We start from the raw sequence: 55240 nt of genomic DNA on the forward strand, positions 1-55240 counted from the left end.
ATCTGCACCGTGTCGCCGGGCAGACCGATCAGGCGCTTGATGAAGTCGTCATTGGTGACCGGATGGCGAAAGACGATGACGTCGCCCCGCTCCGGTTCGGAGCCCAGGATGCGGCCGGAGATCGGGCAGATCGAGAACGGGCAGGAATGGCGCGAATAGCCGTAGGCCATCTTGTTGACGAACAGGAAGTCGCCGATCAGCAGCGTGTCCTTCATCGAGCCGGACGGAATCCAGAACGGCTGGAAGAAGAGCGTCCGGAAAATGCCCGCGATCAGCAGCGCCCAGACGACCGTTTTGACGGTTTCCCAGGGGCCGTCTTTTTTCTGGACCTTCGATGCCATGCCCGCTTGCCTCGTGTTCTGGCTTTTCCTTGCAGTGCCCCTCCCCCCCGGTGCTGTCAACCGCAGCCCCGGCGTCGGAGGGGCGGTTCATGCGAAGGGTCGCGCCTCGATCACGACGAAAGCCTGCGCCCAGGGGTGATCGTCGGTCAGCGAGACGTGGATGATGGCCTCATGGCCGTCAGGGGTCATCTTTTCCAGCCGTTCGGCGGCCCAGCCGGTGACCTGCATCACCGGCTGGCCGCTGCGCAGGTTGGTAACGGCCATGTCCTTCCAGGCGATGCCCATCCGCAGGCCGGTGCCAAGCGCCTTGGAGCAGGCCTCCTTGGCGGCCCAGCGCTTGGCATAGGTCGAAGCCTCGCCGCCTTCGGTCTTGGCGCGGCGCCTCGCCACGCGCTGCTCCGTCTCGGTGAAGACCCGATCGCGGAACCGGTCGCCGAAGCGATCCAGCACGCCCGAGATCCGCTCGATATTGGCGAGATCGGTGCCGATGCCGAGGATCATGGGCCTGCCCGCCGCTTAACCGAGACAAACCCTTGGCGGATCAGCGCGGGGGCCACCACCGCAAAGGCGCCCTCGATCCAGCGCCCGCGCCGCGCATAGGCTCGCCGCATCGCCCCACGCGAGACGGCCACGCCGTGGATCCAGTAGATCAGGGCGGGCGCCGCCATGGCGATTGAAACCAGCAGCCATGCCAGATGAGGCGCATCCGCCGGCGTGCCAACGGCCATGGTCGCGGTCCAGGCGAACCAGAGCAGACCGGCCCCACTCAGGAACGTGAACGCCAGCAGCGCGGAGGGCACGGCATACCCGGCCGCGAAGGTGACAAGACCGATGAGAAGGATGTTCATCCGTCGACCTCGCACGTGCTCAGGGGATCTCGACCGTGCCCGCGGCCCAGTCGACCACGAACTCGATCAGGACCGGATCGCCCGCGGCATCGGTCGCGGGCACGCCGATGCTGAGCGCATGCTGCCCGCCATAGCGCGCCGCCGCGCGCCGCAGCGAAAAGCCACCATAGCCGATCCCGTCCTCCGCCGAGATCAGGCGGCAGCCTTCCCTCTCCCCATCCGGATCGGGGAACGTCACGAGCAAGCGGCCCGGTCCTTCCTCCGCCCCGCTGTCGAGCGCCACCAGCCGGACCCGATCATTGGCGAAGGTGCGGGTCGGATCGGACCAGTCGACATTGCGGGCGCTGGCCAATGGGGTGTCGCATTCCGAGACATGCTGCGCCGCCGCCGGCCCAGCCAGGGCGCCGATGGCGACGCCGAGCAAAATTTTCCGCGAAAATTTTTGCCAGACTTTTGGACCAAAAGTCTGTGCCCACCACGCCCCGCCGCGCATCACACGGCCCCCCGCGCGAGGGTCATCAGCCGCCGCATCTGGGCCAGGGCGCCGGGCAGCCCGCGGAATAGCGCCTCCCCCATCAGGAAATGGCCGATATTGAGTTCGACCACCTGCGGGATCGCGGCGATGGGTGCGACCGAATCGTAGCTGAGACCGTGCCCGGCATGGACCTCCAGCCCCTGCTCAGCCGCCTGCGCGGCGGCTGCGACCAACCGCTCCAACTCTTCCGCCGCGGCCTGGGTCTCGCCCGCGTCGACCGCGTCGCAATAGGTCCCGGTATGCAGCTCCACCACGGCGGCGCCCACGCGGGAGGCGGCCTCGATCTGCCGCGGATCGGGCGCCACGAAGAGCGACACGCGGGCCCCGGCCTCCCGCAAGGGCGTGATGTAGTCGGTCAGGCGGGTCTGGTCGCCCGCGACCTCCAGCCCGCCCTCGGTCGTACGCTCTTCGCGCTTCTCGGGCACGAGGCAGACGGCATGGGGCCGGGTGGCCAGCGCGATCTCCGCCATCTCGGCGGTCGCCGCCATCTCAAAATTCAGCGGGATCGACAGAGCCGCTTTGAGCGCCGCCATGTCCGCATCGCGAATATGGCGCCGGTCCTCGCGCAGATGCGCGGTGATGCCGTCCGCGCCTGCGGCCTCGGCCAGCAGCGCGGCCCGGACCGGGTCGGGTGCCGCTCCGCCACGCGCGTTGCGTAGCGTGGCGACGTGATCGATGTTGACGCCCAGACGCAGCTTTTCCATCGGCGAGCCTCCTGTTTGGGTCGAGATAGGGCAAAGGGGCGCGGGTTCCCATCCCCGTTCCGGCGATCGTCACGCGGAGGTGAGCCCCGCGCGCGGCGCCCCTCCGACACAGGTGCCTCTCCCACCGCCGCCTAGCGCGATCTGGCCGCGATGGGCTACGCGCGCGTCGGCCCTGGCCCGACGGCCTGCCCGGCTCAGGTCCGCCTTTCGCCGCGGGCCGGGCCGACCTTGGACTTGGCGCCAGCAGATTTCTTGGCGGCGGCTTTCTCGGCCGCCCGCGCGCGGATCGCGTCGAGCTTCTTCTTGAGCGCCCCGCGGCGGCGGCGCTGATAGGCCTCGATCAGCGGCAGGCTTACGGCATAGGCGGCGACGCCCGTGACAAGGCCGGGAAAGATCCCGCCGACCATCCAGGGCCAGAAGACATCGTGCCAGAACAGGATCGTGGCGTCCCAGTTCGTCGGCCGCCCCGTGATCGCATACAAGCCGTTCCAGAACAGGTCCTCGCCAGCGCCCCAGAACTTGCCGAAGATGGTCTCGTCGACCTCCCGGTCCATCTCGGTGCCCAGCATCCAATGGCCCAGGTTCAGCGAGACGACCCCGATGGGAACATAGGTCAGGGGGTTGCCGAAAAAGGTGCCCAGCAGCGCGGCCATCACATTGCCCCGCACCAGAACCGCCAGCAACGCGGCCACCATGAAATGCACGCCATAGAGCGGGGTGAAGGTGGTAAACACGCCAACCATGATGCCCCGGCTGATCTTGCGCGGCGTGTCCGGCAGGCGCCTTAGCCGGTGCTTGACATAGATCGCGGCGCGGCCCCAGCCGCCTTGAGGCCAGAGAAGTCGCAGCACCGTCTGCCAGATGGGCAACCTGTCCCGGCGCTTGAATACCACCGTGCTCCCTTCCTCCGTCCGCCCCCGTCAGGCGGGGACGCGCTCGGGCTTGTCGTCGCGATGGCGGCGCAGCTGGGCCACGTCGCTATCTGTCTCTGCCGCCATGACGACAGCGTGCAGATGCTCCCGGTCGCGCACGTCAACGTCGATCAGGAGTCGGAAGAAATCCGGCTTCCGGTCGACGAAACGCAAATCTGAGATATTGGCGTTCTGCTCGGCGATCAATGTGCAAATCCGTCCCAAGACGCCTGGATTGTTCGAGATGGTCATCTCCAGCGTCACGGCGTTGCGCGGGGCGTGGTGGCCCGGGCTCCAGCTGAGGTCGACCCAGCGATCCATCTGGTCCTCGAACTCGACCATGCGGGGGCAGTCGATGGCGTGGACGGTGACGCCATGGCCGCGATTGGTGATGCCGACGATGCGCTCTCCGGGAAGCGGCTGGCAGCAGGGCGCGCGTTCGTAATGGGCCTTCGGGTCGAGGCCGACGATGGCATGCTCCGCCCCGACATCCGGGGGGGGATGGGCGCCGACCTGCTCTGGATAGAGCGCATGGACGATGCCGCGGGCGCTGATCTGAGAGGCACCGATGGCGGCGAGCAGATCCTCGTCGTCGTCATAGCCATGGGCCTTGGCGGCAGTCCTGAGCGCCTTGTCCGTTGCGCGTTTGCCGATCTGGGCGAAGGCGGCGCGGGCCAGTTCGCGCCCCAGCCGGACATAGCCCGAGCGCCGCTGCGCCTTGAGCGCGCGGCGCACCGCCGATTTGGCGCGGCCGGTCGTCGCGATGTCGATCCAGGTGGCCTGGGGCGTCTGGCCTTCGGCTGTCACGATCTCGACCGATTGGCCGTTGCGCAGCCGCGTCCAGAGCGGCACACGCAGGCCGTCGACCCGCGCGGCGACCGTCCGGTGGCCCAGCCGCGTGTGGATCGCATAGGCGAAATCGATCGGCGTCGCGCCCTTGGGCAGCTTGATCACATCGCCCTTGGGCGTGAAGCAGAAGACCTGGTCGGTATACATCTCCAGCTTCACCGCTTCCATGAACTCGGCGTGGTTTTCGGCTTCCTCGAAGCGGTCGGTCATCTGCCGCAGCCACTCCACCGGGTCGACGGCGAAGCGGTTCTCGGCCCGCACCCCGTCGCGATAAGACCAATGCGCAGCGACGCCGCGCTCGGCCACCTCATGCATCTCCTGGGTGCGGATCTGGATCTCGACCTTCTTGCCGTCGCGGCCCGACACGGTCGTATGAATAGAGCGGTAGCCGTTCGATTTCGGCTGGCTGATATAGTCCTTGAACCGGCCGGGCACGGCCGTCCAGCGCTGATGGACCACGCCCAGCGCGCCGTAGCAGTCCTTTTCGCTATTGGTCAGGATGCGGAAGCCGTAGATATCCGACAGCCGCGAGAACCCGATCTCCTTCTCCTCCATCTTGCGCCAGATGGAGAAGGGCCGCTTGGCCCGCCCCTGCACCTGCGCGACGAGGCCCGCGCGCGCCAACTCCGTTTCGATATCCGCCTGGATCCGCACGATGACGTCGCCCGTCTCCTGCCGGAGGCTGACGAAGCGGCGCATGATCGAGTTGCGCGCCTCGGGGTTGAGCACGGCGAAGGCCAGATCCTCCAACTCGTCGCGCATCCATTGCATGCCCATCCGACCGGCGAGCGGGGCGTAGATCTCCATCGTCTCATGCGCCTTCTGGGCCTGCTTGTGAGGCGCCATGTGCTTGATGGTGCGCATGTTGTGCAGACGGTCGGTGAGCTTGACCAGGATCACGCGCAGATCCTTGGACATGGCCATGAAGAGCTTGCGGAAGTTCTCGGCCTGCTTGGTCTCGCGCGAGGTCAGCTCCAGGTTGGTGAGCTTGGTGACGCCGTCGACCAGTTCCGCGATCTCCTCGCCGAAGCGGGCCGCCACCTCGCCATAGGTGGAGCGCGTGTCCTCGATCGTGTCGTGCAGCAGCGCGGTCACGATGGTCGCATCGTCCAGCCGCTGCTCCGACAGGAGCGCGGCGACGGCGACGGGATGCGTGATATATGGCTCGCCCGAGCGGCGGGTCTGCCCCTCATGGGCGTGCACCGCATAGGCATAGGCCTCGCGGATCAGGTCCGCGTCGGTGCGGGGGTTGTAGGCCCGGACCAGATCGACGAGGTCGTCCGCCCCGATCATCGCCGCCGGGCCGACCATGTCAGCGCTGGCCCTGCGCCTCCATCAGGGCGCGCAGAAGCTTCTCTTCCGAGAGATCGTCCTCGGCGGGCGCGTCCTTTTCGGCGCCCATCAGGAGCGGCATCCGATCCTCTTCGGGCTCGTCCACCTCGATCTGGGTCTGATTAGACTGGATCAGCCGCTCTCGCAGTTCCTCGGCGGACTGGGTCTCCTCGGCGATCTCGCGGAGGGCGACGACCGGGTTCTTGTCGTTGTCGCGGTCCACGGTGAGCGGCGAACCGGTCGCGATCTCCCGGGCGCGATGCGCGGCGAGCATCACCAGATCGAAACGGTTGGGAACCTTGTCGACGCAGTCTTCTACGGTCACGCGGGCCATCGGGGCACCTCGGGCTTGGAGGAGAGGGAAATCAGCAGATAAGCGAGCCGTTACCGCTTGACAAGCGGATTCCGAGCGGACCCGAGCCGCCGAACCTCTGCCCTTGCGGAGGCAGGAAGCGCCGCGGCCATGGCGGCAACGGTGCGGCCGGTCAGCGGGTGACGCCAGCGCGGCGCCACATGGGCCAGAGGAACCAGCACGAAGGCACGGTCCTGCAGCCGCGGATGCGGCAGAATCAGCCGGTCGGGCGCCTCTCGCTGCTGGCGCGCGGGCGGCAGGTGCCGCCAAAAAGTTTGCGTGACGTCATCCGGCCGCACCAGTTGGCCGCAGGCCAAGAGGTCCAGATCCAGATTTCGTTCCCCCCAACGACGCCCGCGCACGCGGCCCAGGCGGGCCTCCAGGTCGTGCAGACGGCGCAACATCGCGGCGGGCGACATAGAACTACGGATCGCAATGACTGAATTAATGAATTCAGGCCCCGCTCCGGGCGGCCAGGCCGGTGTGGCAAAGAGGGGCGAGCCGTGCACCCGTCCGCGAAACATCACTGACAATTGGGCCATGGCTCGGCCGACGCGCGCCGCGTTGGCCGCGCGGTTGATCCCGGCATTTGCGCCAAGCGCGACGAGGTGTACGATTGTCCTCATGGTTGTATGCTTGTTGCGGGCAGTCCCGAACGAGTGACATACTAAGTTCTGGATGTCAGCCGCCGGTTCACTCACACGCCGGCCGGCCTCCCGAAAGGAAAGTAGGATGTTTTACCGGGACGAGCGCCTTGCGCTCTTCATTGACGGGTCGAATCTGTATGCCACTGCAAAGGCACTTCAATTCGACATCGACTACAAACTGCTGCGACAGGAGTTCATGCGACGCGGCAAGATGCTGCGGGCCTTCTACTACACGGCCCTGCTGGACACGGAGGAGTATTCGCCGATTCGCCCTCTGGTTGATTGGCTCCAGTACAACGGCTTCACGATGGTGACAAAACCGGCGAAGGAGTTCACCGACAGCCAGGGCCGCCGGAAGATCAAGGGGAACATGGATATCGAGCTTACCGTCGATGCGCTCGAAACTGCCAACCATGTCGATCATATCGTGCTGTTCTCCGGCGACGGCGATTTCCGGCCGTTAGTCGAAGCGCTGCAACGCAAGGGCGTGCGCGTGTCGGTCTGCTCGACCATCCGGTCGCAGCCGCCGATGATCGCCGACGATCTGCGGCGCCAGGCCGACAACTTCATCGAGCTCGACGAGCTGCGCGAAGTCATCGGCCGCCCTCCGCGCGAGCCGCGAGACCGCGACATGCAACACGCGGAAGTCGCCGCCAGCTGATCCGGCGGGCGCGTCCGCGCGGGGAACTCCGATCGGGCACGGCGCCCGGTCGGAGGCCGGACGCGCCCGTCATCCCCGCCGGCTCCGCGCTGTTTCAGGCGCGGCCGGCCATCGGGGCCTCGGAGGCCGCCACCCGGCCACGTGTCAGCAGCCAGAGCGCAAAGCCGATCTCCGACAGGGTGACCACCGCCAGGAGCGCCCCGCCGATCACGCTCAGCGCCATCGATCCGTCGAAAGCGAAGGCGCGGACGCTGTCGACGAGATAGCCGGCTCCGCCCACCACCAACCCGATGGCCAGCAGGCGCGGCACCGCCCGGGACCGCAAGGCCAAGGCGCCCAGCATCCACAGATGCAGGGCGAAGAAGACCTGCCAGACCCAGACGCCCGCCGCGTCCATCCGGGCCAGCGTCGCGGCGAGCCATGCGGCTTGCCCCTCCCCGGCCAGGGACGGGTCGGTCGCCAGCGCCAGAATCGCCGCCTGCGGCAGCAGCATCGCGGCCATGACGGCGGCCATCATCAGCCGCGCGACCAGGGCGGCGGTCGCCAGCACCGCTCCGAACGGGCGGAACATGGCGAAGAGCATCACGGCCAGCACCACCTCCGCTGTCATCATGACCACGTCGCCGCCCACGCCCAGCGCGAAGAGGCCGGGCCGGGCCGCGATGGCGGCGAGGGTCGACGCGGGGTCTCCGGGCACGGTCAGTTGCCCCGGCACGTAAAGGATCGAAAAGAACCCGGCCACGGCAATGACCAGGTAGAGGACGCCCGCGACGCGAGCAAAGGACCGGGTGGTCGGATCGTCGAACGCGGTCATGGCACAGCTCCCTTGCATCGCGGATGATGCCCGGCGGCGTATCGCAGGACCAGCATCTGCAATATTCCCCAGGAACGCGGATCTGCTATACATATCCGCATGGATTGGCGCGCAGTGACCTTCGACTGGAACCGGGTCCGGGCGTTCCTCGTCACGGCGGAGGAGGGCTCGCTCTCGGCCGCTGCCCGGGCGCTCGGCCTGACCCAGCCCACGCTCGGCCGCCAGGTCGAGGCGCTTGAGCGGGAATTGGGCGTTGCCCTCTTCGAGCGCCACGGCCGGGGCCTGGGCCTCACGCCGGCGGGCGAAGACCTGCTCGCCCATGCCCGCCGCATGGGCGATGGCGCAAGCGATCTTGCCCTCGCCGTCGCCGGACTGAGCGACGAGATCGCAGGCGAGGTCTCGATCTCCGCCTCCGATATCTACGCCGCCCGGCTGTTCCCCCCGATCCTGGCGCGGCTGCACGCGGAGCATCCCGACCTGCGCATCGAGGTGGTGGTCGACAATCAGCTGTCCGATCTACGCCGCCGCGCCGCCGATCTCGCCATCCGCAACGTGCGCCCCGACGATCCGGAGTTGATCGGCCGCAAGCTGCGCGATGCCGCCGCGCGCCTCTACGCATCCCCCGAATTGCTCGACCGTCTCGGCCGCCCCAGCACGCCCGAGGGCTTCGCGGGCGCGCCGGTGATCGAGATCGACCACAGCGGCGCGCTGGAGGCGATGATGGCGGGGATGGGCTTTCCGGTGGATCGCATGAAGTTTCCCTACCGGACCGGCAATTTCGTGGCCGCCTGGGAGATGGTGCGGGCCGGACACGCGATCTGCATCATCGACGACCGCATCGGCGATGCCGAGCCAGGGGTGGAGCGGATCTTGCCGGATCTCGCCCCCGTCCATTTTCCCGTCTGGCTCGTCGCCCATCGCGACGTCCGCCGCGCCCGCCGCCTGCGCGTCGTCTGGGACGCCTTGGCCGACGGGCTGCGGTAGGGCTGCGCCGCTATCCCGGCCTCCCGACTGCACCCTCGACCTTGTGGGCGCGCTCCGTCCCTGGCCATTGCTCTGCCTTCGCGCCCCAGTCGGGCGCGATCTGCGCCTCCTAGGAGGGAACCGCGGGACCGGGGGGAGCCGGCTGTCGAGGAGCGTCCTGCTTGCGGAGGGGACATCGCGGGCCGCCTGCGGGACCAGACCCCAGAGGTCGCGCTCGGCGCGGCCGGGCCCGACAGCGCCGCTTGGATCGTTTCTCCGTCGCACATCTTTGTCTCGGCGCGGCTCCGAGGCCGGGTGGCCCGGGGGGGGGAGGCCCCTCGCCCGCTTGATGCGCCGGGCGACGGAGGCTAGACGGCCCTGACCTCAAGGGAGAGCGGCATGAAAGCCTTCGTGTTTCCGGGCCAAGGGGCCCAGACCATCGGCATGGGACGGGACCTGGCGGAGGCCTACCCGGCCGCGCGCGACGTGTTCGAGACCGTCGACACGGCTCTGGGCGAGAGCCTGTCGGGCCTGATTTGGGACGGCGCAATCGAGGATCTGACCCTGACCCGCAACGCGCAACCGGCGCTGATGGCGACCTCCATCGCCGCGCTCCGGGCGTTGGAGGCCGAAGGGGTATCGGTGGCCGAGCATGCCGCCTTCGTCGCGGGCCACTCGCTGGGCGAATATACCGCGCTCGTCGCCGCCGGCGCGCTGGATCTGGGCGACGCGGCCCGCCTGCTCCGCCTGCGCGGCGAGGCGATGCAGCAAGCCGTCCCCGTCGGCGAGGGCGCCATGGCCGCCCTGCTGGGCATGGGCTTCGAGGACGCGCAGGCCGTCGCGCGCGACGCCGCCGAGACCGACGTGCTCCAGGCCGCCAACGACAACGACCCGACCCAGGTCGTGATCTCGGGCCACAAGGCCGCGGTCGAGCGCGCCCTGGTGCTCGCCAAGGAGCGGGGCGCCAAGCGCGCGGTCATGCTGCCGGTCTCCGCCCCCTTCCATTGCGCGCTGATGGCCCCCGCCGCCGAGGCGATGGCCGCGGCCCTGAAGGACGTGAAGATCGCCGACCCGGTCGTGCCCGTCGTCACCAACGTGACCGCCGCCCCCGCCACCGACGCTTCGGTGATCCGCGACCTGCTGGTCGATCAGGTCACCGGCGCCGTCCGCTGGCGCGAGAGCATCCAGACCATGGCCGCCTCCGGCGTCACCGACATCTGGGAAATCGGCGCTGGCAAGGCGCTGATCGGAATGGTGCGCCGCATCGACAAGTCGCTCGCCACCCGCGCCATCGGCACCCCCGCCGACGTGGCCGAGGCCACGGCCTCGCTCCGCGCGGCGACGGACTGACCGGCGCATGATCGACGACGTCCCCGGGCGCCCCTGGCACAACTACATCCGGGCGTTCAACGCGGCGCTCCGGGAGGACGACATCGACGCCTTCCGCGCCACGCTTCACCTCGCTCTGGCCGGGGATCAGGTCGTCGAGGACGTCGATGCCGGCCTGCTGATCGACACCAACGCGCTGGGGCGGTCCTACAACGCGATGGGGCAGTCGACATTGGGCATCCACCTCATCGAGGCGGGGCTGGCGTGGGACGTGCCGAAATGGGTGGGCGGCGGTCGGGCGGCGCTCGACGTCCTGCTGACGCCTTACGCGGCGGGCGGGCTGGGCCTGCTCGAATTCGAGACGGAGACGGCCTGGTTCGTCGGCCGGACCGGCCGCGAGAGCGCGAGCAAGGGCGGGACGATCAACAAGCATCTCTACGCCACCCGGACCCTGCTAGAGGCGGCCGACCTCCTGGCCGAGACGGCGCCGGGCCGCGCGGCGCTCTACCAGCGCGCGGGCGAGGCGGGGTTCCGCAAGTTGGCCCTGGGCGACGCGGGACCGAAGCTCGCGGACTTCTTTGTGCGGGAGGAGGACGGCGACGCCTTCCTGGACAGCTGGGTCTACTACTCGCTGATCGACGCCAATCCCGAACGCCCCTACTTCCTGCGCGACCAGGGGCTGAACGGTCATTACCACACCTACGACATGACCCTGATCCACCAGATCTCCCGGCTGCTGGACGAGGGGTTCGACTACGAACCCTTCCTGGAGGAGACGGTCGGCGGGCTCACCGCGCTCAGCGCGATGGTGCAGGTCTGGGAGGCCAAGCTCGACACCGGCGGACCGCTGGTCGACACGCCGACGCCGCTGGGCCGCTTCCACGGCTGGCACCCGGAGAAGGGTCGGCCGCCGACCCAAGAGGGACTACTCTGGTTCGAGAGGTTCCGCACCGAGACCCGGATCGAAGGCGGCGCGGAGGCCGACCGCCTGCGCGGGACGAATGCGGACGAGATCCTGATGGGCCGGGAGGGCGACGACCTCCTTCGGGGCGGGCGCGGCGACGATCGGATGCGGGGCGGCGACGGGGACGACCTCGCCTCCGGCGGGGGCGGGGCCGACAGCCTGCATGGCGGATCGGGCGACGACACCCTGGTGGGCGGCGGCGGCGCCGACGACCTGATCGGGGGCGCGGGAGCGGACGTCTTCGCCTTCGTCGGCGGCCCGGCGGATCTGGTGCGCGACTTCAAGCCGGGCGACCGGCTGGCCATCGACGACCGGCTGCTCGGCGGGGACGCGGCGTCGGAGCCCCGTCCGCTTTCTGCGGACGCGTTCGGGACCCTCGTCCTCTATGACGCCGAGAGCGGGACGCTGAGCTTGGACCCGGGCGGACCAGACGGCGCCGCTCCCCGCCTCCTTGCCACACTGAGCGGGGCGCCAGCGGTCACGGCCGCCGATCTCCTGCTCTTCTGATACCTGAAGAAAGGTTTGCAGATGTTTGATCTTACTGGAAAATCGGCCCTCGTCACGGGGGCCTCCGGCGGCATCGGCGCGGCCATCGCCACGGCGCTGCACGGCGCGGGCGCCACGGTCGGCCTGTCGGGCACGCGCGAAGACCCGCTCAAGGCACTGGCCGAGACCCTGGGCGAGCGCGCCCATGTCCTGCCCTGCAACCTCGCGGATGCGGACGCGGTCAACGCCCTGCCCAGGCAAGCCACCGAAGCGATGGGCTCCGTCGACATCCTGGTCAACAATGCCGGGATCACCCGCGACAACCTCTTCATGCGCATGTCCGAAGAGGAATGGCAGTCGGTCCTGGACGTGAACCTCACCTCGGCCTTCCGCCTCTCCAAGGGCGTGATGCGCGGCATGATGAAGGCGCGCTGGGGCCGGATCGTGAATATCTCTTCCATCGTCGGCGCCACGGGCAATCCGGGCCAGGCAAATTACGCCGCGTCCAAGGCGGGCATGGTCGGCATGGCCAAGTCGCTGGCCTATGAGGTCGCCTCGCGCGGGATCACGGTGAACGCGGTCGCGCCGGGCTTCATCGCCACCCCGATGACCGATAAGCTGACCGACGACCAGAAGGCCAAGATCGACGCGCAGATCCCCATGGGCCGCATGGGCCAGCCCGAAGAGATCGCGGCAGCCACGCTCTATTTGGCCAGCCCCGAGGCGGCCTATGTCACCGGGACCGTGCTGCATGTGAACGGCGGCATGGCGATGCTCTGACTCGGGGATCGGACCGAATACAAACGATTTGCCATCCTGTCGCACCCTCGCTAGAGGAGGCGCAGATTCCGCCGGGGGGCTTGTTCGCCCTCCGGCCGTTCACAAGTGAGAGAGCGGCCCGCGACGGGGCCAACATGCGAAGACAGGCCCCCGCAGGGCCCCATACGAGGGATGAGAGCATGAGCGACAACATCGAAGAGCGCGTCCGCCAGAAGGTCGTGGAGCATCTGGGGGTCGAAGAGGACAAGGTCGTGGCCAACGCGTCCTTCATCGACGATCTGGGCGCCGACTCGCTGGACACGGTCGAGCTGGTGATGGCCTTCGAAGAAGAGTTTGGCATCGAGATCCCGGACGACGCCGCCGAGTCGATCCAGACGTTCGGCGACGCCGTGACCTTCATCAAGGCCAACACCTGACCGCATCGCCGCCATGGCGACACGGTTTCGAGGGCGCCCGATGGGCGCCCTTTTCTGTTGCGCTATCCCTCTGTCGAAAGGTCCCAAAACGGCCTCCGCCACCCCATAGGCGGTCCCGACGCCCGGACGGGCAGACCCGTGGATGAGGCGACACGCTTTCTCCCACCGGCGCGCGGTTGGCGTTTCGTCAAACAGGAGGGCGGGGCCGAGCTTAGTTCTCGAAAGGGGCGCGTCCGATTGCGGAGACGCCGTGACGGACGATCCCAGGCGCAAGGCCGTCGCGGAGAGCGTCACACGCCATGTCCGACCATTGTGCGATGCGCTGGGGGCGCCGAGCGAGCCGCTTTACCTGCCAAAGACCTGACGCTCCGCGACCTCGCTTGGACGCCCATGCCGATCCCGCCGCCACAATAGCCCGCGACGTGGGCCGGGATCGGCATCTCTGGAGGCCGCGAGGATCACATCCTCTGACGGAGGGTCGAGAGCGATCCCGACGGTCGAATCGCAGCGACGGGCGGCCTGCGAGGGCGCGGATGTCTGGGAGGAGAGCGCGCGGCGCTACGGACTCCGTCTCGCGACCCCATCATGGTTGCCGCCAACTTCCCTCCAGCAATCTGGATGCCTGCCCCTGCCCCTGCTTCTGTCCCGTATACGGCCGGGCGGGTTCACGGTCAGGCCCGTCCGCCGTTCCGGAGCGGCGCTGGTGCCGATCCATGTCGAGGGGCCAATCCCCGTCCGTTCCCGCTCGCCTCGCAGCTCCACCGCACGCTGCACCAAGGTCTGCTCCTGCGGGAGTTCCCCGCCCGGACCGATGGCCCTGTCCGTCTCTCCATGTGCTCCGAGATCGGCCCGGCCGAGAACCTCCGGAGGGGCGGCTATCAGACGGAGTCGATGGACGGGCTGCGCCGAAAGACCTATGAGGCGGGCGGAGCGGGGCCCGCGGAGGGCTTCGACGGGACCAATGGGAGGCCGGGTTGCGTCTGATGCGGGCCCGGGGGCGGGCATGAGCGTAGGCATCTTCGACAGCGGGCTGGGCGGCCTGACCGTCTGGGAGGCGGTGACCCGCCGCCTGCCCGACCTCTCGGTCAGCTATTACGGCGACAACGCCCATGCGCCCTACGGCGTTCGCACCGCCGACGACGTCCACGCCCTGACCGTCAAGGCCGTCCACGCCATGTGGGAAGAGTGCGATCTCGTCGTCCTGGCCTGCAACACCGCCTCGGCCGCCGCGCTGCGCCGCATGCAGGAGGCGGGCGTGCCGCCGGGCAAGCGCGTGCTGGGCGTGTTCGTGCCCCTGATCGAGGCCCTCACGGAGCGGCAATGGGGCGACAATTCCCCCCCGCGGGAGGTGGCGGTGAATCAGGTCGCGCTCTTCGCCACGCCCGCCACCGTCGCCTCGCGGGCCTTCCAGCGGGAATTGGCCTTCCGCGCCATCGGCGTCGACGTGGAGGCGCAGGCCTGCGCCGGCGTGGTCGATGCGATCGAGGATGGCGACATGATCCTCGCGGACGCGCTGGTCCGCTCCCATGTGGACGCGCTGCTGCGCAAGATGCCGCATCCGGACGCGGCGATCCTGGGCTGCACCCATTACCCCCTTGTCGCAGAGAGCTTTCAGCGGGCGCTCGGCCCGGGTGTGAAGGTCTTCAGTCAAGCCGATATTGTGGCCGAGAGCCTAGCCGACTATCTGCAACGCAGGCCCGAGATGGCCCGCGGCGGCAGCACCCGCATGGTCACCACGGGCGACCCGGAGCGGGTCTCGGCCCGCGCGACGCAGTTCCTGCGCCGCCAGATCACGTTCGAAGCGGCCTGACGGGAGGAGAACCGATGCGCTCGCTGAAGAAAACACGCCGGATTCAGGTCATCGCACTGGCCGTGGTGGCGCTCGCGCTCTCGGCCGGACTGATCGGATATGGCTTCCGCGACGGGATCAACTTCTTCCGCTCGCCCAGCCAGGTGGCCGAGGCGCCGCCGCCCCCCAGCGAGGTGTTCCGCATCGGCGGCCTCGTGGAAGAGGGCAGCCTGGTCCGGGGCGAAGGCACCTCGATCACGTTCCGCGTCACCGATGGCGGCGCCTCGATACCCGCGATCTATACCGGGGTACTGCCCGACCTCTTCGGCGAGGGCGAAGGCATGGTCGGCACCGGATCCTTTGTCGATGGCGTCTTCGTGGCGACCGAAATCCTGGCCCGCCACGACGAGACCTACATGCCCGCCGAGGTCGTCGACGCGCTCAAGGAACAGGGCGTCTACCAGGGCCCCGAAAGCTGACCGAGATCCCCGCCACCGTCTCGAACACCAACCTCCGCGCCGCGGCGTGGATGCTGGGTTCGATCGCGTCCTTCACCGCGATGGCGGTGGCGGGTCGTGCCGTGAGCCATCTGCACGACACCTTCGAGATCATGCTCTACCGCTCGGTCGTGGGCGTTCTCGTGGTGCTGGGCCTGGGGTTGGCGCTCGGGCGCCTGGGCGAGATCTCGACGCGCAACCTCAAGCTCCAGATCGGGCGGAACATCGCCCATTTCACGGGGCAGAACCTGTGGTTCCTCGCCCTGATCTCCGCCCCGCTGGCGCAGGTCTTCGCGATGGAGTTCACCTCACCGCTCTGGGTGCTGCTGCTCGCGCCGCTCATCCTCGGGGAGCGGGTGCGCCCGGCGCAATACGGCGTGGCCGCCATGGGCTTTGGCGGCGTGCTGCTGGTCGCGCAGCCCTTCTCGGGCGGGATATCGCTGGGCCTCGTCTGGGCGGGGATGGCCGCGCTCTTCTTCGCGCTGACCAACCTGCTCACCCGCCGGCTGACGCGGACCGAGACGGTGATGGGCATCCTGTTCTGGCTGACGGTGCTGCAACTCCTGTTCGGGCTGATCACCGCGGGGCTCGACGGCGATATCGCCCTGCCCGACGCGACCACCCTGCCCTGGCTGGCGCTGATCGGCTTCGCCGGGCTCGCCGCGCATTTCTGCCTGACCAACGCGCTGTCGCTCGCCCCCGCGGCCACGGTGATGCCGGTGGACTTCGCGCGCCTGCCGCTGATCGCGCTGATCGGGGCGCTGTTCTATGGGGAGGGGCTCGACCCGCTGATCCTGCTTGGCGGGGCGGTGATCGCAGGTGCCGCCTGGACAAACCTGAAACTCGCCAATCGCGGATGAATTTCGCGCTCGTGGTATTTTTATCACATCCCAAAGACCGCTGCTGAAACGAGAATTTTTGACGCAGCGTTCGATTTGACCGAAATCGGGCGGTGTGAGCAGTAAGCGACCCATCGCAGGTTTCGTATGCCGGAAGGGATGACCGGCCGCGGCCCATCAAGGCCGCAACTCAAGGGAAGAGGACACAGATGAATCGCTTCGTACTCGCCGCGGTCGCAACGACCGTGAGCGCGGGCACCGCCGTCGCGGGCGGGCTCGACCGCTCCGGCCAATCCGTTGCCGCGATCTTCGATCCGGCCAATACGCTCTCCTTCGGGCTAAGCTATGTGCAGCCGGATCTGACCGGCGCTGACACCGGCGGCACGGGGGGCAGCTATGACGCCGGCGGCGACTACGCCAATTTCGGCTGGAGCTTTACCAACGCGGTCAACGACCGGTTCAGCTATGCGATCATCGGCGATCAGCCCTTTGGCGCCGACATCCTCTATAATGACGACCCGACCGCCTCGAACCTGGGCGGCACCAAGGCCGACCTGAGTTCCAACGCGGTGAGCTTCATCGGGAAATATCGGTTCTCGGAGCGCTTCAGCCTCTTCGGCGGCCTGCGGGCAGAACGGGCGGGCGGCGAGATCACCCTCAACGGTCTCGCCTATCAGGCGGCGCTCGGCGCGCGGGGGCTTGGCCAAGCACTCAGCCGGGCGGCGGCGTCGGGCGATCCGCTCTCCGCGGGAGTCCTGCAAAGCGTGGGCGCGAGCGCGCCGCAGGCGTTGGCGGGCGTCGCTGTCGGCAGCCCCCAGACCCAGGCGCTGGAGCAGCAACTGCGCTCCAACCCGAGCTTCGCCCAGTCCCTGGACGCCATCCAGGCTTTCACCTCCACCGGCGGATACGATGTCGTGATCGAGCAGGATTGGGGCCTGGGTCTCACCTTCGGCGCGGCCTATGAGATCCCCGAGATCGCCCTGCGCCTCGCCGTGACTTACCACTCCGAAGTCACCCACGACACCACGGGCAACGAGACCTCGATCCTGTTCGGCGGCACCACACTGTCCAACGACCTGAGCTTCGCCTCACCGCAATCGGTCAATATCGAATTCCAGACTGGCATCGCCGAGGACACGCTGCTCTTGGCCGGGCTGCGCTGGGCGGATTGGGGCGATTTCGATGTCATCCCCAAATTGCTGGGTTCCGACCTTGCCAATATCGACGACAGCTATCGCTGGAGCCTCGGCGTCGCGCGGCGCTTCAACGAGAACCTCGTGGGCCTTGCGACAATCATCTACGAAAAGGACAGAGGCACCGACACGGTGACGCCGCTGGGGCCGACGGATGGCCAGATCGGTGTCTCGCTGGGCGCGCGCTATACCTCCGGAAATCTGAACATCTCGGGCGGCATCAACTACACCAAGCTCGGCGATGCCTATGCGGGCGTGGCGAATCAGCCGGTCGCTCTGTTCGAGGATAACAGCGCCATCGGCATCGGCCTAAAGGTCGCCTACGAGTTCTGAGCGTTTCGCGCCCGTCTCTCCCGCGCCCCGCCCGTCCCGGCGGGGCGTGTTCGTTTGCGCCGGGCGCAACTTCCGGGTCGCGCCGGAGACCGCGCGGCGCTACGCCCGCTCCATGACGAGCCGCGACATCCCTTCCCGCGCCTGGGCCGAGCTGGGCCTGCTCTCGCTGATCTGGGGCGGCAGCTTCCTCGCGATCCGCACCGCGCTGGACGAGATCCCTGTCGCCACCTCGGTGGCCTACCGGGTCGGACTCGCGGCGCTGGTGCTCTGGGCCTATGTGCTCGTCCGACGCCTGCCCCTGCCCCGCGCACCGCGGATCTGGGGGGCCTTGCTGGCGATGGGGCTTCTGAACAACGTGATCCCCTTCTCGCTGATGGCCTGGGGCCAGCTCCATATCGAGACGGGGCTGACTTCGATTCTCAACGCGGGCACGGCCGTGTTCGGCGTGCTGGCGGCGGCCCTGTTTCTGGCCGACGAGTCGCTGACGCTGCGGCGCGCGATCGGCGTCGGGCTGGGTTTTTTCGGAGTAGCGACCGCCATCGGACTGGAAAACCTCGCGAATTTCGACATCCGCTCCATGGCCCAGATCGCCGTCGTACTGGGCACTATGTCCTACGCGCTGGCGGGGGTCTGGGCGCGGCTCAGGCTCCAGGGCCTCGCGCCTCAGGTGCAGGCGGCGGGGATGCTGACCGGCTCCTCCCTGGTCATGATCCCCGTCGCGCTCTGGCTCGACGGTCCGGTCGTCCCGCAGGAGGCGAGCACGATCCTCGCGGTGGGCTACTACGCCGTCATCGCCACGGCCGGCGCCTATCTGCTCTACTTCCGGGTCCTGGCCATGGCGGGCAGCGGCAACACGATGCTCTGCACGCTGATGGTCGCGCCGGTGGCGATCCTGCTGGGCGCGGTCCTGCGAGGCGAAGTGCTGTCGCCCAATGTCTATGCCGGTTTCGCCCTTCTCGCCCTCGGTCTCGCGCTGCTGGACGGTCGCCTGTTGCGCCGGCTGCGGCGGGGGGCTACGCCCGGTCCATGATCTACGAGACCCCGGCCGAGTGGCGCGACGCGCCGGCCAAGCGCGTGACCTTCTTCGGCATGTCCGGCCTGGGCAAGACCCACTTGTCGGAGATCCTGCGCGCGTCCGGCGAGTGGTTCCACTACTCCGTCGATTACCGCATCGGCACCGCCTATATGGGCGAGCATATCAATGACAATCTCAAGCGCGAGGCGATGCGCGTGCCGTTCCTTGCGAACCTCTTGCGCACCGATTCGATCTATATCGGGTCGAACATCACCTTCGATAACCTCGCGCCGCTCTCGACCTATCTGGGCCAGCCCGGCGACCCCAAGAAGGGCGGCCTGCCGCTTGCCGAATACGAGCGGCGCCAGGCGCTGCATGTGCGCGCCGAGATCAATGCGCTGCTCGACCTGCCCCATTTCATCGAGCGAGCGGGCGATATCTACGGCTACAACAATTTCGTCTGCGACTCGGGCGGCTCCACCTGCGAGGTGGTCGATGCTGAGGATCCGAACGACCCCGTCCTGACGACCCTGTCCGAAAACACGCTAATGGTCTGGATCGAAGGCAGCGACGAACACACCCAGACCCTGATCGACCGCTTCGCCCGCGCGCCCAAGCCGATGTGCTACCGCCCCGAATTCCTGACCCAGGCGTGGCAGTCTCACATGCGGCGCACCGGCCACGGCCCCGATCAGGTCGACCCCAAGGCCTTCGCCGTTGAGGCCTACACCGCCGCCATCCGCGAACGCCAGCCCCGCTATGCCGCCATGGCCCGCAACTGGGGCGTCACCGTGCAGGCCTCCGACGTGATGCAGGTCCGCGATGCCGAGGACGTGACCGATCTCGTCGCCGGTGCCCTTGGCAGACACGCCTCCGGCGCATAGATCCCCTCTCCACCCCAAACGGGAGACAGAAAGCTCACCGCTCCCTCTTCTTCCCTGTCTAAATATCCCGGGGGTCCGGGGGCTGGCCCCCGGTCCCGCCCTAGAAGCCGACAAAACGGCCCAACGGAGGCCCGCCATGCCCATCACCCTCCCCCGCGACCTTCCCGCCTACGATGTGCTGGGCCGCGAGGGCGTGATGGTCATGTCCGACCGCGCGGCCTCCCGGCAGGACATCCGGCCGATGCGGATCGGCCTGCTCAACCTGATGCCGATGAAGATCGCGACCGAGACGCAGTTCGCCCGGCTGATCGGCGCCACGCCGCTCCAGGTCGAGCTCACGCTGATCCGCATGACCGAGCATCAGTCGAAGAACACGCCCGCCGCGCATATGGAGTCGTTCTACCGCGCCTTCCAGGACGTGAAGCACCTGAAGTTCGACGGGCTCATCGTCACCGGCTCCCCGATCGAGCATCTCCCCTTCGAGGAGGTGACCTATTGGGACGAGCTGCGCGAGGTGATGGACTGGACGCAGACGAACGTGCATTCGACCTTCGGCGTCTGCTGGGGCGCGATGGCGATGGCTTACCATTTCCACGGCGTGCCCAAGCACATCCTGGACCATAAGCTGTTCGGCTGCTTCCGCGTCACCAACGAGGCGCCTGCCTCGCCCTATCTGCGCGGCTTCTCGGACGAATGCCTCGTGCCCGTTTCGCGCTGGACCGAGCTCTGGCGCGACGAGGTCGAGGCGGCGGGGATGGAGGTGCTGCTGGGCTCCGAGGAGACGGGGCCCTGTCTGGTCGAGGATCGGGCGCGCCGCTGCGTCCATATCTTCAACCATTTCGAGTATGACAGCGACACGCTGCAAAAAGAGTACGAGCGGGACATCGCCAACGGGACGCCGATCAACATCCCCGGCAACTATTACCCTGACGACGATCCGACCCGCAAGCCGCAGAACCGCTGGCGCAGCCATGGACACTTGCTTTATGGCAATTGGATCAACGAGATCTATCAGACAACACCGTTCGACACCCGTCTGATCGGCACCCACCGGCAGGTCCTGGGAGCCGACCCGGAACCGCTGTGAGCGGACGCGCCCGCGAGGCCGCGCCGACGCCATTGTTCTGCCCGCCCGGCCGCGTAGAGTGACGGCATGTCGGGACACAGGCTCATCGCTGGCGGTGTGGCGACGCTCCTGACCGGAGGCGTGGCCCGGAGGGCCATGCGGCGGGAAAGCGCGGCCGAGGCCGCCTATCCTCCTCAGGGCAAGATCCTCGATGTCGGCGGCGTGCCCGTCCACGCGGTCGTGCGCGGGACCGGGCCGGATCTCGTGATGATCCACGGCGCGTCGGGCAACCTTCGGGAATTCACCTTCGATCTGATCTCGCGGCTGCAGGACCGCTATCGCTGCATCGCCTTCGACCGTCCGGGGCTGGGCTATACCGGCCGCCCCGATCCCGCCTATGCCGCTGCCTGGACCTCCCGCGCGGAAACGCCCGAGGAGCAGGCCGCACTGCTGGCTCGGGCCTATGCCCAGATCGGCGCGGGCCCGCCGATCGTGCTGGGCCACAGCTTCGGCGGCACGGTGGCGCTGGCCTGGGCGCTGGACCACCCGGCGCGGGCGCTGGTGCTGCTGGCGGCGGCGGCGATGGAATGGGAAGGCGGGCTCGGCCCGCTCTATGCCGTGACCGCCTCGGCCCCCGGCGGCGCGCTCGCCGTGCCCGTGCTGACCGCGACGGTGACCGACGCGCAGCTGGGCGACATCACCCGGCGGATCTTCGACCCGGACCCGGTGCCCGCGGGCTATGAGGCCCATATCGGCGCGCCGCTGACGCTCCGCCGCGCCTCGCTGCGGGCCAATGCGCGCCAGGTGAACGGCCTGAAGCCCCACATCATTCGGATGCAGGCGCGCTATCCCGGTCTGACACTGCCAATCGAGTGGGTCCACGGCGATGCCGACACCATCGTCCCGGCGCAGATCCATGCCCACCCGTTCCGCGCCCGCGTGCCGCACACGTCGCTGACGATGCTGGACGGGGTCGGCCACATGCCCCACCACGCCCGCACCGAGGCCGTGATCGCCGCCATCGACCGGGCAGCGGCCGCGGCGACCTGAGCCTCGGCATCGTTCGCGGCGCGCGGCCCCGGTTCCCCCTGGCAGGCGCTCGGGGGCCACGTTACGTTGCGCCCCAAACGCGAGGGAGAGACCCATGACCGAGACCCGCCAATACGGCTTCGACACGCTTCAAGTGCATGCCGGCAGCCATCCCGACCCGGCGACCGGCGCCCGCCAGACGCCGATCTACCAGTCCACCGCCTATGTCTTCCGCGACGCGGAGCACGCGGCCAAGCTCTTCAACCTCCAGGAGGTGGGCTACATCTATTCCCGCCTGACCAACCCCACCGTCGCCGTCCTGCAAGAGCGGATCGCGACGCTGGAAGGCGGGATCGGCGCGGTCTGCTGTTCTTCGGGCCACGCGGCGCAGATCATGGCGCTCTTCCCGCTGATGCAACCGGGCTGCAATGTGGTCGCCTCGACCCGGCTCTATGGCGGCACGGTCACGCAGTTTTCCCAGACCATCAAGCGCTTCGGCTGGTCGGCCAAGTTCGTCGATTTCGACGACCCGCAGGCCGTGGCCGACGCCATCGACGAGAACACCCGCGCGGTCTTCGGCGAGGCCATCGCCAATCCCGGCGGCTGGATCATGGATGTGCGCGCCATCGCCGATGTGGCCGACGCGGCGGGCGTGCCGCTCATCATCGACAACACCACGGCGACCCCCTACCTCGTGCGCCCGATCGAGCACGGCGCGACGCTCGTCGTCCACTCGACCACGAAATACCTGACCGGCAACGGCACCGTGACCGGCGGCTGCATCGTAGACTCGGGCAAGTTCGACTGGTCCGCATCGGGCAAGTTCCCCTCCCTCTCGGAGGCCGAGCCCGCCTATCACGGCCTGCGCTTCCACGAGACTTTCGGCGGCATGGCCTTTACGTTCCACGGAATCGCCGTGGGCCTGCGCGATCTGGGCATGACGATGAACCCGCAGGCGGCGCATTACACGCTGCTGGGCATCGAGACCCTGAGCCTCCGGATGCAGCGCCACGTCGCCAATGCCGAGAAGATCGCCGCCTGGCTGGAGACCCATCCCGCCGTCGCCGAGGTCACCTATGCGGGCCTGCCGTCGTCGCCCTATAACGCGCTGGCCAAGAAGGTCTGCCCGGAGGGCGCGGGCGGTCTGTTCACCTTCCGGCTCAAGGGCGGCTACGACGCCTGCGTGAAGTTCATCGACTCGGTCGAGATCTTCAGCCACGTCGCCAATCTGGGCGACACGCGCAGCCTCTGTATCCACTCCGCTTCCACCACCCACCGGCAGCTCTCGCCCGAGCAGCAGGAGGCGGCGGGCGCCGGGCCGGATGTGGTCCGGATCTCCATCGGGATCGAGGATGCCGACGACCTGATCGCCGATCTTGAGCAGGCGCTGGCCAAGGCCGCGCCGCAGATGGCCGCCGAGTAAGGCGCACAGCAATCACCTGGGACAGCCCGTACGCGGGCTGTCCCACTCGCCGGCGCGACCCTACTCGGCCGGGACCAGCGCGATTTCGAGCGTGACCGTCACGACTTCGGAAATCTCCCCAGGCGCGATGGGCATGGCCCGCGCCATCTCCATCTGCACCATCGGCGCGGGACCGGGCAGGTTGGCCCCGCCCTCGGCGAGCCGCAGGATCGGCCCCACCGTCAGCCCCGCCGCCTCGGCATAGAGACGCGCCTTGGCCATCGCGTCCTCGAAGGCCGCGCGGCGCGCCGCGTCCTCGGCCGGACGCGGGTCGGACATCTGGAAGCTCAGACCGTCCAGCCCGTTCGCCCCGTCATCCACCACGGCGCTCATCACCGCGCCGAGCCGGTCCAAGTCCCGCACCCGCACCGTGACCGTCGCGCGCGCCTCGTAGCCCGAGATCCGGGGCGCACCCCGATCGTCAGGCCGGTCCCAGCGCGGCTGGAGCGACACAGTGCTGCTCTGGACGTCGCGCGCGGCGACCGCCTCGGCCGAGATCCGCTCCAGCACGGCATCCATTGCGGTGGCCAGCGCGTCCATCGCCGCCTCGGCCGCCTCTGCCTCGCGGGTAACGGAAACGCGGATCGTCGCCATGTCGGGCACCTGCGTCACCTCGCCTCGTCCCTCGACGGTGAGGCGCGGCGCCTCCTGGGCGGGGGCCGCAAAGGCCATAAGCAGCGGAAAGAGTAAAAGTGTTGCAACACGCATAGCGGCTCGTCCTCGAAATGATCCTTCCCCACCACACTATCGCCGCAAGCCATCGGGTCAGCCCGGATTCTTTCCATCGGCGGAGGCTTGCCTTAAGCTCGATCCAGACCCCAGGTCGTTCTCGCGACGGCCCGCCCCTCGTGCTAGGCCCGACCCGATGACACCTCAAATCGCCCTGGACCTGACACTCGACACGATCACCGTGCTGAGCCGCGCGCCCGAAGGCGGCTGGTGGCGCGAGGGCACGGTGCGCCTGACCGACCCGGACATGCCCGAGCGTCTGGCCCAGCTGCGCGACGTGGCCGAGCGGCGGGTCGGCGCCGATTTCGTCTCGGTGCTCGTGCTGCCCGACAGTCAGCTTCTCTACACCTCGCTGGAGCGGGACGACCGCCGCCCGGACGAGACGATCCGCTCTCTGCTCAAGGGGCGCACGCCCTATGACGTGGCGGACCTGACCTGGGACTACGTGGAGCGGGGCGACCGGCTGCAAGTGGCGGTCGTGGCCCTCGACACGCTGATGGAGGCGGAGAGCTTCGCCGCGGAATACGGCTTCCGCCCCGTGGCCGTCGCCGCCAACCCGAACGATCCGGCCTATCCCGGCATCCCGTCCTTCGGGAAGACGGGGCTGGCAGGGGATCTTCTGGCGGGCGACACGCTGGAGTTGATGATTGAGGACGGCTTCCGCGCCGTCCCCGCCCCGCCCCTGCCGGAGCCGGTTGAGGAAAGCGCGACGCCTGACTCCAAGGCCGCGCCAGCGGAGGAAGCGCCCATCCCGTTCGACGCCTCCGAGGACGCGGCGCAGGATGTCGCCGAGACCGAGGCCCCGGCGCCCCCCAGCGCCGAGGACGCGCCGCTCACATTCCGGCCCACGCCCCCGACCCCGGACCAGGGCGCGGCGTCCGACCCGGCGGACACGCCCGGCTTCGTGAGCACCCGCGCCGCCGCGCCGGCCGCCCCGACCCCACCGGAAGCCCGCGCCGCCAATGGTGACCGCCTGGCCCGCATCACGCCCCGGCTGACCGCGACCCCCGCGCTGGGTGCCGGACGGGACGCGCCTCCGCTACCGACCCCCGCCGATATCGAGGCGCAGGGCACGCGCGGTGCACGCTATCCCATCTCGACCTCGCGCCCAGCCGAGCCCCCGATGACCGCGTCGCCATCGACGCCGCCCCGGTTCGATGCCCCGAAAAAGTCCGCCCCCGCGGAGGACGCGCCGCCCCCGCAAACCTTCGACGCGCCCAAGAAAAACTCTGCCCCCACCATCGAGGACAGCCCCGGCCGCACCGGGCCGAAGGCGCTCAAGGCCCCACCGGTCGCGCCCCCGGGCAGCTTTGCCGCCCATCTGAAGCGACGGGCCACCGATCCGGACGCCGTGGCCGAATGGGAAGAGGCGAACGCGCGCCGCAAGGCCGAGGGCGGGGAGGCCGCCAAGACTCCGGCGCCTGCCCCCGACCGGCCCAAGCGCTACCAGGTCGCCCCCGAGGACGCGCCCGCCAGCCTTGCCGCCCGGATCAAGCGCCGCGCGGAGGAGCAGCGCGCGCAGGAGGCCGCCGCGCCGAACCGGTCTGACGCCGACCCGAAGACCCCCAGCGAGGCCGAGTCGCTTGCCTTGCCGGGCATCGCCCGGGCCCAGGCGGCCGAAGCGCGGGGCGGCGCGCGGCTGGGGCTGATGCTCACCCTTGGCCTGCTGGCGATCCTGATCCTCGTCGGTCTGGGCGCCACGCTGCTCGGCGACGACGCCGCGACCGCCCAGGAAGAGACCCGGGCCCCGGCCGCGGGTGCGGTGACGCTGCTGCCCACGACCCCGGACCCGTCCGAGGAGCGCGAAATCGCGGCGCTTCCTGCGGTCACCGTCGCGCCTGCGGAGGCCTCGGACCCGGCCGCCCTGCTGCCCGAGCCGGGTTCGGTCACGACCGGCCGGGCGGGCCCCGCGGGGATCTCGGCACCGACACCGATCGAGACGCCCCTCCTGGCCCGCAGCCTGCCCGAGGATCCGCAATCTGAGGAACATATCCAGGCCAGCGTCGCGCCCGGGCTCGCCCAGCCCCCCTCCTTCGAGACCGCCCCGACCGCCGAAACGACGCCCGCAGTCTTCATCGGCATCTGGAAGGCCGATGGGGATTTCGACGCGCCGGACCGGATCGCACCGCCCGCCATCCCGGGATCGCCGGTGGTGGAGGCCGCGCTGGACCCGGCGCTTTCCGGGCCGGCCATGGCGGGCCTGCCCACGGTCGCGACCGCGCCGGACCCGCTCACCCCGCGACGCAACCCGCCGCCAGTAGAGCTGATCGAGAGCCGCGACGCGGCGCTCGGCCTGACGCCTGCGACGCGGGAATGGACCGTGTTGCCAACGGGCTATGCGCTTTTGCGCGGCCAGCCCGCGGCCTTGCCGCGTCCCCGGCCTGGCGGCGCGGCCGAGGCCCGTCTCGCGGCATTGGCGGCGCAAGCCGAGGCCGTCGCCCCCGAGCCGACGCAGACCGAGACCGTCGAAGCGGAGCGGAACGTCGCGGCGGACGCGACCGAGGCCACGCTCGACGCGGTGGCCGACATACCGGCGCCGTCCGCGCCGGCCTCTCCTGCCTTCGCCTCGCTCGCGACTGCGGCGCTCGACCGGCTCGCCGCCCCGGAAGAGGCCGAAATCACCCTCGTCGCGGCGACAACAGAGGGCACGCTCGCCCCCGGCGGCTACACCGTTCTCCAAGGCCGCCCGGCCACGCTCCCGCTGCGCCGCCCCGAGACGGAGGCGGAAACCAGCGCCGCCCCGGACCCGGCTTCGCCCGAACCGAATGCGGCCGAGGCCGAGACCGGACCGCCGGAGCCGGCCCCGGAAGGCGTCGTCGCCCCTGGCGGCTTCACGCTCCTGGAAGGCCGGCCCGACGCCTTCCCCGCGCCCCGGCCCGAGGATGGCGACGCCGCCGCGACCGACCCTTCGCCAGAGGCTGCGCCCCTTCAGGACGCGACGGCCGCCGCCGAGGCGAGAGTGACCGAGGCTGCGCTGATCGCGCCGAGCGAAGAGGGCGTTCTGGCGCCGGGGGGCTACACGCTCCTGCTTGGCCGCCCGGAGACGCTCCCCGCGCCTCGCCCCGTGACCGAGGAGACCAGCGGGGCGACCGACGCGCCGGAGCTGGTCCCCAGCGACACCGCCGCGCCAGAGGTCGTGCAACGGGCCTCGGTCGATGCGACGTCGGACCTCGTGGCCCCGACCCCCGAGGGCGTTTTAGCGCCGGGCGGCTACACGCTCCAGCTCGGCCGCCCGGACACGATGCCCGCGCGCCGGGCCGAGGATTCCGAGGGCCTCACTGCGGCGGAGGCGGAGTCGGAGGCCGCGACCGAGAGCGCCGCAGGCGAGGACGCCACACCCGAGGCAGTGATCGAGGACAGCGTGCTGCGGCGCGTGCGTCCCGTCGCGCGGCCGGACGCCATCGACGCGGCGGCCGCCGCGCAGGCGGCCGCGCTCGCCGCGGAAGCAGAGGCCGAAGAGGCAGCCCTCGCGGCGCTGCGCCGCACCCAGCCCCGCCCGCGCCCGGCCTCCATCGCCGAAGAAGCCACCAAAGCCGCCATCGCCTCGGCGCGTGCGGCCACCGAACAGGCCGCCATCGACGCGGCGCAGCAGGCCGCCGCGGCCTCGCTCGCCTCGGTCGCGGCCGATTCCACCCCGAGCGTGTCGTCGGGTCCCGTCTCCGTGCTCGCCCTGGCGGCGTCCGAACGGCCCCGCACCCGGCCCCGCCATGTGGAGCGGGAGGCCGCACGCATCGTGTCGCAGCGAAGTCAGGTCGCAGCCGCCGCCAGCGCCGCCACCACCCAGCCGCGCCAACAAGCGGCCACGCGAGTCGATCGCGGGTCGCCGCCGATCCGATCGGCCGGCGGCAATGTCGAACGGGCCGCCACCGAGCGAAACGTGCTGCGTCTCAACCAGACGAACCTGATCGGCGTCTACGGCCGGGCCAATGCGCGGCGCGCGCTCGTCCGGCTCTCGAATGGACGTTACGTGAAGGTCGAGGTGGGCGACCGGCTGGACCGGGGCCGCGTCACCGCCATCGGCGAGGATCGGCTGCAATATCAGCGCGGCGGCCGCAACGTGGTGCTGGAGCTCCCGCGCGGCTGACGGCGTGTGGCGGGCGCGGAGAGCATTGACCGTGACGCCCCCCCGCCGACCGGCAGATCACGCGCCCGGCGCAGGCGACCCGGATCGAGCTTTCATCCGCGCGCGCCCCTTGCGAAACCCAGGCGGGGGGCGTAGGGAATGCGCCGGGCGAAAGCCCATTGCGGGTATGGTGAAAAGGTATCACGCGAGCTTCCCAAGCTTAAGTTACGGGTTCGATTCCCGTTACCCGCTCCAATCTCTCCCCCCTTCCGATGCCAGCCGACGCCTTTTCGGCGTCACGCCTCGGGAGCGAGCCTCTGCCCCCGGACCGAAAGCAGACCCGCCCGGGGCGTAGATCGACGCCGCCAAGCGCCAGCGCCCTCTCCCAGCCAGACATCTGCCTGCGCGCGCGCCCCGAGGCGGCACTAGGACGGCCCGGACGCCGATCCCGCGTCGCCGGCTTGACCGTAGCCCGGCACCGCCCTACCCCCTCGCCCCGAGGCGCCTGCGGCTCGGCGTGCGCCGCGAGACCGGAGGCGCGATGACTTTCCCCCTTCTCACTCCCCTGACCGGCGAGGCCCTGCGCGGCGCGGGCGTGCCTGCCCCGTTCCGTCTGGGCCAGGCGGACCGTGTGCGGTTTCGGGAACTGGACGTGCTCGATCACGTCAACAACGCCGTCTATCTGAGCTGGTTCGAGACCTTCCGCATCGACTACTTCCGGCACTTCCAGATCGGCGATTACACGACGCCGGGCGCCCGGCCGGTCTTCGTGCTCAAGGGCGTGTCGGTCGATTATCGCGCGCCCCTCTACCTGGAAGACGTCTATGTCGTCGCGGGCCGGGTGCGGGCCTATCGCCGGACCTCCTTCACGATGGAATACGGCGTCTGGCGGGATGGCAGGCTCTGCGCCACCTCCGAGGCGGTGATCTGCCTGATGGAGGCGGACTTCACCACCAAGAAACCCTTGCCCGAAAGCACGTTGGAGGTGTTCCGGGCCGATGGCGCCAACGGGCCCGGCTAAGGCGGCTCAGCCGGTCGGATAGAAGAACTCCTCCCGCACGATCTTGCCACCCGCGACGTGATAGATCCCGACCTCGCGCATCTCGTCCTCGGCCCCGGTCTCCTTGTTGCGGGTGCGGACCTCGAAAATGACCGCGAAGCGGTCGTCGCCATGGGGCATCGGATCGGAGACCTTCGCGTCCAAAGTCTCGAAGGTGGCGTTCCACCAGGCATGCTTACCCTTGATCCCGTCGATCCCCCTGGTTTCGCGCCCGCCGCCGAAATCCACCGCCTCGACGCTGACCGCGTCGGGCGCATAGAGCCGGGCCAAGTTCTCCGTTTCACGCCCGTCGCGGCAGCCCGCGACGAGCTCGGCTGCGATCTGCTTCATGTCCATGACGGTCCTCCACAACGCGCGACTCGCATCCTAACATGACAGCCGGATGAAAGATCGGACTGGCGGCCCGGGCGCGCTGCGGGCAGTGTGCCGCGCGGGAGGACTGCCATGAGATTGACGGATAAGACGGCCATCGTGACCGGGGGCGCTTCGGGCTTTGGCAAGGGCATCGTGGAACGCTTCGCCGCCGAGGGGGCTCAGGTTCTGGTGGCCGACCTGAACGCGGAGGGTGCGGCGGAGGTCGCCGCCGCCGTCGGAGGACTGAACGCGGCGATGGACGTCTCCAAGGACGACGCTTGGCGCGCGGTCACCGCGCAGGCGATGGAGGCCTGGGGGCGGATCGACATCCTGGTGAACAACGCGGGCATCACCCATCTGCCCAAGCCGATGGAGGAGGTCACGGAGGAGGAGTTCGACCGCGTCCTCGCCGTCAACGCGAAATCCGTCTACTATTCTGCCTGTCATATCGTGCCGGTGATGAAGGCGGCCGGGCGCGGGGCGATCCTGAACGTGGCCTCCACGGCGGGCGTCTCGCCCCGCCCGCGGCTCAATTGGTACAATGCCTCCAAGGGCTGGATGATCACCGCGACCAAGGCGATGGCGGTCGAACTGGCCCCGGCGGGCGTGCGGGTGAACTGCCTGAACCCGGTCGCGGGAGAGACCCCGCTGCTCTCCAGCTTCATGGGGGAAGACACGCCTGAGATGCGGGCGAAGTTCCTGTCGACGATCCCGCTCGGCCGCTTTTCCACGCCGCAGGATATGGGCGCGGCCGCCTGCTTCCTCTGCTCGGACGACGCGAGCATGATCACCGGCGTGGGGCTGGAGGTCGATGGCGGGCGCTGCATATGATCAGGGGCCGCGCGCCATGCGGCTGAGCGCCGAGATCGAGGTTCTTGCGGGCCCCTTCGCCAGCCAACAACTGGCCTTCGCCCATCTGCTCGACGCGGCGGAGCGAGCGGGGCTGTCCCCGGATTTGGACCATATCGAGGTGATCCGGCCGCCCCACGGCACGCGCCTGCGCGGCTATTTCGACGCGGCGACGGCGGCGGATATCGCCGAGCAGGCCGGAGATCAGGCGCTTATCCTCGTCCTGCCCGGCGCGCTGGTGACCGGGCGGTTCGACACGGATGCCCGGCTCCGGCGCCTCGGTCGTTTCACCGGACAGGTGACGCGGGCATGAGGGCGGGACCGCGCAACGCGATCACCGATGTGGCCGGGCTGCGGGTGGGCTCGGCCTCGGACGCGCGGCTGCGCTCGGGCGTGACGGTGCTGGTCGGGGACGCGCCCTTCGTTGCCGGGGTCAACGTCATGGGCGGCGCGCCCGGCACCCGCGAAACCGACCTGCTGGCCCCGGACAAGACCGTGCAGGAGGTGGACGCGCTGGTGCTGTCGGGCGGGTCGGCCTTTGGCTTGGACGCGGCCTCGGGCGTGATGGACGGGCTGCGCCGGGCCGGCCGCGGGTTCCGCGTGGTCGATCAGCTCGTGCCGATCGTGCCCGGCGCGATCCTTTTCGACCTGCGCAACGGCGGCGACAAGAACTGGGACGTGAACCCTTACGGCGCGCTGGGCCGGGCCGCGCTGGACGCCGCTGGCTTGGACGTCGCGTGCGGCAGTGTGGGGGCGGGAACCGGAGCGACGGTGATGGACCTCAAGGGCGGCCTCGGCACCGCCTCCTGCGTCCTGGAGAACGGCGTGACGGTGGGCGCGCTGGTGGCCGTGAACGCCTTGGGACGGGTTTGCGACGATGCCGGACGGTTCTTCGCCGCTCCCTGGGCGCTGGGCGAAGACCTTGGAGACGCGCCCGGCCATCTGCCCCCGGATTGGGAGCCCTTCGGCGAAAGCGGCCCGCGCGAGGCCACCACCATCGCCATCGTCGCCACCGACGCGGCTCTGACTCAGGCCCAGGCCACGCGCCTCGCGACGGCGGCGCAGGATGGGATGGCCCGCGCCATCCAGCCCAGCCACACCCCGATGGATGGCGACCTGATCTTCGCCGCCGCGACTGGCGCGCGCGACCTGGCCGATCCCGTGTGGGACACACTGCGTCTGGGCCATGCGGCGGCCGGCTGCCTCACCCGCGCCATCGCCCGCGGCGTGCGCGCGGCCGAACCCGGCGGTCTCCTTCCCGCCTGGTCCGAGCGCTTCGGCTAAGGCCCCGCCGGGCGCGTCGCGGGAGGCCGTCCGCTTGCCCTACAGGACGGCATCGAGAGGCCGATCGGCTCTGCCCTCCTGGCGGATCGGGCCGGTCCCTCCGCCCCATGCTTGGAGGCCCATAGCCTCACGACCGAGGCAAGCCCTGCCCTCGGTTCGGCGGCCGCGACCTCCCGTGCCGCACCGACCTTTGGCCCATCGCGCGACCTACCGGCGGCCCTCAAAGAAGTCCCGCAGCAGCGAGGCGGAGGCTTCGGCGTCGATCCCGTCATGGATCTCGGGCCGGTGATGCGCCTGGGGGTGGGAGAAGACCCGCGCGCCGTGCAGAACCCCACCCGATTTCGGATCGGCCGCCCCGAAATGCAGCCGATCCAGCCGTGCATGGGCGATGGCGCCGGCGCACATCGCGCAGGGCTCCAGCGTCACCCAGATCGCACAACCGCTCAGGCGCGACACGCCCAGCGCGGCGCAGGCCGCCCGGATCGCCAGCATCTCCGCATGGCCGGTCGGATCGCCTTGCTCCCGCATCCGGTTGCCCTCGACGGCGATCGCTTCGTCCCCGCGAGAGATGACGGCGCCCACGGGAACCTCGCCACGCGCGGCGGCGGCTCGGGCGGCGTCGAGCGCCAAGGGCATGAAGCTGCGGAACATGGGCCGCTCCCTGCCCCGAGAGCGCGCCGCCCGCAAGCCGCTTGGCGGCAGCGCGGCAAGGGCGTAAGGCGGGCGCCATGACCCAGGACACATCCGACGGCCCCCGTCTGGCCAAGGCCATCGCCCGCGCCGGGCTCGCCTCGCGCCGCGACGCGGAGCGCATGATCGCCGAGGGGCGGGTGACGATCAACGGCCAGACCGTCGACAGCCCAGCCCGCAATGTCGGCCCCCGCGACCGTGTCGCGGTGGACGGCGTGCCGTTGCCTGAGGCGGAGGGCGCGCGGCTCTGGCTCTACCACAAGCCCGCCGGGCTGGTGACGACCGAGCGGGACGAGAAAGACCGAGAGACGGTCTTCGACGCGCTGCGCGACCGGCTCGGGCGGGTTCTGTCGGTCGGGCGGTTGGACCTGACCTCCGAGGGGCTCTTGCTGCTGACCAACGATGGCGACCTCAAGCGCCGGTTGGAGTTGCCGGAGACCGGCTGGCTGCGCCGCTACCGCGTGCGGGTGAACGGCGTGCCGGACGAGGCGGCGCTGCAACGGCTGCGCGACGGGATCGAGATCGACGGCGAGCGTTTCGGCGAGATGCAGGTGACGCTGGACCGGCAGCAGGGGGCGAATGCCTGGCTGACGGTCGGACTGCGCGAGGGCCGCAACCGCGAAGTGCGGCGCGCAGCCGAGGCGGTCGGGCTGGTGGTGAACCGGCTGATCCGGGTGAGCTATGGGCCGTTCCAGCTGGGCAAGCTGGCGCCGGGCGAGGTCGAGGAAGTGAAGCCGCGTGTGCTGCGCGACCAGCTCGGCGCGGTGTGGGACGGAGAGTTCGCGGAGGCCCGGCGCGATGCCGCGCCCCGCCATGCAGGGGATCGACTGATGGACAAGGGACGCGGAAAGCCGGGCGGCAAGGCGCCGCGCGGGGACGCCCCCCGCAAGGGACCGGGGGCGCGGGCCGACCGCGCGGGCAGCCGCCCGGACAAGCCGCGCACCGGCAAGCCGCCGGTGACGCGCAATGACGGCAAGGCACTCGGCAAAGGCCGTCGGGACGACGACCGGCCGCGACGGGACGGAGACCGGCCCGAGCGGAAGACCAAACCGTATGGCGATCGCCCCCGGGAGGACGGCCGCAAAGGCGACGGGCCACGGCAGAACGAGGGGTTCAAGCCGCGTGGAGACAAGCCCTTCGGCGACCGCAAGCGCGGCGACGGCCCAAAGGGCGACCGGCCGCGCCGCGACGAGGGGGGCAAACCGCGCGGAGACAGGCCCTTCGAAAACCGCAAGCGCGGGGATGGCCCAAAGACCGACCGGTCGAAACGCGTCGCCGGCGCGGCGCCGCGGGAAGGCAGGCCCGGGCAGGATCGAGCGCGCAGCGACGCCCCGGAGACCAGCGCCCCCCGTCTGACCAAGACGCAGCGGAAGGCGGCGATGCGGGCCGACACCTCGGTCTCGCTCCGCAAGGGCGGCCAGCGCGGCCGCGGCATCTCCAAGCCCAAGCCCATGGGCGGCAAGCCCTACACAAAACCGACCAAGCCGAAGCCGTAGGGCGGGGATACCCCCGCCCTACCCTCCCTGGAATGTCCAGTCCGCGATTTTGTCGCGGATCATTCCCACACGTCCGCGTCAGCGCTCCTCGGTTCCGAGTGGCCCGAGCGCGCAGGGGATGACGACGAAGGCGACGAGAAGCCCTCGCAACGGGCACCCGCTCGCCGCTGCGGCGATGTCTCGTGATAACAGCGTAGAATAGTGATCACGGTTCCGTCGTCGGCAAAGAACTGCGTCATTGTCCGTTCCGCTGATCGGCTCGATCCAGGCGCTCTCGCGGTATCCAGGCCCTCGCTCGGCTGCACTTCGCCAGGGCGGGACCCGGTAGAGGCCCCCACTCGATTACGAAGAACACCGAGAGCCGGTCACTCGGATCCGCTGGGTCGCGCGCCCCGTCCGGGCAGCCCGTCTCCGCGTCCTAGCCGGTGCGCGCCGCATTCCGACAAGAAACTCAGCAAAGCACGCGGAGTCCGTTAGGATCGGGATCATCTCCACCGGCACCTGCCGATGGTATCACCCCCAAAGGCAACCGGAACCACGTCCCATGAGACAAGTACCGCGCCAGCAGATCGTTTCTGTCCTCGACCGAGGCCAGCCCAGCGGCCTCCGGGATAGAAGATCGCATCGCCCTGCAGGCCCCCGGAACCGCCATGGCCGCTGCCGCCGTCACATCGGCGAGCGTCCGCGTCACCCAGCCCCGACGCCGCTCACGTCGCATCGTCCTCCAGCGAGTGCCGCTTGATCAGCCCCGCCTGGCTGATGAAGAAGGCGAACATCGCGCCCGGCAGGGCGAAGGTCTCGAACGTGACCCAGAACTCGGTCGACTGCGTTCGCCAGACCAGCTCGTTCGCGACGGCCGAGGCCACGAAGAACCAGGCCATCCGCCGCGTCAGGATCATCCAGCCCGCCTCGTCCATCGGAAGCGCCTCGGACAGGACCATCGAGAGCAGGGACTTGCTCCGGAACAGGCCGAGAAACAGGATGCCGCCCAGGATCAGGTTGATGATCGTCGGCTTCACCTTGAGAAACCGTTCGTCGTTCAGCCAGACGGTCAGCCCCCCGAACACGATGACCAGGACGGCGGTCAAGACCTGCATCGGCGACAGCTTCCCGGTCAGGCGCCACAGGATCGCCATCGACAGCAGGATGACAGGGATGAAGATAGCCGTGACCGCGATGAAGCCGTCATAGGCGATCCCGCCCACCGTATAGGTCTCGTCCTTGAGCCAGAGATAGGCGACGAAAAAGCCCAGGACGGGGCCCAGTTCCAACGTGGACTTGAGCCACGGGGCGACGGTTCGGTCAGACATGGGCACCTCCTCCCGGGGCAGATAGCGACGCTAGCCGCCCATTTCCACCACGACCGCACCAAGAGCGATCAAGCTCATGAGAACGATGCGCCGCGGCCCCACCGGCTCCCGCAGCCAGAGCCAGCCGATCAGGGCCGCGAAGACGGTCGAGGTCTCGCGCAGAACCGCCGCCTCGCCCACATCGTCCAGCCGTGTCGCCATCATCACGCTGCCGAAGGAGCCGAACGCGATGAGCGCGCCGACCAGACCCAGGCGCAGCATGTGACGGTCCGGCCTGCGCCATCGGCCGCGGGCCAGCGCGATCAGCGGAAAGTCGAAGGATGTCAGGAAGAAGAACCAAGCGAGAAAGGTGAAGGGGTTCTCGACCGCGCGGATGCCATAGGCGTCCCAGGTCGTGTAGACCGCCACCATCAGACCCGTCATCACGGCGAGACCCAGCGCGGGCCCTAGCTTCTCGCGCGCGACGGTGATCTTGGCAAGGTTATAGGCCGACAGCCCGAACAGCCCCGCCAGCAACAGACCCACCCCGCCCCATTGCATCGCCGTGAAGCTCTCGCCGAAAATCATCCCCGCCGCGAGCACGGTAAAGAGCGGCCCCGTCCCCCGCACCACCGGATAGACGACGGTATAGGCGCCCCGGTCATAGGTCATCGCCATCAGCGCCTTATAGACGAAATGGATCACCACCATGCCGACCAGGACCCACCACAACTCCAGCGGCGGCCAGGGCACGACGAAGAGCGCGAACGGGGCCGACAGCACCAAGATCCCGACATCCATCACGGTGCGCGACGTCCAGGGATCGTAGCGCCCCTTTTGCAGCGCGCCGAACATGGCGTGCAGGAAAGCGGCCGTCAGCGCGAGGATCAGGGCGGCGCGGTGTCCCGCCTCCGTCCCCTCCAGGGAGGTGAGCCAGTCCAAGCGGGGTCAGTCCAAAAGGCCGAAGACCGGAGCCGTCGCGGCAAGGGTCGAGGCCAGCACCGGCGCATGGGCGGCGCCGACATAGACCAGCCCTTCCCCAGCCCCCGCCCAGCCGCGCACGAGCGTCCGAACCATCCGCTCCTCCAGCCCGGTCTCGCGATATTCGGCCCGCACCGCCAGCGCGTCAATCAACGCGACGGGCAGGTCCTCGCGCCCCCGCGGCACCAGTTGCGCTCGCAGCACGTCGTCGCCCAGCACCACCAACGCCGCCTGCCCCACCAGGAGGTCCCGATCCCGGGCCCAGATGGCAGAATGCCCCGCAAACCCCTCCGGGCAGTCTTCCCGAGACAGCACGCCCGCCGCGCGCAGGAAGGCCTCCCGCTCCGCCTCGTCCACGGGAAACAGATCGGGCCCCAGGCGCAACCGGTCCGCGATCATGCGCGCGCCCCTTCTTCTTCCCTGCAGAAATATCCTGGGGGGAGTCGGCCCCAGGCCGACGGGGGGCAAAGCCCCCCTGCACCGTCGGCCAGAGGCGCGCGCTCAGGCATCCGCACCGACCAGCGCCGCCGCGAATTCCTCGGGGTCGAAGGCATCCAGATCGTCGATCTGCTCGCCCACGCCGATCGCATGGATCGGCAGGCCGAAGCGGTCGGCCAGCGCCACCAGGACGCCGCCCTTCGCCGTGCCGTCCAGCTTGGTCATGACCAGCCCGGACACGTCCGAGAGCTTCTGGAACACCTCGACCTGGCTCAGCGCGTTCTGCCCCGTGGTCGCATCCAGCACCAGCAGCGTATTGTGCGGCGCCGTCGGGTCCTTCTTTCGGATGACACGGACGATCTTGGCCAGTTCCTGCATCAGGTCGGCCCGGTTCTGGAGCCGTCCCGCCGTGTCGATCAGCAGGAGGTCGGCGCGCTCGGCCTCGGCCCGGGTCATCGCATCGAAGGCCAGCGACGCCGGATCCGAACCTTCGGGCGCCGTCATCACCGGAACGCCGGCGCGGTCGCCCCAAACCTGAAGCTGCTCGACGGCCGCGGCGCGGAACGTGTCGCCCGCGGCGATCACCACCGACTTGCCCGCCGCGCGGAACTGGGAGGCGAGCTTGCCGATGGTCGTCGTCTTGCCCGAGCCGTTGACGCCCACGACAAGCACCACCTGCGGCCGCTGGGAGGTCAGCGGCATGGGCCGGGCGACCGGCTCCATGATGCGGGCGATCTCGGCGGCGAGCAGGGCCTTGATCTCGGGGACGGAAAGGCGGCGTCCCATCCGCCCCTCGGCCAGGTTGGCGGTGACGCGCATGGCGGTGTCGACCCCCATGTCGGAGGCGATCAGGAGATCCTCCAACTGTTCCAGCATCTCGTCATCGAGGACACGGCGGGGCGCGTCGGGCGCGGCTTTCCGGCCCAGGAGGCGACCCAGGAGACCGGGCTTGGCGGGCTCGGGCGCGGGCTCCGGTTCGGGCTCGGGCTGCGGCGTGGGGGCAGCAGGCGCGGCCGGCGACGGCTCCGAGGGCGATGCGGGCGGCGTGGCGGGCTTGGGCTGCGGCGCCGGTGCAGGCGTCGGCGCCGGCTGCGGCGCCGGCTCGGGCGCGGCCGGCGGCGCGGCGGGTTCGGGCGCGGCTTCGGCGCCCTCCTCGACGATTGTCTCCAGCCCCTGCTCCAGCTTGGAGGACGACCGCGTCAGGCGGTCCTTGAGCTTTTTGAAGAACGACATGCGCGGCCTCCCTTTCCTCCCTGGACCTAATGCGCCGCCGCCAGAGTGGAAAGCCCGTCGCTTGACAGGTAGCGCACACAGTCGGACCGTCGGAGCCCATGTGGCGTCTCGCTCTTCTTCTCGCCTGTCTCGCCGGGCTCGCCCGGGCGGAGGGCCCGCCCGCCGAGCTCTGCTCGAAAGGGATCGACGCGCCGGAGCGCTGCATCCGAATGGATCCCGCCCATTTCGCTACGGATCTCTGCGCGCAGATCGAGGCGGATGCGCGGCATCACGGCCTGCCACCGGGCTTTCTGGCCCGCCTTCTGTGGCAGGAGAGCCGCTTCGACCCGAACGTCGTCAGCCCCATGCGCGCCCGTGGCATCGCCCAGTTCATCGACAGCACCGCGCGGCTGCGCGAACTCGAAGACCCGTTCAACCCCGCCGAAGCCGTCGCGCGCTCCGCCGAATATCTGGGCGAGATGACCCGCCGCTATGGCAGTCTCGGGCTCGCCGCGATCGGCTATAACGGGGGCGAGCGGCGGGCCGAGGGATGGAAGGCCGGAACCGGCGGCCTTGCGCGCGAAACTCGGGCCTATGTCTCGATCATCACGGGACATTCCGCCGAGGCCTGGCGCGACGAGCCGCCCGATGAGGTGAGCTATGCCCTCGACGGCGATACGCCGTTCCAGGAGGCCTGCGTCACGATGGCGGCCAAGCGCCGCGTCACGCCGCTCGGGCCGCCCCCCTCTCGCGTGTCGGCCTGGGGCGCGCAGATCGCCTTTGGCACCAGCCGCAGCGCGGCGCGCGCCGCCTGGGGCCGTCTGCCCGCCAGCTGCCGGCGCGCGGCGCCGGAGGACCGGTTGGATTATGTGCCGGTGCGCCGCCGAGGACCGGGGGACCGCGTCTACATGATGGTCCGCGTCGGCGCCGACTCGCGTGTCGAGGCGACAGGTCTGTGCAGGACGATTTCACGCGCAGGTTGTCCGTGCCGCGCATTCAGAAACTGAGGCGCGACTCGACTTATTAACCATTTACTAACTTTTTTGTCGTTGGATCCTTCTGCGTGGGGCGACTTTGCACCGGTCCCCCTCGCGTCCGAGCCGCCTGGCCCTGAGGGAAATCCCATCAATCCCTCAGGACCGGCGGCTCATTCGTTTTCCGACATCCCGGAAATCTCTTCGGAAAAATGCTTCGCGACCAGACGGATCGGGTTCGGCGCCGCCTGTCCGAGTCCACAGATCGAGGCGTCCGCCATCGCTTGGCAGACCTCCTCCAGCAGCCCTGTATCCCAGGTCGGCGCCTGCATCAGCTTGACCGCTTTCTCGCAGCCGATTCGGCAGGGCGTACATTGTCCGCAGCTTTCCGCCTCGAAGAAACGCAGCATGTTGAGCGCCGCGTCCCGGGCGCTATCGCGATCCGACAAGACCACGACCGCCGCCGACCCGATGAAGGAGCCATGGGGCTGCAACGTGTCGAAATCGAGCGGTACATCGTCAAGCGACGCGGGCAGCAGCCCCGAAGACGGCCCCCCGGGCTGATAGGCCTTGAACACATGCCCTTCGGCCATGCCCCCCGCCGCCGCAATGATGTCGGTGATCGTGGAGCCCGCGGGCAGCAGATAGACCCCCGGCGCGGCCACCCGGCCCGAGACGGAATAGCTGCGCAACCCTTTGCGGCCGTTGCGTTCATGGGCGGACAGCACCTCCGGCCCCTCGCGGCAGATACGCGCGATCCAATGGCAGGTCTCGATATTGTGGACCAGCGTCGGACGGCCGAACAGCCCGACCTGCGCCACATAGGGCGGCCGGTGGCGCGGCAGGCCGCGCTTGCCCTCGATCGATTCGATCATCGCGGATTCTTCGCCGCAGATATAGGCGCCCGCTCCACGGCGCAGCTCGACATAGCCCGGCGCGATCAGCCCCGCCGCCTCAAGCGCGGCGATCTCCCGGCGCAGGATCTCCAGCACGGCCGGATATTCGTCGCGCATATAGAGATAGACCCGCTCCGCCTCGACGGCCCAGGCGGCGATCAGCATGCCTTCCAGAAAGAGATGCGGCACCCGCTCCAGGTAGTAGCGGTCCTTGAAGGTGCCCGGCTCTCCTTCGTCGCCATTGACGGCCATCAGGCGCGGCCCCGGATTGGCACGCACGAAGCCCCATTTCTTGCCCGACGGGAAGCCCGCTCCGCCCAGGCCCCGCAGCCCGGATGCCGCCACCTGCGCCTGAACGGCCTCCCAGTCGCCGGTTTCGCGCAGACGGGTCAGCGTCCCGTAACCGCCGCCCGCCCGGTAGGTGTCGAGCGTCTCATAGTCCGGGATACGCGCATGGCGGTCGCCCGAGGCCACGACCTCCGACACGAGGTCCGGCGTGGCGTGGTCGACATGTCGGTGGCCGACTTCGCAGACTGGCGCGGTATCGCAGCGCCCCATACAGGGCGCGCGCAGGACGCGGACGCGGGACGGGTCCATGCCCGACTCCAGCGCATCGATCAGCGCCTCGGACCCGGCCAACTCGCAAGACAGGGAATCGCAGACCCGAATCGTCAGGTCGGGCGGCACCGGGTCATCCTCCCGCAGCGGATCGAAATGCGCGTAGAAGGTCGCGACCTCCCAGATTTCGGCCATGCTGAGGCGCATCTCCTCGGCCAGGGCGCGCAGATGCGCGGCGGATTGGTGGCCGTAGCGATCCTGGATCAGATGCAGGAACTCGATCAGCAGGTCGCGGCGGCGCGGGCGGTCGCCCAGCAGAGCGCGGATCTCGGACAAGGCGGCATCGTCATATTGCCGGCCTTTCGGCGTCGCCCGTCCCCGGCCCTTGCCGGATTTCCAGACACCCTTGCGGTTGCTTCCGTCGAGCATGTGCTCCCCCTCGCTGCCTCTCCTGCTTAGCGCAGGCCGCCGCGCCCCTCCGCGCGGGAGCGACCTCCTGAGGCCCGTTTGCGCAGTGACGCGCAGCCCCCGCCCTCGCACAAGATGCGTTCCGCCACAGTGCGACCATCGGTCCGCCGCGGTTTTTTCGGAGTTTCGCGCTATGCTGCGGTCATTAGCAAGTTACGGATGCCCATGCCCCCTTTCGTTTACTTCCTGCTCTCGCTCGGCCTCTCCATCTTCCTCCTGCTCGCCGGCGCCGTCGCCGATGGCTGGTGGGACTTCGCCTCCTTCCTGTGGATGGGCTGGGTCGTCGCCGCGATGGACCACTTCCTGCAAGGCGAAACGCCCGGCCCGACCCAGCGTCAGGCCAAGGCGCTGACCGTCGGACTGGCCCTTCTGCACTTCCCGCTGCTCGCGCTGGGCGTCTGGGCGCTGGCGCAGGGCGGCCCGGTCCTGAACTGGCTGGCCTATTTCATCGCCTGTGGCTTGTTCTTCGGCCAGATCATGAACTCGAACGCCCATGAGCTGATCCACGCTAGGGAACGCTTCCGACGGGCGCTGGGGCGCTGGATCTACGTGACGCTGCTTTTCGGGCACCATACCTCGGCCCATCCGCTGCTCCACCACGTCCATGTCGCCACGCCGCTCGACCCGAACACGGCGCGCCGGAACGAGAGCTGGTGGCGCTTCATCTTCCGCGCCGGGCATCAGTCCTTCTGGAAGGGCCTGGCCGTCGAAAAGCGGCGTCAGCGCAATGCCGGACGCCACCCCATGAACCCGCGCAACCCTTATTGGACCTACGTGCTGGGCGGCCTGGGCTGCATCGTGCTGGCCTATGCGACGCTGGGCCTCGCCGGGGTGGGCGCCTATTTCGCGGTCTGTCTGATGGTGCATAGCCAGCTTCTGATGACCGATTACGTGCTCCATTACGGGATGCGCCGTCGCAAGATCGGGGACAAATACGAACCCGTCAGCCCCAAGCATTCCTGGAACACGCCCCACATCATGACCAATCTGCTGACGCTGCACGCGCCGCGCCACAGCGATCACCATGCCCATCCTCAGCGGGGCTTCGAGGCCCTGCGCCTTTCGGACGAGCAGCCGATGCTGCCCTACTCCCTGCCGGTCATGGTGACGCTGGCGCTCTGGCCGGCCTATTGGCGCAAGATGATGAATCCACGGGTCGACGCGCTGCATCGGGGACTGGACAGCGCCGCATCGGAGGGTGACATTGCCGCCTGAGGAGACCGTCCCATGCGCCTTTCCCTGCTTGCCTGCCTGACGCTTGCCGCCCCCCCTGCCCTGGCCGAGCGCGCGGTGACGCCCGAAGAGTTCGAGCAGATGGTCCATGGCAAGACCTTCTATTTCGACCGCTACGGCGAGCCGTTCGGGGCGGAGCAATACTTCCCGGACCGCCGCGTGATCTGGGCCTTCGAGGGCGGGCAATGCCAGCGCGGCATCTGGTTCGCGAATGTGAAGGGGGACATTTGCTTCGTCTATGACAGCAGCCCCGAGCCGCAATGCTGGCACTTCCTGGAGATGCCCGACGGCGGCTTCCATGCCCGCGTGGTGGGCGACGACCCGGCCGAGGACCTCGTGACCTCCGATGTCGATTCGGAGCCGCTGGACTGCCCGATGCCCGATCTCGGCGTGTGAAACGCTTCCACGACGCCCAGGCCCAGACCTTCGACTCCGCTCTGGCCGAGTTGCGGGCGGGGCGGAAGCGCGGCCATTGGATGTGGTTCGTGTTCCCGCAGGTCGCCGGGCTCGGCCGGTCGGACATGGCGCGGCGCTATGCGATCGCCGACGCGGCCGAGGCGCGGGCCTATCTCGCCGACCCGGTGCTGCACGACCGGTTGGAGCGGGCGGCGGCGGCGATGCTGCTGCATCGAGGCCGCGCGGCCGAGGACCTGCTGGGCGGCATCGACGCGATGAAGCTGCGCTCCTCCATGACGCTGTTCGACGCGGTTGACCCCGAGGGCCCATGGCGCGCGGTGCTGGACGCCTTCTACGAGAGCCCTTGCGAAGCGACGCTGAAGCGTCTGGGCGCGGACCGGCCCGGCTGACGCGTCAGCGGAGTGCACCGGGGTGGACTCACACCGGATCGGACCGACCCGCGCCGGTCCAGGCAGGCCCTGGCCCGGCCCGGTCTTCGCGGGGCGGTCTTTCCGTCCGATGCGTGGGGGCTCAGAACAGGCTGCCTTGTTCGCCATCCGGGGCGTCGTCCCCCTTGCGCCGCTTCGGCGCGGGCCCGCTGGTGACCGCATCGACTCTGGGCCCTTCGGCGAATTGAAGCTGAACCTGGCGCGCCGCCCGCGCGGCCTCGGCGGTGGTGACGACCGTCTCCCCGTCCCAGACCACGGCGAAGCCGCGCTCCAGGGTGCGCGCGTAGCCCAGCGATTCGCGCAGCCGGTCCAGCGCCTCCAAACGGGAGACACGCCGCATATGCGTGCCTTGAGCCGCGACCGACAGACGCCGCAGCAGTCCGCTCAGGCGGTCCGCATCGCGGCCATGGCGGCGCGCCAGGGGCGCGGGCGTGAGACGCCGGACCAGACGCTCCAGGTCGCGACGGGGTTGGGCCGCGCCGCGTCGCGCCTGCCGCGCGAAAGCGCTGGCCTGCGCGGCCAGCGCGGCCTCCGCCCAGCGCTGCCGGTCGCGCAGCCCCATCTCCAGGCGCCGCGCCAGCCCGTCCAGCCGCGCCCGCTCTCGCGAGATACGGTCGCCCGGTCCGACCCGCCCGGCCAGCGCCGAAAGCCGCAGCCGGGCCCGCGTCACCCGCGCCTCCAGCGCGGCGGGCAAGCGGTGGCCCAGCGTCTCGACCCGCACACGCGGACGCTCCAGCAGCGTCTCGGCGCGGGGCAGGCCCCGACCCAGATCGAGCAGGCGCTGCTCCCGCCCCCGGACCGCCTGCGCCGCCGCCCGCGCTTGCCGCGCGCCCAGCGCGGCAACGGTGGCGATCAGTTCGGCCCGCACCGGCACCGCCATCTCGGCCGCCGCCGTCGGCGTCGGCGCGCGCCGGTCGGCGGCGTGGTCGATCAGCGTGGTGTCCGTCTCATGCCCCACGGCCGAGATCAGCGGGATCGAACAGGCCGCCGCCGCGCGCACGACGATCTCCTCGTTGAAGCCCCACAGATCCTCGATGGAGCCCCCGCCCCGCGCGACGATCAGAAGATCGGGCCGGGGGATCGGGCCACCCGGCGCCAACGCGTCGAACCCACGGATCGCATTCGCCACCTCGCCGGCCGAGGTCCGCCCCTGCACCGCCACCGGCCAAATCAGCACGTCGCGGGGAAATCGGTCGCTCAGGCGGTGGAGGATGTCCCGGATGACGGCCCCTTGGGGCGACGTGACCACGCCAATGACGTTCGGCAAGAACGGAAGAGGCCTCTTGCGGGAGGGCTCGAACAGCCCCTCGGCGGCCAGCTGCGCGCGCCGCTTCTCCAGCATGGCCAGCAGCGCCCCGCGCCCTGCGACCTCCATCGCATCGACGTTCAGGTTGTATTTCGACTGCGCCCCGAAGGCCGAGAGCTTGCCGGTGACGACGACCTCCATCCCCTCCTCGGGCTGGACCGACAGACCGGAAACCTGCCCCCTCCAGGTAGTGCAGGCCAGCACATTCCGATCGTCCTTTACGTCGTAGTAGAGATGCCCCGAGCGCGCCTTGAAGATCCGCCCGATCTCGCCGCGCACGCGGATGCGGCCGAACCGGTCTTCCAGCGTGCGCTTCACCGCGCCGGAGATCTCGGACACGGTATATTCGCCCACATTGCCGCGCGGGCCGTCATCGTCGAGCAGGTCGTCCATGGCAGGGGTGTAGCGAGAGCGCGCGCCAGTCGCCAGGGCCTCAGCCAACGCGCGGAGCCGGGCCGAGAGAGGGCATCGCCCGCCCGAGACTGGCCAGGACGATCCAGAGCCCCACGGCGCCGCCAAGCAGCGCGACCAGCGACTGTCCCGCGGCGAGCACGCCCCCCACCCAGGCCGCGGTCCACGCACCGCCAAAGAGCAGCCCGACCCAGCCCCCGACCCGGCCGCTCCTGGCCCAGATGCCCTTGGGCGGGCCCTCCCCGAACTCCCGCTCGTAGCGGCGGAGCGTGTCGGAATAGTCGGCACTGTGACCGGCGGGCGCGCCAGGTTCGTGATGCACGTCGCGACCGCCCAGCGCCTGCGGCACGAAGCGCTGCCAGTGGTCGCGGGTATGGGTCAGGTGCAGGTGCCAGACGGCATCGACCGCCTTGGAGGGCACGGTCCGGCCCTCTCCCAGGGCCGCGAGGTAGATGAAGCGCCGGTATTCCTCTATGCCCCGGCGGGCGGTGGTCAGTCTGATCTTCTGCGCCTTGGCGAGTTGCTCTGCGAAGGAGGCGCCCGCCGCGTCGGAGGGAGGGGATGCGCCCGGATGGCGTCCCAGAGAGGTTCATTCCTCAAGCGATCTGTCTCTCATCGTTTCTCATAGGGAGAGCGTGCCCGGGAAACGTGACACTTCGATGACAGAGACGCGCAACGATGGACGGCGACTGTTTCCCAGCGGGCCGGCCGCCCGTCGCCCGCGCCAGATCTCGGATCGGTCCGCGTTCTGCCGCGACTTGAACCGAGGGCCGCCGCCGCCTAGACCGCGCCCGATCAACGCGGAGGCGCGGCCCATGAATATCCTCATCCTCGGTTCCGGCGGGCGGGAGCACGCGCTAGCCTGGGCCGTCCTCCAGAACCCGAAATGCGACCGGCTGATCGTCGCGCCGGGCAATGCCGGGATCGCCGAGATCGCCGAATGCGCGGCGCTCGACATCCTCGACGGCGCGGCCGTGACGGATTGGGCCTGCGAGGAGAGCATCGATTTCGTCATCGTCGGCCCCGAAGCGCCCTTGGCCGCGGGGGTGGCGGATGCCTTGTCCGCGGCCGGGATCGCGGTGCTGGGGCCGTCGGCGGCGGCCGCGCGGCTGGAGGCCTCGAAAGCCTTCACCAAAGAGATCTGCGCCGCCGTCGGAGCACCGACCGCCGCCTATGCGCGCTTCGATGCCCTTGAGCCGGCCTTGGCCTACATCGCCGACCACGCGCTACCCATCGTCGTCAAGGCCGACGGGCTGGCGGCAGGAAAGGGCGTGACCGTCGCCGAAACCCGCGAGGGGGCGGAAGCGGCTCTGCGGGCGCTTTTCGCCGAATCGGGCGCGGAGGTCGTGATCGAGGCCTTCCTGACCGGCGAGGAGGCGTCCTTCTTCTGTCTCGTCGACGGCGAGACCGTCCTGCCGCTCGGCACGGCGCAGGATCACAAGCGCATCGGCGAGGGCGACACCGGGCCAAACACTGGCGGCATGGGCGCCTATTCGCCCGCCCCGGTGATGACGGCGGAGGTCAAGCGGCGCGCCTTGGACGAGATCGTGCGCCCGACCATGGCCGAGATGGTCCGGCGCGGGACGCCCTTTCGCGGCGTGCTCTTCGTCGGGCTGATGATCGACGAGGGTGCCCCGTCGCTGGTCGAATACAATGTCCGCTTCGGGGACCCGGAGTGCCAGTGCCTGATGATGCGGCTGGGCGGCCAGGCGCTGGACCTGTTGCTGGCCTGCGCCGAGGGACGGCTCGGTGAGGCGCAGGTCCGCTGGGCCGAGGATCACGCGATGTGCGTGGTGATGGCGGCGCGAGGCTATCCCGGAGCCTACGCGAAGGGCGGCGTGATCGGCGGGCTGGACAGCCTGCCCTGCGACAGCCGCCGGATGGCTTTCCATGCGGGAACGGCGCGCGTCGATGGGCAGGTGGTGGCCGTCGGGGGGCGCGTACTGGGGCTGACCGCGCGGGGCGCCACGCTGGCCGAAGCGCGGGACGCGGCCTATGCGCTGGCCGACGGGATCGACTGGGCCGACGGCGTGATGCGCCGCGACATCGGCTGGCGCGCCCTGGGCTAGCCGCTCGTCGAGCCGACTCGGCTCTCCTCGCCCTTTTCCATGTCGCACAGAATTTTCGGCAGCATCTCGGGAAGGTCTTCGGCGATGAGGCCCGGGCCGAAGCTGCGGGCGGCCTCGACATGCAGCCAGGCTGCGGCCTCGCAGGCCGCCATCGGGTCGAAGCCCCGGGCCAGCAATCCGCCGACCAATCCGGCCAGCACGTCACCCGCGCCCGCGGTTGCGAGCCAGGGGGCTTCGCGTCCCGAGGCGGCGGAATGGATGGCCGCCCGGCCGGACGGCGCGGCAATCACGGTGTCCGGCCCCTTGAGCAGAACCGTCGCCCCCAGACGGGCGGCGAGATCCCGTGCGGCGTCCAGCTTGGAATAGGCCGGACCGCTCTCGGCCGGGCTGGTCAGGCGCGCGGCGAGGTCCGGGGCGAGGCGGGCGAACTCGCCCATATGGGGAGTGAGGACACAACGGTCGTGCACCATCCCGGCGAGGCCTGGGTCGCGCGCGATCAGGGTCAGGGCATCCGCGTCGAGGACGGTCGGCAGACCGGACGAGACGGCCCCCGCAACCAGCGCCGCTTCCCGTTCGCCCAGGCCCAGGCCGGGCCCCAGGCAGAGGGCGCTGAGGCGGTCGTCCCGGAGCAATTCCGCAAAGGCGTCCGCGTCGCGCAGGGCGCGCAGCATGATGGCGTCCAGGCGGCAGGCGTTCTCGATCAGCGCGGCGGGCGGCGGCGCGACCGTCACGAGCCCCGCGCCGACGCGCAGGGCGGCCCGGGCCGCAAGCCGCGCCGCGCCGCCGCGCCCCACGCCGCCCGCGAGAATCAGGGCGTGCCCATGGGAGAATTTATGGCCCTGTCGCTTGGCTAGGCGCGGCGCGCCGTCGATCAACGTGACCTCCGACCCGTCGCGATCGTTGCCCAACCCGATATCGATCACCCGCGTTCGGCCACAGCGGCTGACGCCGTCAGCGAGCACATGCCCGAGCTTCAGCGCATGAAACGCGCAGGTGAGATCGGCTGTCGTGGCGAGGCATTCCTCGGGACCGCCGCCCTCGACCGCGGGATCTCTCCCGAGCACCCGGCCGCTGTCCGCGCAGAGGCCCGACGGCACGTCGATCGCGACGAGGCGGGGCCAATCGCCAGCGGGCGCGCGCCCGGCGACCCGGTGCGGGCGCATCCGGATCACCTCCGATACTGCGCCGAGGAGTCCGCCCAACGCCGAGACAGGCCGCGTCAGTCCGGTGCCGAACAACGCGTCGACGATGAGGGTCGGGGTCGCCCCTTCCAGTTCGTCGATCGCCTGCTCGATCGGGGCCGGGTCCTTCCCGCCCGCCGTCACCCAGCGCTCGTAATTCGTGCGCGCATCCGGCGGCAGCTTCGCGGGATCGCCGTAGAGGAAGCACGCCACCCCCCATCCGCGCGCCCTCAGCAGCCGCGCCACGACGTAGCCGTCCCCCCCGTTATTGCCCGGCCCGCAGAGCACCACCGCGCGATGCGGCCCGTCCCTCAGATCCGGCCATTCCAAGAGGGTCGCCGCGACCGTGCCCGCCCCCGCGCGCTCCATCAGCTCCAGGCCGCTGACCGCCCCGCTGTCGATGGCGGCGCGCTCCAGGGCACGCATCTGCGCTGCGGCTAGGAGCGGCTGGGCCATATCTTCATCATCCGCACAATAATTCATCACACCGCATGTTTATTGACCACCTTACCCGATTCCCTGCCTGCGCCAAAACGCCCCGTGCCGCCCCCCATGGACGCCTCCCGCCGCCTCTGTTTGACCTCCCCCCGACACCGGCGGAGGGACGAGCGTTGAAGAAGGTCGAAGCCATCATAAAGCCGTTCAAGTTGGACGAGGTGAAAGAAGCCCTCCAGGAGATCGGCATCCAGGGACTATCGGTCACGGAGGTCAAGGGCTTCGGCCGACAGAAGGGCCATACTGAACTCTATCGCGGCGCCGAATACGTCGTCGACTTCCTGCCCAAGGTCAAAGTCGAGGTCGTGCTGCCCGAGGACATGGTCGAGTCGGCCGTCGACGCCATCGTCCAGGCCGCCAAGACCGACAAGATCGGCGACGGCAAGATCTTCGTCTCGCCTGTCGAGCAAGCGATCCGCATCCGCACCGGCGAGTCCGGTGACGACGCGATCTGATCCAACCCACTCAAACGTAACAGGGAAGGGAACCCCATGAGCAAGGACGCTGTCCTCCAGACCATCAAGGACGAGGAGGTCGCCTATGTCGACATCCGCTTCACCGACCCGCGCGGCAAGCTGCAGCACGTGACGGTGATGTCGGACCAGGTCGATGCCGATTTCCTCGACGAAGGGTTCATGTTCGACGGCTCCTCCATCGCGGGATGGAAGGGCATCGAGGCCTCGGACATGAAGCTTATGCCCGATACCGAGAGCGCCTATATCGACCCGTTCTACGCCGAGAAGACGCTGTGCCTGCACTGCACCGTGGTCGAGCCGGATACCGGAGAGCCCTATAACCGCGACCCGCGCGGCACGGCGCTGCTGGCCGAGGCCTATCTGAAGTCCTCCGGCATCGGCGATGTCGCCTATTTCGGCCCCGAGGCGGAGTTCTTCCTGTTCGACGACGTGCGTTTCTCGAACTCGATGAACAAGGTCAGCTACGAAGTCGACGCCGCCGACGCCGCCTGGAACACCGATTCCGAGTTCGAGATGGGCAACATGGGCCACCGGCCCGGCGTCAAGGGCGGCTACTTCCCGGTCAACCCGACCGACGCCGCGCAGGACCTGCGCTCCGAGATGCTCTCGACGATGAAGCGCATCGGCATGAAGGTCGACAAGCATCACCACGAGGTGGCGTCCTGCCAGCACGAGCTGGGCCTGATCTTCGACAGCCTCACCAAGCAGGCCGACGAGCTTCAGAAGTACAAATACGTGATCCACAACGTGGCCCACGCTTACGGCAAGTCCGCCACCTTCATGCCCAAGCCCATCGCGGGCGATAACGGCACCGGCATGCACTGCAACATGTCGATCTGGAAGGACGGCAAGCCGCTGTTTGCGGGCGACCAGTATGCCGATCTGTCGATGGAAGCGCTCTACTTCATTGGCGGCATCCTGAAGCACGCCAAGGCGCTGAACGCCTTCACCAACCCGTCGACCAACTCCTACAAGCGCCTGATCCCCGGCTTCGAGGCCCCGGTTCTGCGCGCCTACTCGGCCCGCAACCGCTCCGGCTGCGTCCGGATCCCGTGGACCGAGTCGCCCAAGGCCAAGCGCGTCGAGGCCCGCTTCCCGGACCCGTCTGCGAACCCCTATCTGTGCTTCGCCGCCCTGCTGATGGCCGGCCTGGACGGGATCACCAACAAGATCCATCCGGGCGAGCCCTCGGACAAGGACCTCTACGACCTGCCCGCCGAAGAGCTGGCCTCCATCCCGACCGTCTGCGCGTCGCTGCGCGAGGCTCTGGACGAGCTGGAGAAGGATCACGAGTTCCTGCTGGCCGGCGACGTGTTCACCCGCGACCAGATCGAGGGCTACATGGCGCTCAAGTGGGAAGAGGTCTACGCCTACGAGCACACGCCGCACCCGGTCGAGTACCAGCTCTACTACTCCTGCTAAGGGATGGTGGGCATGTGATGCCCACCCTACAGAATCGGGGGCGTCCTTCGGGACGCCCCTTTTTCGTTCAGCGGCGGTGGATCGCAGCGCCTTGGCCGAAGAGATCGGCCAAGCGCAGACACGGCGCCGGAGACCTCAGCAATAGCGCTCCGGCCCGATCCACTGCTCTTCCGAATAGCGGTCGCCATGGGCCCAGCCCACTGGCAACACCGCGTCGATCCGGGCAAGATCGCTGTCGGTGAGTGTCAGCGCGGCGCCGTCGACGCATTCCTTGAAATGCGCAACCGAGCGCGTCCCGGGAATCGGGATGACGTGATCGCCGCGCGTGAGCAGCCACGCATTGGCCAAGGCGGCGGCCGATGTCCCCATCTCGGCGGCGAGGTCCCGCAGCCCCTGGGTGATCCTCAGGTTTTCCGACAGATTCGGCTCCATGAATCTCGGGTTGCCGGCAAGGAACGGCAGGTCGGGGATGCGCGCGGGCGGGATCGGATTGTCGGTCAGCAAGGACCGCCCGACCGGAGAGAACGCGACCAGGGCGACGCCCAACTCGGCGCAGGTCTGCACGAGGCCCAGATCCGGGAAGCGCGTCGACAGCGAATATTCCGACTGCACGGCCGCCACCGGATAGGCGGCCATCGCCCGGCGCAAGGTCGACGGAGCGACCTCCGACAGGCCGATCGCGCGCGCCTTGCCCTTTTCGACCAATCGCCCGAGATGCTCGGCCGTCTCCTCGGGCGTGAAGCGCGGGTCGCGGCGATGGGCATAGAACAGATCGACGCAGTCGATGCCCATCCGCCGCAGCGACCCGTCGAGCTCCGCCTCTAGATGCTCGGCCGAATTGTCAAAGGTGCGGTTGCCCTCCGCATCGCGCGTGATCGTGGCTTTGGTCGCGATCACGAACGCCTCACGCGCGCCCGGATTGGCCCTGAAATAGGATCCGATGGCGTTCTCGGACTTGCCCATCCCGTAGACATTGGCGGTGTCGAGATGGGTGACGCCCAGATCGCGGCAGGCATCCAGAATGGCGTGGCTCTCGGCTTCATCGGTCGGGCCGTACATGTCCGAGAACGACATGGCGCCATAGCCGATGGCTCCGATCTCCGGACCGCTCGCGCCTAGTTTGCGTCTTTGCATGACGTCTTCTCCTTTGGTCTTCAGCCTGCGTCTCGTGCGTTCTCGACGATAAGCGGTGTCTCGAAGTATTGGAATGTCGGCCTGCTGCCGAAAACGCGTTCGACCCGGGCCAGGAAGTCTTCGCCATGGGCGGCCTTCGCGTCGGCGATGCTGTCCCAGGAATAGACCCCGCCCGCGATACCTGCCTCGGCATCGAAGAGATAGGCCTTCCGCCGCAATTTGGGGTGGGCCCGCCAGGCGGCGGCGCTATCCTCGAAAGCCTCGAGCACAGCCTCCCGGGGCATCGTCCGGGGAACCTTGAAGGTGACAATCTCGGTAATCATGGGACGTTCCTTACTTGTGGGACCTCTGCCCGTCCGGGCGAGGCTTTCTGACCCGACGGTCCGCCCCTAGGCGCAGCGCCCCCCCGGCACAGACAGCCTGGACCGACGCCGGTCTCCGATGCGCAGGTCGATCCGCGCCTCTGTCGCGTCCTATCACGCGCGGCCGCGATCTGTCAGGCCATCCCGCCGTTGCCTGTTCCCAATCCGGTCCCCGGTCGAGCCTCTGCCGAAAAGCCCCGAGGGATCGAAAGGAAGCGCATACCCCTGGAGCCGCTTGGCGTCGACCGCTGGGCCGCCGGCCCCGGATCCCGGCGCCGCACCCGTTCCCTCCACCCCGATCCTCCGCTAAGCCGTCCGCACCATCGCGGAGCGCCCCCATGACCAAGATCCTCGTCCTCAACGGACCGAACCTGAACCTGCTCGGCCAGCGGGAGCCACATATCTACGGAGCCGAGACCCTCGCGGATGTCGAGGCCTCCTGCCGGGCGCTGGACTTGGCCGAGCTGACATTCAAGCAGTCGAACCACGAGGGCCAGCTGGTCGACTGGATCCAGGAGGCGCGGGGAACGCAGGACGCCATCGTCATCAACCCGGGCGCCTATTCCCATACCTCCGTCGCGATCCTGGATGCGCTCTCGGCCTTCGAGGGTCGCGTGGTGGAGGTGCACATCTCCAACATCCACAAGCGGGAGGCGTTCCGCCACCACTCCTATGTGAGCGGCCGCGCCGAGGCCGTGATCGCGGGGCTGGGCACCGAAGGCTACCGCGCCGCGATCCGCTGGCTGGTGGTCTGACACCGGGGCCTCTGCACCGAAGCGGCACAGGCGTTGCGCGCCGCCTCCGCGCCTGTTCCGTGGGCCCCACGCCCCGCCCCCTCCCGGCCCGCCCGCGCCCGATCCGACCGCAAATAGAACCGGCCAGCTTCGTCTGCCTCATCCTGCTGGCGGATCTGCTGTTTTTCGCCCTCCCTCGGGCTATCCCTGGCGCTTTTCGCCATGACGATCGGAGGCGTGGCGATCCCTTCGCGCGCCGGTGCCGTCTTGGCGTCGGGCGGCATGTGCAGCGCCTGCGTCACCGGACCCATCAGCAAGAGCGGCGCGACCGGGGCTTCCGCGCCTGGCACGTCCGGTCCAGTCCCGACGCGATGGAAGGGGCATGAAGATCCCCATCTGCGACCATGCCACCCACCTGCGGGAGGTGGTGCGCGTCGCCCTCACCCCGTGCGCCCCGATCTGATCGTGCGGGATGTCGGCCTGCCGGAGTTCGACGGGTTCGAAGTCTGCCGACATATGCGCGGGCGGGGCGAGGCCGTCCCGATCCACTTCCTCACCGCCCGCGACGACGCGGTCGACCGGATCGTCGGATTAGCGCTGAGCGCCGACGACTGAATCACCAAGCCCGTCTCGTCCCCCGAACGGGTCGCCCGCATTGCCGCCGACCGAGAGCGGACCCCAAAGCGCGCCTAGCTGCCTGCGCCGAGACTGCTGGAACACGGCGTCTTGACGCTAGACCTCGCCCGGCATGCCCGCATGATCGTGGGCCGGCCCGTGGTGCTGACCGCGACGGAAATGGCGATCCGGTCGCGGCCGGCCACGCGCCTCTCCCCGGTGCAGCCGCGACCGGCGCTGGTCGATGCGGTGTTCGGGCCGGGCACGCCGATCTCAGAGCGGAGGCTGGACAGCCACCTGCGCAACATCCGCGCCAAACCAGCGCGCGCGGGAGGCTCGAAGCTAGGCTCCGTCCGGGGCCATGCACCGCATGAACTGGCGGCCATAGCCGTGGGTCGCGGTGATGGGGGCGCTGGCAAGCACGCTGACCCTGTCGATGCTCGGCCCCGCCGAGCTGCGATATCTCGGGCCGGAAATTGGCTTCCGCCGTACCGCCCTGCTGCGGGGCAGGGCCATCGCGGCGGCCGAGCCAGTCTGGCGCGGATCCTCGCGTCGCGCTCATGCGGCCCGATCCCGCGCGTCGGAACGATGCAACCGATGATGCCCAGGGGCACCGCCCGCTTCGCGCCAGCGCGCACAAGCAACCGATCCGGGAGGATCACGGGCCGGACGCAACCGGCTCCACGCCCAGCCCAAGCGGTCGAGAGCGGCAGGGGCGGGTCGCTCAAGCGTCTCGGTCGTCCCGCCCATGGCAGTTTTCCTCCTGCTTACAGACCCTTCTCGGTCGGAGGACCCAGCGCAGATCACTGCCCCAGATCCGCTAATATCCGAGACCGGCGGGCGCTACCGCGCCCTCCGACAAGCCGAAGCCGCCTCGACCGTCCGCCCCGTATCGTCCGTCTATCAATCCTTGCCCATGCAGCCCCGGGCCGGCATTTGCCCCGGCGTCCCGAAACATGCCCCGCAAGCCCGGCGTCAAGCGCAGGCCGACATGTCCGCAGGTTTTCCCAGGCGGCCCGCCCCTCCGATGCGTCGACCGGGCCATGCACCGCCAAGGCGCCGCGCCCGGGTTACGGAATCCGGCGTTCGGCCACCGCCACGCCGGCGCAGCCCTCACCTCTTCCGGGCCGCTCCAGGCATCGAACGGGTCCCCGGTCCGGCGCGTCCTCGCAGGATCGGGCACGACGCAAGCCCATGCGGCCCCTGCCCCCCTCCGGCAGGCCGGAATCCGTCAGCCTGGATTTGAGATGGCCGCCACCCGGTCGGATGAGTCCGCTGCTGGCACAAGACGGCCAGCGCCCAGTCCACCGCTGGCCTCGACACGACAGCACGTGACGGGCGTCTCCACCGGCGCAGGAGCGACAGTCATGCCGTCGAGGAACACGTCCCGGACGTTCGACGGCGTGTCCCCCCATGAAGACACTGGTCTCGGGATTGTCAGCGGACCCTTGAAACGACACCGGCCCAGGAGGCCTCGCCAGCCAAGCCGCACGGGTCTCTGTCTCTGGCACGGAGGCATAGACGCGGACCAGCGCGACCCTGCCCGATCCCGGAACGCCGTCAAAGATCGGTCGCGACATAATGCCCGGCGCGTTCGGTATGGCGCGCAGCAACCCAGCCCCCCGCCGCTGGCAACCCGATTGACGGCGGGCCGCGAAGCTGCTCCCTGCGCGCCATGGCCTATACCCTGACCGCCCTTCCCGACGCGACCCTGCCCTTCGACGAGATCATCGACGTCCGCGCCCCCGCCGAGTTCGCCGAGGATCACGTTCCGGGCGCGACCAACCTGCCCGTCCTGTCGGACGCGGAGCGGGCCAAGGTCGGCACGATCTATGTCCGCCAGGACCGGTTCCTCGCCCGCAAGGTCGGCGCGGCCTTGGTCGCGCGCAACGCCGCCGCCCATATCGAGGGCCCGCTGGCCGAGAAGGACGGCGGCTGGCGGCCCCTGGTCTATTGCTGGCGGGGCGGGCAGCGCTCCGGCAGCTTCGCATCGATCCTGGCGCAGATCGGCTGGCGGGTGGAGGTGGTCGAGGGCGGCTATCGCAGCTACCGGCGGCTGGTCTCGGCCTTGCTCTACGACGCGGCGCTCCCGCATCGGATCGTGCTGATCGACGGCGGGACGGGCACCGGCAAGACGCAGCTGCTCCACCGGTTGGCGGCGGACGGCGCGCAGGTGCTTGACCTGGAAGGCCTGGCCCGGCATCGCGGCTCGAATTTCGGCGGCTGGGAAGAGGGGCAGCCCGCGCAGAAGATGTTCGAGTCGTATCTCGCGCGGGAGATCGCGGCTCTGGACCCCACCCGTCCCGTCTTCGTGGAGGCTGAGAGCAACGCCATCGGGCGGATCAAGCTGCCGCCCTCGCTCTGGAAGGCCATGCGCGCGGCCCCCGTGATCCGGCTGGAGGTGCCGCTCTCGGCGCGCGCCCGCTTCCTGCTGACGACCTATCCCGACCTGACGGCGGATGCGGAGCTGCTGGCCCGCCGGATCGAGACGCTCCGCCCCTATCATTGCAGCGACCGCATCGCCGCCTGGCACGAACTGGCCCGCCATGGCCGGCACATCGCGTTGGCCGAAAGGCT

General features: G+C 69.4%; 54 protein-coding genes and 1 tRNA gene (2 of these 55 running past the window's edge). 32 read left to right on the plus strand and 23 right to left on the minus strand.

The features are described from left to right. The 9 genes from lepB to folK all read right to left on the minus strand — a co-directional run. On the minus strand, window positions 1-341 hold the 5' end (the start) of the coding sequence (lepB, locus tag DTQ71_RS05835; RefSeq protein ID WP_109563345.1) for a signal peptidase I. The gene continues 445 nt to the left of window position 1, outside the view; 341 of the gene's 786 nt are visible here — the first part of the coding sequence; it begins with the start codon at window positions 339-341; its stop codon lies off the left edge, out of view. A gap of 87 nt (window positions 342-428) precedes the next feature. Continuing rightward, window positions 429-842, minus strand: coding sequence for a holo-ACP synthase (gene acpS, locus DTQ71_RS05840; RefSeq protein ID WP_109563346.1), 414 nt, complete (start codon window positions 840-842; stop codon window positions 429-431). Beyond that, window positions 839-1189 carry a hypothetical protein gene (locus DTQ71_RS05845; RefSeq protein ID WP_109563347.1) on the minus strand — a complete coding sequence of 117 codons (351 nt, stop codon included), beginning with the start codon at window positions 1187-1189 and terminating at the stop codon, window positions 839-841. Before DTQ71_RS05845 ends, acpS begins: the two co-directional genes overlap by 4 nt. Before the next feature lie 19 nt (window positions 1190-1208). Continuing rightward, window positions 1209-1613: a hypothetical protein gene (locus tag DTQ71_RS05850; RefSeq protein WP_109563348.1), complete on the minus strand. Its 405-nt coding sequence runs from the start codon at window positions 1611-1613 to the stop codon at window positions 1209-1211. A gap of 68 nt (window positions 1614-1681) precedes the next feature. Beyond that, window positions 1682-2428: a pyridoxine 5'-phosphate synthase gene (locus tag DTQ71_RS05855; RefSeq protein WP_109563349.1), complete on the minus strand. Its 747-nt coding sequence runs from the start codon at window positions 2426-2428 to the stop codon at window positions 1682-1684. A 194-nt stretch (window positions 2429-2622) separates the two neighbouring features. Beyond that, window positions 2623-3321 (minus strand): DUF2062 domain-containing protein, encoded by a 699-nt coding sequence (locus DTQ71_RS05860; RefSeq protein WP_109563350.1) that lies wholly within the window; start codon window positions 3319-3321, stop codon window positions 2623-2625. A gap of 27 nt (window positions 3322-3348) precedes the next feature. Next, the gene (locus DTQ71_RS05865; protein WP_109563758.1) at window positions 3349-5481 is read right to left on the minus strand and encodes a RelA/SpoT family protein; all 2133 of its coding nucleotides are present in this window, start codon (window positions 5479-5481) and stop codon (window positions 3349-3351) included. A 19-nt stretch (window positions 5482-5500) separates the two neighbouring features. Then, entirely contained in the window at window positions 5501-5854 is a 354-nt protein-coding gene (gene rpoZ / locus DTQ71_RS05870) for a DNA-directed RNA polymerase subunit omega (protein WP_109563351.1), read from the minus strand. Window positions 5855-5904: 50 nt separating this feature from the next. Continuing rightward, the gene (folK, locus tag DTQ71_RS05875; protein WP_109563352.1) at window positions 5905-6498 is read right to left on the minus strand and encodes a 2-amino-4-hydroxy-6-hydroxymethyldihydropteridine diphosphokinase; all 594 of its coding nucleotides are present in this window, start codon (window positions 6496-6498) and stop codon (window positions 5905-5907) included. Between the two features lie 106 nt (window positions 6499-6604). On the opposite strand from folK, the gene DTQ71_RS05880 reads away from it, so the two are divergent. Continuing rightward, on the plus strand, window positions 6605-7180 hold the full coding sequence (locus DTQ71_RS05880; protein ID WP_109563353.1) for a LabA-like NYN domain-containing protein: 576 nt from the start codon (window positions 6605-6607) through the stop codon (window positions 7178-7180). A gap of 94 nt (window positions 7181-7274) precedes the next feature. Here DTQ71_RS05880 and DTQ71_RS05885 read toward each other — a convergent pair whose 3' ends face one another. Continuing rightward, entirely contained in the window at window positions 7275-7994 is a 720-nt protein-coding gene (locus DTQ71_RS05885; RefSeq protein ID WP_109563354.1) for a DUF4386 domain-containing protein, read from the minus strand. Window positions 7995-8093: 99 nt separating this feature from the next. On the opposite strand from DTQ71_RS05885, the gene DTQ71_RS05890 reads away from it, so the two are divergent. The 14 genes from DTQ71_RS05890 to DTQ71_RS05955 all read left to right on the plus strand — a co-directional run bounded on the left by DTQ71_RS05890 (window position 8094) and on the right by DTQ71_RS05955 (window position 23000). Further along, window positions 8094-8978, plus strand: coding sequence for a LysR family transcriptional regulator (locus tag DTQ71_RS05890; protein WP_109563355.1), 885 nt, complete (start codon window positions 8094-8096; stop codon window positions 8976-8978). Between the two features lie 378 nt (window positions 8979-9356). Next, the gene (gene fabD, locus DTQ71_RS05895) at window positions 9357-10307 is read left to right on the plus strand and encodes an ACP S-malonyltransferase (protein ID WP_109563356.1); all 951 of its coding nucleotides are present in this window, start codon (window positions 9357-9359) and stop codon (window positions 10305-10307) included. Window positions 10308-10314: 7 nt separating this feature from the next. Next, on the plus strand, window positions 10315-11757 hold the full coding sequence (locus DTQ71_RS24560) for a calcium-binding protein (RefSeq protein ID WP_111785595.1): 1443 nt from the start codon (window positions 10315-10317) through the stop codon (window positions 11755-11757). A gap of 21 nt (window positions 11758-11778) precedes the next feature. Beyond that, window positions 11779-12516 carry a 3-oxoacyl-ACP reductase FabG gene (gene fabG / locus DTQ71_RS05905; protein ID WP_109563357.1) on the plus strand — a complete coding sequence of 246 codons (738 nt, stop codon included), beginning with the start codon at window positions 11779-11781 and terminating at the stop codon, window positions 12514-12516. A 179-nt stretch (window positions 12517-12695) separates the two neighbouring features. After that, the gene (locus DTQ71_RS05910) at window positions 12696-12932 is read left to right on the plus strand and encodes an acyl carrier protein (protein ID WP_109563358.1); all 237 of its coding nucleotides are present in this window, start codon (window positions 12696-12698) and stop codon (window positions 12930-12932) included. A 1003-nt stretch (window positions 12933-13935) separates the two neighbouring features. Then, window positions 13936-14742, plus strand: coding sequence for a glutamate racemase (locus DTQ71_RS05915; protein WP_109563359.1), 807 nt, complete (start codon window positions 13936-13938; stop codon window positions 14740-14742). A gap of 14 nt (window positions 14743-14756) precedes the next feature. Further along, complete coding sequence (gene ccmE / locus DTQ71_RS05920) at window positions 14757-15200, plus strand: cytochrome c maturation protein CcmE (protein ID WP_109563360.1); 444 nt, start codon at window positions 14757-14759, stop codon at window positions 15198-15200. A gap of 50 nt (window positions 15201-15250) precedes the next feature. Beyond that, the gene (locus DTQ71_RS05925) at window positions 15251-16078 is read left to right on the plus strand and encodes a DMT family transporter (RefSeq protein WP_109563361.1); all 828 of its coding nucleotides are present in this window, start codon (window positions 15251-15253) and stop codon (window positions 16076-16078) included. A 188-nt stretch (window positions 16079-16266) separates the two neighbouring features. Next, window positions 16267-17583, plus strand: a complete 1317-nt coding sequence (locus tag DTQ71_RS05930) for an OmpP1/FadL family transporter (protein ID WP_109563362.1) — start codon at window positions 16267-16269, stop codon at window positions 17581-17583. Window positions 17584-17695: 112 nt separating this feature from the next. Continuing rightward, entirely contained in the window at window positions 17696-18613 is a 918-nt protein-coding gene (locus tag DTQ71_RS05935; protein WP_109563760.1) for a DMT family transporter, read from the plus strand. Next, entirely contained in the window at window positions 18610-19482 is an 873-nt protein-coding gene (locus DTQ71_RS05940) for an ATPase (RefSeq protein WP_109563363.1), read from the plus strand. The genes DTQ71_RS05935 and DTQ71_RS05940 overlap by 4 nt, the downstream gene beginning before the upstream one ends. Window positions 19483-19618: 136 nt before the next feature. Then, a complete protein-coding gene (locus tag DTQ71_RS05945; protein ID WP_109563364.1) occupies window positions 19619-20569 on the plus strand; it encodes a homoserine O-succinyltransferase in 951 nt (316 codons plus the stop codon). Between the two features lie 66 nt (window positions 20570-20635). Beyond that, a complete protein-coding gene (locus DTQ71_RS05950) occupies window positions 20636-21598 on the plus strand; it encodes an alpha/beta fold hydrolase (RefSeq protein WP_109563365.1) in 963 nt (320 codons plus the stop codon). A 94-nt stretch (window positions 21599-21692) separates the two neighbouring features. Beyond that, complete coding sequence (locus DTQ71_RS05955; protein WP_109563366.1) at window positions 21693-23000, plus strand: O-acetylhomoserine aminocarboxypropyltransferase/cysteine synthase family protein; 1308 nt, start codon at window positions 21693-21695, stop codon at window positions 22998-23000. Between the two features lie 60 nt (window positions 23001-23060). Here DTQ71_RS05955 and DTQ71_RS05960 read toward each other — a convergent pair whose 3' ends face one another. Continuing rightward, a complete protein-coding gene (locus DTQ71_RS05960; protein WP_109563367.1) occupies window positions 23061-23747 on the minus strand; it encodes an SIMPL domain-containing protein in 687 nt (228 codons plus the stop codon). A 157-nt stretch (window positions 23748-23904) separates the two neighbouring features. Between DTQ71_RS05960 and DTQ71_RS05965 the strand changes: the two genes are divergently transcribed. From DTQ71_RS05965 to DTQ71_RS05975, 3 genes are all read left to right on the plus strand, one after another. Beyond that, on the plus strand, window positions 23905-27852 hold the full coding sequence (locus DTQ71_RS05965; RefSeq protein WP_109563368.1) for a hypothetical protein: 3948 nt from the start codon (window positions 23905-23907) through the stop codon (window positions 27850-27852). Window positions 27853-28012: 160 nt separating this feature from the next. Beyond that, window positions 28013-28086, plus strand: a tRNA-Gly gene (locus DTQ71_RS05970). A 286-nt stretch (window positions 28087-28372) separates the two neighbouring features. After that, on the plus strand, window positions 28373-28852 hold the full coding sequence (locus DTQ71_RS05975; RefSeq protein ID WP_109563369.1) for an acyl-CoA thioesterase: 480 nt from the start codon (window positions 28373-28375) through the stop codon (window positions 28850-28852). A gap of 6 nt (window positions 28853-28858) precedes the next feature. On the opposite strand, the gene DTQ71_RS05980 is transcribed toward DTQ71_RS05975, so the two are convergent. Continuing rightward, on the minus strand, window positions 28859-29227 hold the full coding sequence (locus DTQ71_RS05980) for a nuclear transport factor 2 family protein (RefSeq protein ID WP_109563370.1): 369 nt from the start codon (window positions 29225-29227) through the stop codon (window positions 28859-28861). Between the two features lie 108 nt (window positions 29228-29335). Between DTQ71_RS05980 and DTQ71_RS05985 the strand changes: the two genes are divergently transcribed. From DTQ71_RS05985 to DTQ71_RS05995, 3 genes are read left to right on the plus strand one after another with little or no spacing between them, the layout of a single operon-like run. Further along, window positions 29336-30076, plus strand: coding sequence for a glucose 1-dehydrogenase (locus DTQ71_RS05985; RefSeq protein ID WP_109563371.1), 741 nt, complete (start codon window positions 29336-29338; stop codon window positions 30074-30076). A gap of 16 nt (window positions 30077-30092) precedes the next feature. Beyond that, complete coding sequence (locus DTQ71_RS05990) at window positions 30093-30407, plus strand: hypothetical protein (protein WP_146204804.1); 315 nt, start codon at window positions 30093-30095, stop codon at window positions 30405-30407. Continuing rightward, window positions 30404-31378 carry a P1 family peptidase gene (locus DTQ71_RS05995; protein WP_109563373.1) on the plus strand — a complete coding sequence of 325 codons (975 nt, stop codon included), beginning with the start codon at window positions 30404-30406 and terminating at the stop codon, window positions 31376-31378. Before DTQ71_RS05990 ends, DTQ71_RS05995 begins: the two co-directional genes overlap by 4 nt. A 207-nt stretch (window positions 31379-31585) precedes the next feature. On the opposite strand, the gene DTQ71_RS06000 is transcribed toward DTQ71_RS05995, so the two are convergent. Further along, on the minus strand, window positions 31586-32029 hold the full coding sequence (locus tag DTQ71_RS06000) for a nucleoside deaminase (protein ID WP_245947272.1): 444 nt from the start codon (window positions 32027-32029) through the stop codon (window positions 31586-31588). Between the two features lie 77 nt (window positions 32030-32106). Here DTQ71_RS06000 and DTQ71_RS06005 point away from each other — a divergent pair, with 77 nt between their 5' ends. Next, window positions 32107-33564 carry a pseudouridine synthase gene (locus tag DTQ71_RS06005; RefSeq protein ID WP_109563374.1) on the plus strand — a complete coding sequence of 486 codons (1458 nt, stop codon included), beginning with the start codon at window positions 32107-32109 and terminating at the stop codon, window positions 33562-33564. Window positions 33565-34271: 707 nt separating this feature from the next. Here DTQ71_RS06005 and DTQ71_RS06010 read toward each other — a convergent pair. From DTQ71_RS06010 to ftsY, 4 genes are all read right to left on the minus strand, one after another. Further along, window positions 34272-34874 carry an inner membrane-spanning protein YciB gene (locus DTQ71_RS06010; protein ID WP_109563375.1) on the minus strand — a complete coding sequence of 201 codons (603 nt, stop codon included), beginning with the start codon at window positions 34872-34874 and terminating at the stop codon, window positions 34272-34274. A gap of 30 nt (window positions 34875-34904) precedes the next feature. Next, a complete protein-coding gene (locus DTQ71_RS06015) occupies window positions 34905-35795 on the minus strand; it encodes an EamA family transporter (protein WP_245947274.1) in 891 nt (296 codons plus the stop codon). Between the two features lie 6 nt (window positions 35796-35801). Then, on the minus strand, window positions 35802-36233 hold the full coding sequence (locus DTQ71_RS06020) for a hypothetical protein (RefSeq protein ID WP_109563376.1): 432 nt from the start codon (window positions 36231-36233) through the stop codon (window positions 35802-35804). Window positions 36234-36335: 102 nt separating this feature from the next. Next, a complete protein-coding gene (gene ftsY / locus DTQ71_RS06025) occupies window positions 36336-37505 on the minus strand; it encodes a signal recognition particle-docking protein FtsY (protein WP_109563377.1) in 1170 nt (389 codons plus the stop codon). Window positions 37506-37603: 98 nt separating this feature from the next. Between ftsY and DTQ71_RS06030 the strand changes: the two genes are divergently transcribed. Next, complete coding sequence (locus DTQ71_RS06030) at window positions 37604-38491, plus strand: lytic transglycosylase domain-containing protein (protein WP_109563378.1); 888 nt, start codon at window positions 37604-37606, stop codon at window positions 38489-38491. A 140-nt stretch (window positions 38492-38631) separates the two neighbouring features. Here DTQ71_RS06030 and DTQ71_RS06035 read toward each other — a convergent pair whose 3' ends face one another. Continuing rightward, entirely contained in the window at window positions 38632-40341 is a 1710-nt protein-coding gene (locus tag DTQ71_RS06035) for an NAD(P)H-dependent oxidoreductase subunit E (protein WP_109563379.1), read from the minus strand. A gap of 204 nt (window positions 40342-40545) precedes the next feature. On the opposite strand from DTQ71_RS06035, the gene DTQ71_RS06040 reads away from it, so the two are divergent. Genes DTQ71_RS06040 through DTQ71_RS06045 form a run of 3 tightly spaced genes read left to right on the plus strand, consistent with a single transcriptional unit; the run spans window position 40546 to window position 42419 of the window. Beyond that, window positions 40546-41595: an alkane 1-monooxygenase gene (locus DTQ71_RS06040; RefSeq protein WP_245947276.1), complete on the plus strand. Its 1050-nt coding sequence runs from the start codon at window positions 40546-40548 to the stop codon at window positions 41593-41595. A gap of 12 nt (window positions 41596-41607) precedes the next feature. After that, window positions 41608-42009: a hypothetical protein gene (locus DTQ71_RS24100; RefSeq protein ID WP_245947278.1), complete on the plus strand. Its 402-nt coding sequence runs from the start codon at window positions 41608-41610 to the stop codon at window positions 42007-42009. After that, on the plus strand, window positions 42006-42419 hold the full coding sequence (locus DTQ71_RS06045) for a DUF1810 domain-containing protein (RefSeq protein ID WP_245947280.1): 414 nt from the start codon (window positions 42006-42008) through the stop codon (window positions 42417-42419). Before DTQ71_RS24100 ends, DTQ71_RS06045 begins: the two co-directional genes overlap by 4 nt. Before the next feature lie 121 nt (window positions 42420-42540). Here the strand turns inward: DTQ71_RS06045 and xseA are convergent, their stop codons facing one another. Beyond that, complete coding sequence (gene xseA, locus DTQ71_RS06050) at window positions 42541-44157, minus strand: exodeoxyribonuclease VII large subunit (protein WP_109563381.1); 1617 nt, start codon at window positions 44155-44157, stop codon at window positions 42541-42543. Window positions 44158-44197: 40 nt separating this feature from the next. Next, entirely contained in the window at window positions 44198-44596 is a 399-nt protein-coding gene (locus DTQ71_RS06055) for a glycine-rich domain-containing protein (protein ID WP_109563382.1), read from the minus strand. Window positions 44597-44990: 394 nt separating this feature from the next. Between DTQ71_RS06055 and purD the strand changes: the two genes are divergently transcribed. Continuing rightward, window positions 44991-46244: a phosphoribosylamine--glycine ligase gene (purD, locus tag DTQ71_RS06060; protein WP_109563383.1), complete on the plus strand. Its 1254-nt coding sequence runs from the start codon at window positions 44991-44993 to the stop codon at window positions 46242-46244. Here purD and DTQ71_RS06065 read toward each other — a convergent pair. Continuing rightward, entirely contained in the window at window positions 46241-47881 is a 1641-nt protein-coding gene (locus tag DTQ71_RS06065) for an NAD(P)H-hydrate dehydratase (RefSeq protein WP_109563384.1), read from the minus strand. The two genes, purD and DTQ71_RS06065, sit on opposite strands and share 4 nt — an antisense overlap. Window positions 47882-48036: 155 nt before the next feature. Here DTQ71_RS06065 and DTQ71_RS06070 point away from each other — a divergent pair, with 155 nt between their 5' ends. Further along, window positions 48037-48375: a P-II family nitrogen regulator gene (locus DTQ71_RS06070; RefSeq protein ID WP_109563385.1), complete on the plus strand. Its 339-nt coding sequence runs from the start codon at window positions 48037-48039 to the stop codon at window positions 48373-48375. Window positions 48376-48411: 36 nt separating this feature from the next. Beyond that, complete coding sequence (glnA, locus tag DTQ71_RS06075; RefSeq protein ID WP_109563386.1) at window positions 48412-49818, plus strand: type I glutamate--ammonia ligase; 1407 nt, start codon at window positions 48412-48414, stop codon at window positions 49816-49818. 135 nt (window positions 49819-49953) lie between these two features. Here the strand turns inward: glnA and DTQ71_RS06080 are convergent, their stop codons facing one another. Both DTQ71_RS06080 and DTQ71_RS06085 read right to left on the minus strand, forming a co-directional pair. Continuing rightward, complete coding sequence (locus DTQ71_RS06080; protein ID WP_109563387.1) at window positions 49954-50952, minus strand: aldo/keto reductase; 999 nt, start codon at window positions 50950-50952, stop codon at window positions 49954-49956. Window positions 50953-50972: 20 nt separating this feature from the next. Further along, window positions 50973-51275: a hypothetical protein gene (locus tag DTQ71_RS06085; RefSeq protein WP_109563388.1), complete on the minus strand. Its 303-nt coding sequence runs from the start codon at window positions 51273-51275 to the stop codon at window positions 50973-50975. 377 nt (window positions 51276-51652) lie between these two features. Between DTQ71_RS06085 and aroQ the strand changes: the two genes are divergently transcribed. The 3 genes from aroQ to mnmH all read left to right on the plus strand — a co-directional run. Beyond that, complete coding sequence (aroQ, locus tag DTQ71_RS06090; RefSeq protein ID WP_109563389.1) at window positions 51653-52069, plus strand: type II 3-dehydroquinate dehydratase; 417 nt, start codon at window positions 51653-51655, stop codon at window positions 52067-52069. 426 nt (window positions 52070-52495) lie between these two features. Next, a complete protein-coding gene (locus DTQ71_RS24105) occupies window positions 52496-52663 on the plus strand; it encodes a response regulator (RefSeq protein WP_281271224.1) in 168 nt (55 codons plus the stop codon). Window positions 52664-54338: 1675 nt separating this feature from the next. Next, window positions 54339-55240, plus strand: the 5' portion of a protein-coding gene (gene mnmH, locus DTQ71_RS06100) for a tRNA 2-selenouridine(34) synthase MnmH (protein ID WP_109563391.1). The gene runs 139 nt beyond the window's last position; the window shows 902 of its 1041 coding nt (coding positions 1-902); it begins with the start codon at window positions 54339-54341; its stop codon lies off the right edge, out of view.

Source organism: Jannaschia seohaensis (assembly GCF_900116765.1).
GTDB lineage: Bacteria > Pseudomonadota > Alphaproteobacteria > Rhodobacterales > Rhodobacteraceae > Jannaschia > Jannaschia seohaensis.

Excerpts from the sequence above, each read along its gene's own strand:
- ftsY (WP_109563377.1), bottom strand. The coding sequence starts at position 37,505 with ATGTCGTTCTTCAAAAAGCTCAAGGACCGCCTGACGCGGTCGTCCTCC.
- aroQ (WP_109563389.1), top strand. The coding sequence starts at position 51,653 with ATGACCAAGATCCTCGTCCTCAACGGACCGAACCTGAACCTGCTCGGC.
- purD (WP_109563383.1), top strand. The coding sequence starts at position 44,991 with ATGAATATCCTCATCCTCGGTTCCGGCGGGCGGGAGCACGCGCTAGCC.
- DTQ71_RS06010 (WP_109563375.1), bottom strand. The coding sequence starts at position 34,874 with ATGTCTGACCGAACCGTCGCCCCGTGGCTCAAGTCCACGTTGGAACTG.
- DTQ71_RS05990 (WP_146204804.1), top strand. The coding sequence starts at position 30,093 with ATGCGGCTGAGCGCCGAGATCGAGGTTCTTGCGGGCCCCTTCGCCAGC.
- ccmE (WP_109563360.1), top strand. The coding sequence starts at position 14,757 with ATGCGCTCGCTGAAGAAAACACGCCGGATTCAGGTCATCGCACTGGCC.
- DTQ71_RS06035 (WP_109563379.1), bottom strand. The coding sequence starts at position 40,341 with ATGCTCGACGGAAGCAACCGCAAGGGTGTCTGGAAATCCGGCAAGGGC.
- DTQ71_RS06080 (WP_109563387.1), bottom strand. The coding sequence starts at position 50,952 with ATGCAAAGACGCAAACTAGGCGCGAGCGGTCCGGAGATCGGAGCCATC.
- DTQ71_RS05995 (WP_109563373.1), top strand. The coding sequence starts at position 30,404 with ATGAGGGCGGGACCGCGCAACGCGATCACCGATGTGGCCGGGCTGCGG.
- DTQ71_RS05885 (WP_109563354.1), bottom strand. The coding sequence starts at position 7,994 with ATGACCGCGTTCGACGATCCGACCACCCGGTCCTTTGCTCGCGTCGCG.
- acpS (WP_109563346.1), bottom strand. The coding sequence starts at position 842 with ATGATCCTCGGCATCGGCACCGATCTCGCCAATATCGAGCGGATCTCG.
- DTQ71_RS05845 (WP_109563347.1), bottom strand. The coding sequence starts at position 1,189 with ATGAACATCCTTCTCATCGGTCTTGTCACCTTCGCGGCCGGGTATGCC.
- xseA (WP_109563381.1), bottom strand. The coding sequence starts at position 44,157 with ATGGACGACCTGCTCGACGATGACGGCCCGCGCGGCAATGTGGGCGAA.
- DTQ71_RS05980 (WP_109563370.1), bottom strand. The coding sequence starts at position 29,227 with ATGGACATGAAGCAGATCGCAGCCGAGCTCGTCGCGGGCTGCCGCGAC.
- rpoZ (WP_109563351.1), bottom strand. The coding sequence starts at position 5,854 with ATGGCCCGCGTGACCGTAGAAGACTGCGTCGACAAGGTTCCCAACCGT.
- DTQ71_RS05975 (WP_109563369.1), top strand. The coding sequence starts at position 28,373 with ATGACTTTCCCCCTTCTCACTCCCCTGACCGGCGAGGCCCTGCGCGGC.
- DTQ71_RS05925 (WP_109563361.1), top strand. The coding sequence starts at position 15,251 with ATGCTGGGTTCGATCGCGTCCTTCACCGCGATGGCGGTGGCGGGTCGT.
- DTQ71_RS05950 (WP_109563365.1), top strand. The coding sequence starts at position 20,636 with ATGTCGGGACACAGGCTCATCGCTGGCGGTGTGGCGACGCTCCTGACC.
- fabG (WP_109563357.1), top strand. The coding sequence starts at position 11,779 with ATGTTTGATCTTACTGGAAAATCGGCCCTCGTCACGGGGGCCTCCGGC.
- DTQ71_RS06005 (WP_109563374.1), top strand. The coding sequence starts at position 32,107 with ATGACCCAGGACACATCCGACGGCCCCCGTCTGGCCAAGGCCATCGCC.
- DTQ71_RS06040 (WP_245947276.1), top strand. The coding sequence starts at position 40,546 with ATGCCCCCTTTCGTTTACTTCCTGCTCTCGCTCGGCCTCTCCATCTTC.
- DTQ71_RS05910 (WP_109563358.1), top strand. The coding sequence starts at position 12,696 with ATGAGCGACAACATCGAAGAGCGCGTCCGCCAGAAGGTCGTGGAGCAT.
- DTQ71_RS05855 (WP_109563349.1), bottom strand. The coding sequence starts at position 2,428 with ATGGAAAAGCTGCGTCTGGGCGTCAACATCGATCACGTCGCCACGCTA.
- DTQ71_RS06085 (WP_109563388.1), bottom strand. The coding sequence starts at position 51,275 with ATGATTACCGAGATTGTCACCTTCAAGGTTCCCCGGACGATGCCCCGG.
- DTQ71_RS06065 (WP_109563384.1), bottom strand. The coding sequence starts at position 47,881 with ATGGCCCAGCCGCTCCTAGCCGCAGCGCAGATGCGTGCCCTGGAGCGC.
- folK (WP_109563352.1), bottom strand. The coding sequence starts at position 6,498 with ATGAGGACAATCGTACACCTCGTCGCGCTTGGCGCAAATGCCGGGATC.
- DTQ71_RS06030 (WP_109563378.1), top strand. The coding sequence starts at position 37,604 with ATGTGGCGTCTCGCTCTTCTTCTCGCCTGTCTCGCCGGGCTCGCCCGG.
- fabD (WP_109563356.1), top strand. The coding sequence starts at position 9,357 with ATGAAAGCCTTCGTGTTTCCGGGCCAAGGGGCCCAGACCATCGGCATG.
- DTQ71_RS24560 (WP_111785595.1), top strand. The coding sequence starts at position 10,315 with ATGATCGACGACGTCCCCGGGCGCCCCTGGCACAACTACATCCGGGCG.
- glnA (WP_109563386.1), top strand. The coding sequence starts at position 48,412 with ATGAGCAAGGACGCTGTCCTCCAGACCATCAAGGACGAGGAGGTCGCC.
- DTQ71_RS24100 (WP_245947278.1), top strand. The coding sequence starts at position 41,608 with ATGCGCCTTTCCCTGCTTGCCTGCCTGACGCTTGCCGCCCCCCCTGCC.
- DTQ71_RS05915 (WP_109563359.1), top strand. The coding sequence starts at position 13,936 with ATGAGCGTAGGCATCTTCGACAGCGGGCTGGGCGGCCTGACCGTCTGG.
- DTQ71_RS05930 (WP_109563362.1), top strand. The coding sequence starts at position 16,267 with ATGAATCGCTTCGTACTCGCCGCGGTCGCAACGACCGTGAGCGCGGGC.
- DTQ71_RS06020 (WP_109563376.1), bottom strand. The coding sequence starts at position 36,233 with ATGATCGCGGACCGGTTGCGCCTGGGGCCCGATCTGTTTCCCGTGGAC.
- DTQ71_RS05955 (WP_109563366.1), top strand. The coding sequence starts at position 21,693 with ATGACCGAGACCCGCCAATACGGCTTCGACACGCTTCAAGTGCATGCC.
- DTQ71_RS05865 (WP_109563758.1), bottom strand. The coding sequence starts at position 5,481 with ATGATCGGGGCGGACGACCTCGTCGATCTGGTCCGGGCCTACAACCCC.
- DTQ71_RS05945 (WP_109563364.1), top strand. The coding sequence starts at position 19,619 with ATGCCCATCACCCTCCCCCGCGACCTTCCCGCCTACGATGTGCTGGGC.
- DTQ71_RS05960 (WP_109563367.1), bottom strand. The coding sequence starts at position 23,747 with ATGCGTGTTGCAACACTTTTACTCTTTCCGCTGCTTATGGCCTTTGCG.
- DTQ71_RS05985 (WP_109563371.1), top strand. The coding sequence starts at position 29,336 with ATGAGATTGACGGATAAGACGGCCATCGTGACCGGGGGCGCTTCGGGC.
- DTQ71_RS05965 (WP_109563368.1), top strand. The coding sequence starts at position 23,905 with ATGACACCTCAAATCGCCCTGGACCTGACACTCGACACGATCACCGTG.
- DTQ71_RS05935 (WP_109563760.1), top strand. The coding sequence starts at position 17,696 with ATGACGAGCCGCGACATCCCTTCCCGCGCCTGGGCCGAGCTGGGCCTG.
- DTQ71_RS06000 (WP_245947272.1), bottom strand. The coding sequence starts at position 32,029 with ATGTTCCGCAGCTTCATGCCCTTGGCGCTCGACGCCGCCCGAGCCGCC.
- DTQ71_RS05940 (WP_109563363.1), top strand. The coding sequence starts at position 18,610 with ATGATCTACGAGACCCCGGCCGAGTGGCGCGACGCGCCGGCCAAGCGC.
- DTQ71_RS05890 (WP_109563355.1), top strand. The coding sequence starts at position 8,094 with ATGGATTGGCGCGCAGTGACCTTCGACTGGAACCGGGTCCGGGCGTTC.
- DTQ71_RS05880 (WP_109563353.1), top strand. The coding sequence starts at position 6,605 with ATGTTTTACCGGGACGAGCGCCTTGCGCTCTTCATTGACGGGTCGAAT.